General features: G+C 58.3%; 44 protein-coding genes, 5 tRNA genes and 4 pseudogenes (2 of these 53 cut by a window edge). 23 read left to right on the plus strand and 30 right to left on the minus strand.

The window, feature by feature from the left end; genetic code table 11:
* Together BLT55_RS13160 and BLT55_RS13165 are read left to right on the plus strand one after the other, a co-directional pair.
* Positions 1-751: pseudogene (locus BLT55_RS13160) on the plus strand (hypothetical protein) (its annotated part extends 116 nt beyond the left edge of the window); the annotation flags it as partial.
* Positions 748-1,440 (plus strand): hypothetical protein, encoded by a 693-nt coding sequence (locus BLT55_RS13165; RefSeq protein ID WP_055000667.1) that lies wholly within the window; start codon positions 748-750, stop codon positions 1,438-1,440. The pseudogene BLT55_RS13160 and the gene BLT55_RS13165, both read left to right, overlap by 4 nt.
* Positions 1,441-1,483: 43 nt before the next feature.
* Here the strand turns inward: BLT55_RS13165 and BLT55_RS13170 are convergent, their stop codons facing one another.
* The 7 genes from BLT55_RS13170 to BLT55_RS13200 form a co-directional block, all read right to left on the minus strand.
* The gene (locus BLT55_RS13170; protein WP_055000668.1) at positions 1,484-3,721 is read right to left on the minus strand and encodes an ATP-binding protein; all 2,238 of its coding nucleotides are present in this window, start codon (positions 3,719-3,721) and stop codon (positions 1,484-1,486) included.
* Complete coding sequence (locus BLT55_RS13175) at positions 3,718-4,332, minus strand: biliverdin-producing heme oxygenase (RefSeq protein WP_055000669.1); 615 nt, start codon at positions 4,330-4,332, stop codon at positions 3,718-3,720. Before BLT55_RS13175 ends, BLT55_RS13170 begins: the two co-directional genes overlap by 4 nt.
* 311 nt (positions 4,333-4,643) lie before the next feature.
* Positions 4,644-6,677 (minus strand): LTA synthase family protein, encoded by a 2,034-nt coding sequence (locus BLT55_RS13180; RefSeq protein WP_055000670.1) that lies wholly within the window; start codon positions 6,675-6,677, stop codon positions 4,644-4,646.
* A 10-nt stretch (positions 6,678-6,687) separates the two neighbouring features.
* Complete coding sequence (locus BLT55_RS13185) at positions 6,688-7,308, minus strand: hypothetical protein (protein ID WP_055000671.1); 621 nt, start codon at positions 7,306-7,308, stop codon at positions 6,688-6,690.
* Entirely contained in the window at positions 7,305-8,603 is a 1,299-nt protein-coding gene (locus BLT55_RS13190) for a sialidase family protein (RefSeq protein WP_055000672.1), read from the minus strand. The genes BLT55_RS13185 and BLT55_RS13190 overlap by 4 nt, the downstream gene beginning before the upstream one ends.
* Before the next feature lie 38 nt (positions 8,604-8,641).
* The gene (locus BLT55_RS13195) at positions 8,642-9,187 is read right to left on the minus strand and encodes a cytochrome b/b6 domain-containing protein (RefSeq protein ID WP_055000673.1); all 546 of its coding nucleotides are present in this window, start codon (positions 9,185-9,187) and stop codon (positions 8,642-8,644) included.
* On the minus strand, positions 9,187-9,450 hold the full coding sequence (locus BLT55_RS13200; RefSeq protein ID WP_007248580.1) for a PepSY domain-containing protein: 264 nt from the start codon (positions 9,448-9,450) through the stop codon (positions 9,187-9,189). Before BLT55_RS13200 ends, BLT55_RS13195 begins: the two co-directional genes overlap by 1 nt.
* A gap of 168 nt (positions 9,451-9,618) precedes the next feature.
* Here BLT55_RS13200 and BLT55_RS13205 point away from each other — a divergent pair, with 168 nt between their 5' ends.
* A complete protein-coding gene (locus BLT55_RS13205) occupies positions 9,619-10,281 on the plus strand; it encodes a response regulator (protein WP_007248579.1) in 663 nt (220 codons plus the stop codon).
* Complete coding sequence (locus tag BLT55_RS13210; protein ID WP_055000674.1) at positions 10,278-11,651, plus strand: sensor histidine kinase; 1,374 nt, start codon at positions 10,278-10,280, stop codon at positions 11,649-11,651. The genes BLT55_RS13205 and BLT55_RS13210 overlap by 4 nt, the downstream gene beginning before the upstream one ends.
* A gap of 12 nt (positions 11,652-11,663) precedes the next feature.
* Here the strand turns inward: BLT55_RS13210 and amaA are convergent, their stop codons facing one another.
* Both amaA and amaB read right to left on the minus strand, forming a co-directional pair.
* The gene (gene amaA, locus BLT55_RS13215; RefSeq protein WP_055000675.1) at positions 11,664-12,950 is read right to left on the minus strand and encodes an L-pipecolate oxidase; all 1,287 of its coding nucleotides are present in this window, start codon (positions 12,948-12,950) and stop codon (positions 11,664-11,666) included.
* A 42-nt stretch (positions 12,951-12,992) separates the two neighbouring features.
* Positions 12,993-14,483, minus strand: coding sequence for an L-piperidine-6-carboxylate dehydrogenase (gene amaB / locus BLT55_RS13220; protein WP_055000676.1), 1,491 nt, complete (start codon positions 14,481-14,483; stop codon positions 12,993-12,995).
* Between the two features lie 249 nt (positions 14,484-14,732).
* On the opposite strand from amaB, the gene BLT55_RS13225 reads away from it, so the two are divergent.
* From BLT55_RS13225 to BLT55_RS13235, 3 genes are all read left to right on the plus strand, one after another.
* Complete coding sequence (locus BLT55_RS13225) at positions 14,733-15,980, plus strand: 2-aminoadipate transaminase (RefSeq protein WP_055000677.1); 1,248 nt, start codon at positions 14,733-14,735, stop codon at positions 15,978-15,980.
* A gap of 23 nt (positions 15,981-16,003) precedes the next feature.
* Positions 16,004-17,392 carry a 2-oxoadipate dioxygenase/decarboxylase HglS gene (hglS, locus tag BLT55_RS13230; protein WP_055000678.1) on the plus strand — a complete coding sequence of 463 codons (1,389 nt, stop codon included), beginning with the start codon at positions 16,004-16,006 and terminating at the stop codon, positions 17,390-17,392.
* A gap of 645 nt (positions 17,393-18,037) precedes the next feature.
* Positions 18,038-19,366, plus strand: coding sequence for a DUF3100 domain-containing protein (locus tag BLT55_RS13235; RefSeq protein ID WP_055000702.1), 1,329 nt, complete (start codon positions 18,038-18,040; stop codon positions 19,364-19,366).
* A gap of 12 nt (positions 19,367-19,378) precedes the next feature.
* Here the strand turns inward: BLT55_RS13235 and BLT55_RS13240 are convergent, their stop codons facing one another.
* The gene (locus BLT55_RS13240; RefSeq protein WP_055000679.1) at positions 19,379-20,290 is read right to left on the minus strand and encodes a LysR substrate-binding domain-containing protein; all 912 of its coding nucleotides are present in this window, start codon (positions 20,288-20,290) and stop codon (positions 19,379-19,381) included.
* Between the two features lie 129 nt (positions 20,291-20,419).
* Here BLT55_RS13240 and BLT55_RS13245 point away from each other — a divergent pair, with 129 nt between their 5' ends.
* Positions 20,420-21,796: an L-serine ammonia-lyase gene (locus BLT55_RS13245; RefSeq protein ID WP_055000680.1), complete on the plus strand. Its 1,377-nt coding sequence runs from the start codon at positions 20,420-20,422 to the stop codon at positions 21,794-21,796.
* Positions 21,797-21,809: 13 nt separating this feature from the next.
* Here the strand turns inward: BLT55_RS13245 and BLT55_RS13250 are convergent, their stop codons facing one another.
* Positions 21,810-22,445, minus strand: coding sequence for a LysE family translocator (locus tag BLT55_RS13250; protein ID WP_055000681.1), 636 nt, complete (start codon positions 22,443-22,445; stop codon positions 21,810-21,812).
* 6 nt (positions 22,446-22,451) lie between these two features.
* Positions 22,452-23,234, minus strand: a complete 783-nt coding sequence (locus BLT55_RS13255; protein ID WP_055000682.1) for a YqcI/YcgG family protein — start codon at positions 23,232-23,234, stop codon at positions 22,452-22,454.
* A 150-nt stretch (positions 23,235-23,384) separates the two neighbouring features.
* On the opposite strand from BLT55_RS13255, the gene BLT55_RS13260 reads away from it, so the two are divergent.
* On the plus strand, positions 23,385-24,311 hold the full coding sequence (locus BLT55_RS13260; protein ID WP_055000703.1) for a LysR substrate-binding domain-containing protein: 927 nt from the start codon (positions 23,385-23,387) through the stop codon (positions 24,309-24,311).
* A gap of 988 nt (positions 24,312-25,299) precedes the next feature.
* Here BLT55_RS13260 and BLT55_RS13280 read toward each other — a convergent pair.
* The 3 genes from BLT55_RS13280 to BLT55_RS13290 are packed head-to-tail and all read right to left on the minus strand — an operon-like array spanning position 25,300 to position 28,873.
* Positions 25,300-26,457, minus strand: coding sequence for a M20 aminoacylase family protein (locus BLT55_RS13280; protein ID WP_055000345.1), 1,158 nt, complete (start codon positions 26,455-26,457; stop codon positions 25,300-25,302).
* A 4-nt stretch (positions 26,458-26,461) separates the two neighbouring features.
* Positions 26,462-27,979: an aldehyde dehydrogenase family protein gene (locus BLT55_RS13285; RefSeq protein WP_055000344.1), complete on the minus strand. Its 1,518-nt coding sequence runs from the start codon at positions 27,977-27,979 to the stop codon at positions 26,462-26,464.
* A gap of 3 nt (positions 27,980-27,982) precedes the next feature.
* Positions 27,983-28,873, minus strand: coding sequence for an NAD(P)-dependent oxidoreductase (locus BLT55_RS13290; RefSeq protein ID WP_055000343.1), 891 nt, complete (start codon positions 28,871-28,873; stop codon positions 27,983-27,985).
* 162 nt (positions 28,874-29,035) lie between these two features.
* On the opposite strand from BLT55_RS13290, the gene BLT55_RS13295 reads away from it, so the two are divergent.
* The 3 genes from BLT55_RS13295 to BLT55_RS13305 all read left to right on the plus strand — a co-directional run bounded on the left by BLT55_RS13295 (position 29,036) and on the right by BLT55_RS13305 (position 31,547).
* Positions 29,036-29,941, plus strand: a complete 906-nt coding sequence (locus BLT55_RS13295) for a LysR family transcriptional regulator (RefSeq protein WP_055000342.1) — start codon at positions 29,036-29,038, stop codon at positions 29,939-29,941.
* 122 nt (positions 29,942-30,063) lie between these two features.
* Positions 30,064-31,296 carry a zinc-dependent alcohol dehydrogenase gene (locus BLT55_RS13300; RefSeq protein ID WP_055000341.1) on the plus strand — a complete coding sequence of 411 codons (1,233 nt, stop codon included), beginning with the start codon at positions 30,064-30,066 and terminating at the stop codon, positions 31,294-31,296.
* A gap of 26 nt (positions 31,297-31,322) precedes the next feature.
* Positions 31,323-31,547 (plus strand): PLD nuclease N-terminal domain-containing protein, encoded by a 225-nt coding sequence (locus tag BLT55_RS13305; RefSeq protein WP_007248563.1) that lies wholly within the window; start codon positions 31,323-31,325, stop codon positions 31,545-31,547.
* 50 nt (positions 31,548-31,597) lie between these two features.
* Here the strand turns inward: BLT55_RS13305 and BLT55_RS13310 are convergent, their stop codons facing one another.
* Together BLT55_RS13310 and BLT55_RS13315 are read right to left on the minus strand one after the other, a co-directional pair.
* Positions 31,598-32,329, minus strand: a complete 732-nt coding sequence (locus BLT55_RS13310; RefSeq protein WP_055000340.1) for an aspartate/glutamate racemase family protein — start codon at positions 32,327-32,329, stop codon at positions 31,598-31,600.
* Between the two features lie 10 nt (positions 32,330-32,339).
* Positions 32,340-32,975, minus strand: a complete 636-nt coding sequence (locus tag BLT55_RS13315; RefSeq protein WP_223862777.1) for a GntR family transcriptional regulator — start codon at positions 32,973-32,975, stop codon at positions 32,340-32,342.
* A gap of 415 nt (positions 32,976-33,390) precedes the next feature.
* On the opposite strand from BLT55_RS13315, the gene BLT55_RS13320 reads away from it, so the two are divergent.
* Both BLT55_RS13320 and BLT55_RS13325 read left to right on the plus strand, forming a co-directional pair.
* Positions 33,391-34,842 (plus strand): NCS1 family nucleobase:cation symporter-1, encoded by a 1,452-nt coding sequence (locus tag BLT55_RS13320; RefSeq protein ID WP_055000339.1) that lies wholly within the window; start codon positions 33,391-33,393, stop codon positions 34,840-34,842.
* 314 nt (positions 34,843-35,156) lie between these two features.
* Positions 35,157-37,235, plus strand: coding sequence for a hybrid sensor histidine kinase/response regulator (locus tag BLT55_RS13325; protein WP_055000338.1), 2,079 nt, complete (start codon positions 35,157-35,159; stop codon positions 37,233-37,235).
* A 317-nt stretch (positions 37,236-37,552) separates the two neighbouring features.
* On the opposite strand, the pseudogene BLT55_RS13330 reads toward BLT55_RS13325, so the two are convergent.
* Positions 37,553-38,530: pseudogene (locus BLT55_RS13330) on the minus strand (IS5 family transposase).
* Positions 38,531-39,074: 544 nt separating this feature from the next.
* Here BLT55_RS13330 and BLT55_RS13335 point away from each other — a divergent pair.
* Entirely contained in the window at positions 39,075-40,157 is a 1,083-nt protein-coding gene (locus BLT55_RS13335) for a saccharopine dehydrogenase NADP-binding domain-containing protein (protein WP_054999547.1), read from the plus strand.
* A gap of 237 nt (positions 40,158-40,394) precedes the next feature.
* Here the strand turns inward: BLT55_RS13335 and BLT55_RS13340 are convergent.
* Positions 40,395-41,372: pseudogene (locus BLT55_RS13340) on the minus strand (IS5 family transposase).
* Between the two features lie 148 nt (positions 41,373-41,520).
* On the opposite strand from BLT55_RS13340, the gene BLT55_RS13345 reads away from it, so the two are divergent.
* Together BLT55_RS13345 and BLT55_RS13350 are read left to right on the plus strand one after the other, a co-directional pair.
* Entirely contained in the window at positions 41,521-42,624 is a 1,104-nt protein-coding gene (locus tag BLT55_RS13345; RefSeq protein WP_004663854.1) for an IS5-like element ISPsy19 family transposase, read from the plus strand.
* 312 nt (positions 42,625-42,936) lie between these two features.
* Positions 42,937-43,914: pseudogene (locus BLT55_RS13350) on the plus strand (IS5 family transposase).
* A gap of 157 nt (positions 43,915-44,071) precedes the next feature.
* Here BLT55_RS13350 and BLT55_RS13355 read toward each other — a convergent pair.
* On the minus strand, positions 44,072-44,644 hold the full coding sequence (locus tag BLT55_RS13355) for a hypothetical protein (RefSeq protein ID WP_054999869.1): 573 nt from the start codon (positions 44,642-44,644) through the stop codon (positions 44,072-44,074).
* A 197-nt stretch (positions 44,645-44,841) separates the two neighbouring features.
* Here BLT55_RS13355 and BLT55_RS13360 point away from each other — a divergent pair, with 197 nt between their 5' ends.
* Positions 44,842-45,144 carry a helix-turn-helix domain-containing protein gene (locus BLT55_RS13360; protein WP_054999868.1) on the plus strand — a complete coding sequence of 101 codons (303 nt, stop codon included), beginning with the start codon at positions 44,842-44,844 and terminating at the stop codon, positions 45,142-45,144.
* Between the two features lie 720 nt (positions 45,145-45,864).
* Positions 45,865-46,356 carry an AAA family ATPase gene (locus BLT55_RS13365; protein ID WP_055001041.1) on the plus strand — a complete coding sequence of 164 codons (492 nt, stop codon included), beginning with the start codon at positions 45,865-45,867 and terminating at the stop codon, positions 46,354-46,356.
* A 757-nt stretch (positions 46,357-47,113) separates the two neighbouring features.
* Here the strand turns inward: BLT55_RS13365 and BLT55_RS13375 are convergent.
* Positions 47,114-47,185 (minus strand) — tRNA-Arg (locus BLT55_RS13375).
* Positions 47,186-47,329: 144 nt separating this feature from the next.
* Positions 47,330-47,404: transfer RNA gene (locus BLT55_RS13380), tRNA-Arg, on the minus strand.
* Between the two features lie 464 nt (positions 47,405-47,868).
* Here BLT55_RS13380 and BLT55_RS13390 point away from each other — a divergent pair.
* The 3 genes from BLT55_RS13390 (at position 47,869) to BLT55_RS13400 (ending at position 49,110) form a co-directional block, all read left to right on the plus strand.
* Positions 47,869-48,108, plus strand: coding sequence for a hypothetical protein (locus tag BLT55_RS13390; protein WP_055001044.1), 240 nt, complete (start codon positions 47,869-47,871; stop codon positions 48,106-48,108).
* 47 nt (positions 48,109-48,155) lie between these two features.
* Positions 48,156-48,341 carry a PA3371 family protein gene (locus tag BLT55_RS13395; protein ID WP_055001042.1) on the plus strand — a complete coding sequence of 62 codons (186 nt, stop codon included), beginning with the start codon at positions 48,156-48,158 and terminating at the stop codon, positions 48,339-48,341.
* Between the two features lie 445 nt (positions 48,342-48,786).
* A complete protein-coding gene (locus tag BLT55_RS13400; protein ID WP_055001043.1) occupies positions 48,787-49,110 on the plus strand; it encodes an Arc family DNA-binding protein in 324 nt (107 codons plus the stop codon).
* 229 nt (positions 49,111-49,339) lie between these two features.
* Here the strand turns inward: BLT55_RS13400 and BLT55_RS13405 are convergent, their stop codons facing one another.
* Together BLT55_RS13405 and mgtE are read right to left on the minus strand one after the other, a co-directional pair.
* Positions 49,340-50,764 carry an IS1182-like element ISPsy6 family transposase gene (locus BLT55_RS13405; protein ID WP_055001182.1) on the minus strand — a complete coding sequence of 475 codons (1,425 nt, stop codon included), beginning with the start codon at positions 50,762-50,764 and terminating at the stop codon, positions 49,340-49,342.
* Between the two features lie 117 nt (positions 50,765-50,881).
* Positions 50,882-52,324 (minus strand): magnesium transporter, encoded by a 1,443-nt coding sequence (gene mgtE / locus BLT55_RS13410; RefSeq protein WP_007251347.1) that lies wholly within the window; start codon positions 52,322-52,324, stop codon positions 50,882-50,884.
* Between the two features lie 324 nt (positions 52,325-52,648).
* Between mgtE and bamE the strand changes: the two genes are divergently transcribed.
* On the plus strand, positions 52,649-53,146 hold the full coding sequence (bamE, locus tag BLT55_RS13415) for an outer membrane protein assembly factor BamE domain-containing protein (RefSeq protein WP_055001260.1): 498 nt from the start codon (positions 52,649-52,651) through the stop codon (positions 53,144-53,146).
* 44 nt (positions 53,147-53,190) lie between these two features.
* Here the strand turns inward: bamE and BLT55_RS13420 are convergent.
* The 6 genes from BLT55_RS13420 to alaS form a co-directional block, all read right to left on the minus strand.
* Positions 53,191-53,267 (minus strand) — tRNA-Arg (locus tag BLT55_RS13420).
* 88 nt (positions 53,268-53,355) lie between these two features.
* Positions 53,356-53,432, minus strand: a tRNA-Arg gene (locus tag BLT55_RS13425).
* A gap of 109 nt (positions 53,433-53,541) precedes the next feature.
* A tRNA-Ser gene (locus tag BLT55_RS13430) sits at positions 53,542-53,632 on the minus strand.
* Positions 53,633-53,694: 62 nt separating this feature from the next.
* Positions 53,695-53,883: a carbon storage regulator CsrA gene (csrA, locus tag BLT55_RS13435; protein ID WP_002554426.1), complete on the minus strand. Its 189-nt coding sequence runs from the start codon at positions 53,881-53,883 to the stop codon at positions 53,695-53,697.
* A gap of 172 nt (positions 53,884-54,055) precedes the next feature.
* Positions 54,056-55,288, minus strand: coding sequence for an aspartate kinase (locus BLT55_RS13440; RefSeq protein ID WP_007251349.1), 1,233 nt, complete (start codon positions 55,286-55,288; stop codon positions 54,056-54,058).
* A 96-nt stretch (positions 55,289-55,384) separates the two neighbouring features.
* A protein-coding gene (alaS, locus tag BLT55_RS13445) for an alanine--tRNA ligase (protein WP_054079652.1) crosses the window boundary here: on the minus strand, positions 55,385-57,671 show its 3' portion. The gene runs 338 nt beyond the window's last position; the window shows 2,287 of its 2,625 coding nt (coding positions 339-2,625); its start codon lies off the right edge, out of view; its stop codon occupies positions 55,385-55,387.

Here is a 57,671-nt window from a genome sequence, read left to right on the forward strand (position 1 = left end):
TTTGCTGGTGGCCGGTGTTATTTACCTTCTTGCTAGCATGGCCTTGAATTATTTCAAGCAAGACAGTATCGGCTGGTGGCTACGTAGGTGCTGCTGGTCGAGAACCTTAGATTATCGCTACCCCGACTCTGCCAAAGGGGAGTATGAAGAAACTCGCGCACTACTGGAAATCCAACTATCTCCCCAAATTTATGCAAAAAGTACCGTACATTATGAAGATCGATATCTTGGTAAAGGCGATTACATGAGCGTAGCGGTGCAAAATGGTGCCGGGATACAAGTACGTTTGCCGAATTTTTTACGAGGATACTCCGTACATTTCAACGTCATCAGCAGCAAACGACCATGGGGTGTATTGCCTGTAGAAAAGATAGACCGCCCACTACACGAAGACTTTCTGGACCGCGGACAATTCAAGCAGGTTGAACAGTTCGGGACGCTCACCAACACGCCGGCAGGCCTCGCGAGTGAAGACTTCACATTCCCCCGAATGCCACCGGAAAACGAAGACCTCATCTGGGAAACCTGGGTGCCGCTCAGCAAGGACGCGACGTATCTGGAGTTGCAAATCTGGTACCCGAACACGCTGAAAAATCCTGGCGAGGATGATCGAGGCTACCTGTTTCAGATGGAGCTGAGCCCAAGAGGTGATACTGAAATTGATGGCCTCGCTGCCGTGGAACTTGAAGTTAAAGCCTCCAGCAGGATGGGCACTCTCACTCTAGAAGTCGCAGAGAGTACACCGGTATGACTCAGCAAGAAAAAGCCCCGGATCTGCCGAAAGGCAAAGGCATTCTAGACTGGAAAATCAAAACACTCGCAAGGTCGCCTAAAGAAATCATGATCTCGCAACTTGGATTTTCTGCCCTCTATCTAATCGCGTGTTCACTTTACATCTGGGGGGGCTGGAAACCTTTTTTAGAAACCCCCCATTTGCTAGCGGGCACGGTATTAGCGCTTGCCGGTATTCTCGCCTATTTCGTAGGCCTGCTCATCCGCCAAAAAACCATCTACCACTACACCGTCAAAACCGACGGCGCCACGGTCGAGTATTACCTCCACTATCCCGATTTTGCTGCAAGTTTCTTCAAGGGCATCGCCCTGTTCGTCATACTGATATTCGTTCTTGTCGCCCTGATCACCGGATCCTTGCTGTTTCTGGTCGGCCCGGTCGCCATGGCTTTTATCGCCGCTATCAAGCTGCTCAATTGGGAAAATCCGGTCCATCATCGGCGGACCCGCCCTTGGCAGGATCACAACTTCGTCACGGTCGATCACAAGCGCCTGATGGTCATCATCCATTGCACCGACGTAACAACAGGCTTCGCCGCCCGCTTCCCCAGCAAGGCATTGATGACCAAGTACCTCGCGTTCCTGCGCGAGGTACTTCCAGCAAACGCTGAATACACCGAAAAAACCACCCACTGGCATCAGGGCTGAAGCGACTCAGGCCTGAGCCATCCGCTCAAGCCTGAGTAAGCAATCATTGCGCAATCGGCACCGTAAAGCGGAACTCGCTGCCCTGCCCGACCTGGCTGTGCGCGGCCAGTTCGCCGCCGTGGGCTTTGATGATGCCTTGCGAGATGTACAGGCCCAGGCCGGTGCCGGTCGGGTTGCCTTCCTTGACCGTCCAGTAGCGTTCGAAAATGTGCGGCAATTGCTCGGGAGGGATGCCCTCGCCGGAGTCGCGCACGGTGAACACGATTTCGCTGCCGTTGGACATCGCGGCCACGCCGATCTTGCCCAGTTTCGGGGTGAACTTGATGGCGTTGCCGATCAGGTTGGACAGCACTTGAAACAAGCGCTCCGGGTCGGCATTGACCTTGATGTCCGGCTCGGCATTGAAGGAAATCTCGATGGATTTGTCCATCGCCAATGGCGCGAGCAAGGTGTAGGCCTCTTCGAAAATCTGGCTGACTTCCAGCGGCTGCGGGGAGATGGTGTAGCGCCCGGCTTCGATCTTCGAGGTGTCGAGCAGGTCTTCGAGCAGCACGTTCATGCGGCTGGCCGCCTGTTGCATGGTGTCGATGGCTGTGGAAATACGCCGTGACGTGTGCGGCCCGTCAGAGCTGAACGACTTCTGCATCATCCCGCACAGCATGGAAATAACCGTCATCGGGTTGCGCAAATCGTGGGACACGACCGCGACCAGCTCATCACGTGCGCGAACGGCCTGCTGCTCTTTGCGCACCTGGCGCGCCAGGTCATTTTCCAGTGCCGAGCGGCGCAGGTCGTTGGCGGCGTAAACGTCTCCGTGGCTCCACTGGGTAGCGATGCCGGTCATTTCGACCTTCCAGATTTCAAACGACGTGCGCGGGCGCAAACGCAGGCCCTGCTCCGAGCTTTCCAGATTCAATGGCTTGTTCGGATCGCCACTCCAGCGGACACTTTCCTTGACCTCGGGGCGAAACCAGATCACGCCGTTGTCCACAGGTTTCGGCAGACTCATGGCCAGCACACCGCTGGCAACCGACTGATAAGCCTCGGCAGGCGGGAAAGCACTGGAAAGATGATGACTGGCATATACCGGGTCGCCGCTTGCCATCATCCAGCTGTGCAGCGCACGTATGTCGGCGGGCGGCGGACAGTTGCCGAAACACTGCGTCTTGCGGTCGTCGATGATTGCCACGCCGGTGGCGCCCACCAAGTCCATGAGCAATTGTGGCTGCTGCGCCAGACCGTCGAACACGTTGTCGTCTGACGTCGCCATGGCATGATGAAGCTGCTTGAGCGTGAGGACTTTTTCCTCACGCTGGCGACTGATTTCCAAGGCTTCCATCGCGCTGATCTGCAGCGACACTACCTGACCAATCGCCTGGCAGGCACTGCGCAACTCGTGGGACACGTACAGCGGCGTGCGATGCCCGCAACTGATCAGTCCCCACAACTTGCCGCCCTGAATCAGCGAAACGCTCATTGAAGACAGAACGCCCATGTTTTTCATGTACTGGCAGTGAATCGGAGACACACTGCGCAGCGTCGAGAAGCTCAGGTCGAGCTGCTGATGAGTGTCCGGGCGCAATTGCGGCACCAGCGGCACCGGGGTGTAATCGGCGTCCGGAATGATGCGCAGCCAGTTGCGGCGATACAGTTCGCGCGCCTGCTCGGGGATGTCCGAAGCCGGGAAGAACAGGCCGTTGAACAGTTCCATGGAGGGCGCCGAAGCCTCGGCAACAACCTGGCCATGGCCCTCTTCTTCGAAACGGTAGATCAGCACCCGGTCGTAACCGGTCATTTTCTGGATTTCGCGAACGCTGACTTCATACAGCGTGTGCAAGTCGCTGGCGGCGTGCAACTGGCGCAGCATGCGGCCCATGTTGCCGGTGCGCTCGGAATAGCTGACGGCCTGAGCGGCCTTGTCCTGAATTTCGAGTTCCAGCACCAGAACATCCTGGCTGCGGTGCAACATGGCTTCGAATTCGACGCCTTTGACCGACATCAGCAGACGCGGCATGTCGGCGAAAGAGTCATGGGCGCTGGCGCTTTTGATGACCTCAGTCCAGCCTGCGCCCAGAACACAGTCCAGAGTCTGTCCAAGGACTTGCTCTGGCGCGTGGCCAAGCACGGTCTGCACGTTGGCACTGACCTGCAGGATGATCAGTTCGGGTTCTGTCAGCGTAAACAGCAGACCATGTGGCTGAATGGCCCCGGGGAACTGAATGGGCTCATCCGCACAATTGGTCAGGAGGACTTCGAAGGAGTCCTCGTCGAGCTGGCTCATAACAGTACCTCTTGACCGTCGAGCCAGTGCTCGAAAAATGCAAATGTGGAGTGCGCTGCATGTGTTGCAGCATCAGTGAAATCAGTATCGCCCGGCAGCGCATTCAAATGGCTCAGAAACGCTTTCCAGCGCGGTCCGGTGGCAGCGCCATATACATCGAGAAAAGCGCCACCGCTGTGTTCATCAACGCCCAGACGTTTATATACGTCGCGGCGCAATACCTGCCCGCCCAGTGTCGCACCTTCCAGTACATACATGACACCCAGACAAGCACCCGGTGAGTCGACAACGGGCAACCGGGTACAGCGGGGAAGGTGCTCGATGTCTTTTTCAGACATGCCCAGCGCGCGCAGATCTCTGACCAGCATGGGCATCTTGATCCGCTCATGCGGTTCAAACGCAGCAGGTATCAGATCACTGGCGTGCAAAGCCGCTTCGAGCGGTGCATGAAAGCCGTGATAAGCCTGAAGCAGGCGCAGATAAAGAGCGTTGTTCAGAGCGGATGAAAAAAACGGCATGCGTTTTTCAAGTCGAACGTGCAGCTGATTCGTTTCAGCGCGAAGTGCATCCAGCAGCTTCGCAGCGGGTACGCATGAAAAACTTGCCGGCATCCAGGAGGGCTCTTGAGTGTGCGATAAATGGAGAACGCATTCGAGCGGAAGAAAAACAGCAACATAAACGCTCGGTGCCAAGCTGACAGTTTTCCCTGCGCAGGTGATAGAAAACAGATGCGCACCGTATTGCTCATCTATTCGTCCTTCAACTTCACGATAGTCGAAAACCGGGTTTTGCACGCACCGAGCATTGTCCCGGATCAAATTCCGGGCACTTTAACATCATCCTCCCCCTGTCAGCCATTACTCACTGCGCACGCCGACCATTGGTCGGCGCCATACCCCTTACCTGGCAATGCTTCTCACGCTTAACGCACGTTCTGACACAGCATCAGCCGCGACGTCTCATGCAGACCACGGGTCAGATCGCGCAAGCGTTCGAACTCTTGCGGGTTCTGCTCGGCAACGTTGTCCAGCGGCGTGGGCGAGGCCAGATCGTGCAGGGTCGGCGAGCTGCCGTCGTGCTCCATCTGCAACAGGTAATGGCGCGTGACGCCGCCGATCAGCGGGAAGGTGCCTTCGCGTAAAACCAGCGGCACAACGCGCTCGCCCTCAGGTGCTGGCTGCTGGATATCACGGCCCATGGTGCCACTGGTGAATGGCATGCCGGCCATGCCCGCGAGGGTCGGCAGCAGGTCCGCCAGCCCGACCGCATCATCGATCACGCGTGTCCCGAGCAGGCCGGGCGCATGAATCAGCAGCGGCACGTTGTTACTCTCCAGGCCCAGTTGCTCGAAGGCAGGTGCCATGTGCGGAATCTGGCTGATGCGCGTGTTGTGGTCGCCGAACAGCACGAAAATGGTGTTTTCGTAATAACCCCCGGCCTTGGCCAGTTCGATCAGCCGCCCGATATTGAAATCCAGCAGGCGTACCGCGTTGTATTGCTCGACGCTGCGCGAACCTGCGGCCTGCACTTGCTCCAAAGTCTTGTCGCTGACCTGGAAGCCGTCGTTGTCCTTGGGAATGGTGAAGGGCCGGTGATTGCCTGCGGTCTGCACGTAGGCAAAGAACGGTTTGTAGGCGGGCAATGCGCGCAGAATCCGGTCGCTTTCCTTGAACAGGTCCAGGTCGGACACACCCCATACATCGACCTGCGGAGACTTCCAGTCGCGCTCGTCGTACAGGCGCACATCGTCTATGCTGCGGCGAATCAACGCGTTCATGTTGGCCCAGCCGGAATTGCCACCAATCATGTACAGCTTCTCGTAACCGGTGAAGTCATTGATGATCGTATTTTGCCGGGTGAGCAGTGGATGCCGCGTCGCCGTTTCCTGGCGGGTCACGTCCGGCACCCCGGTAATACTCGCCCAGACGGTTTTCGCCGTGCCAGTGACGGGCACATAGAAATGCTTGAAGAACCAGCTTTGCGTGGCCAGATTATCGAGGTTCGGCGTCGGATTGAGCGGGTTGCCATAAGCGCCGACCGCACTGGTGCCCAGTGATTCAAGCATCACGAACATCACGTTCGGCGGCCGCTCGCCTGGCAGCCGGTAAGGCTGCACGGGTTGCTGGCGCTTGAAATTCAAGGCCTGCGCGTCCGGCTCGGTTACGCCCAGATAGCGCGCGACCACCGGGTAATGCTCGCGCACCGTGGCTTCATCGAAATGCGATTGGGAAACCTTGAGCGTGTCGTACAAAAACAGCGCCGGGTTGAGCCCCAATGCCGCTACCTGACTGTTGCCGGAGAAAAAAGCATCGCTCCAGCGCAGCGGCACCGGGTTTTTCAGATTAAGGTTTTCGACCCTCCCCAGCAGCCCGAGAAAGATCGCGCAGACCATCACTGCCGACACCCACACCACTGACGCACGCTTGACCGGTCTGGCCTCGCGATCAAGGGTGATGCGTTCAAGCCGCAGCAATGCGCAGCCCAGTGCAGCAACGGTCAACAACCAGCCGGCGGTGATCCACAGCACCGGGTAGGTTTGCCAGAGCATGTCGCGGGAAATCTGCGCGTCTTCCAGGTAACGCATCACGCTGGCGTTAAGCCTGACGCCGAGATAGGCGTAATGGCCGAAATCGACGATATGGATCATCGTCAGTATCGCCAGCGCCAGAATCAGATAACCGCGCGCCAGCCAGCGCAAGGCCGGCACGCTGATCAGGTTCCAGCGTGGCAGCCAGAGCAACAGCGCAACCGGCAAGAGGGTCAACAGCGCCAGCCGCAGGTCGAAGCGCAAGCCGACACCCAGCGTCTGCGCGACTTCGCCCTGGGTCAACAGCGTGCCCGGCTCGACGCCGGAAAATCCGTAGAAAAACACCCCTCTCAGTAACGCCGACAGCAAAAACACCAGACTGACAGCGCCCAGCCAATAGCGCAGACGCCGCGATTGCAACCCACTCATGCGTGTTCCTCTATACATTGCCGGCAGACAGCGCAGCGGAACGGCGCTGCCCGGTCGTACGGCGATAAACAAAACGGACAGCCAGACTCAGCGAAGCGCCGCAGCAATACAGCGCGAGCAATGGATCGATCAGGTAGTCCCAATAGTTTTCCGAAGGCTTGAGCCGAAACGTGAACGCCAGCGTGGCAAACGTCAGCATCGCCACGCCCAGCGCATTACGCAGGCAGATCAGCACCAGCGCGATGACCGCAACCATGATGATCATCGGCCTTGGGTTGAAGCCCCAGCGGTAAGGGTCGAAATAGGTCAGGCCGAGCGTTGCCGGGTATAGCGTCAGGGCCAGCGCCGCGAACACCAGCAGCATGATCAGGCGCGGCGAAGCGGCCAAGGGCTTCAGGACGCCCAGCCGTTGCAGGGTCAGCCAGCCCAATAGCACCAGGCTGCTGATCGCCAGATCATCGGTGAGGCTGCGCGCATACGCGGCCATCGACAGGCCGTCGACCGAGACCACGCTCAACAGCGAAGTGGCCGCCAGCAGGCCGCAGCGCCACCACAGCGAAGACGTCAGCGGCGCCAACAAGACAAACAACGCCCAGGCAAACGCCAGATGGGCCAATCCCAAAGCGATCATAAAAGTTGCTCCGCCAGCCAGGCCTCGTTGAAGCTGACATGTTTGATGAAGGTGTTATTCCACGAATAGACCAGGTGATACAGGCCGTCCGGGCTGCGGATGAAATACGGATACTCGTACTCAAAATCACAACCGTCGGACGAACAGACACGCTGATCCAGATTGCTCAGAAACTCCGCTTCCATCGGCTGGCGACGTACCCCACTGGACGCACGAAAGCCCTCGCCGATCACTTCCTTGTACGCTTCCAGAGAAAACGGGGTGCCCAGCGGATCGGGGGATTTGTCCAGATCCGGCAGCGGCCGCCAGACCGTCATCTGTTCGTCGGTGCTGTACAGGCTGAGTTTGAAGCGGCCTTCGCGCAGGTCATTGAGCGCCACCAGCAAGCCCTTGCCCGGCACGCCGACCGCTGCCAGCGAGGAATTGGGGTTGCTCGGCGTGAGCGGATAAGGCTCGCTCCAGGTCTGCCCGCCGTCTTCGGTGCGGCTGGCCAGCACTCGGTGGAAGGTCTCACCGGCGTAACGCAACAACGCCACGCCGCGCTGTTCGTCGAGCGGCACCACGGTGGGTTGCAAGGAGTTCTTGCCGCGGCTGATGCGGAACTTGTCGATCACCTCGCCGTTCGCGCTCAGGTACAGGTATTCAGCGAACTTGCCGAGAAACTCGTGATACACCGGCAGGCCGATCGAACCGTCGGCATGAAACACCGGCGCGCCACGCACCAGCGTACTGATATTCAGAAACGGCGAGGTCACCAGTTGACGCGGTGGCGACCAGCTGGCGCCCATGTCGCTGGAGACCATCGCGTTGACCGAACTGCCCGCCCAGCCGCCCACCGAAACCGACACGTAGAACAGCCACAAGCGGTTGTCCGGGGCCAGCGCAATCACCGGGTTGCCCAGCTTGCGGATGTACTTGCCGGTGCCGGTCTGGGTCGATTGGCGGGTCGCCAGCACCTGCTCGCCACCCCATTCTTCAGTGCGTGCATCGAATCGCGAGGTGCGAATCTCGACGTCGCCTGCGCCTTCGCGGGAACCGGCGAACCACACCGACATCAGGTCGCCGCCAGGCAGCGCGGTGACCGCTGACGAGTGCACGAAATCGTCCAGGTCCGAGGACGCGAAGCGCGAACTGTAAGACGCCTTGGGTGGCAGACTCTCGGTGCCAACCGGCGCCGGGTTCACGGCAAAACCGGCAATACGGTGCAGCGGGTGGCTCAGCCACGCACTGACAAACACTGCTACAACGATCAGGCCTGCGCTCCATGCAGTCAGGTTTCGGGAAATAACTCGCATCAGGAGGCATCACTGTGATGAAAAACAAGGATGGGGTTTCAGCGATGGCCATCTTCAGGCAGCGGACGTCGTTTTCCTGTCAGCATCGACAAAGGCAGGTTGTCACGCACCTGAAAACTTTTGACTATCGCTGCGGCCATGTGCAGCACTACCAGCGCACACAGGCTGTTGGCGAGGATTTCATGGGTTTCCAATGGCCAGTCAGCGCCCCAAAAGGCATCGACCTCTTGCATCAGAAACCCGGTCAGGCCCATGCCGAAGATCAGCGCCATCATCAGCACCATGACCAGCGCACCCAAGGGTGAATGGCCAAGGCGATGAACCGGCTGACGCTTGATCAGCGCGCTCACGTGCGCCCGCACACGCGTCGGGCCTGGCCAGAAATCGCTCCAGCGCGCGCTGGTCGGCCCGATGAATCCCCACACCACTCGCACCGCCAGCCAGGCAACCGCGTAATAGCCCAGCCAGACGTGCCAGTCGTCACCCGCTTCATTGAAGAAATAATTGGCGACGAAAACACCCGCGATCGAGACGTGAAACAGCCTGACCAGCGGGTCCCACAGGCGCAGGGAAGCCCGGCTCATTACTTGATCTCGGTCTTGACCGCTTTACCGCTGACCGGATCGTGGTAGATCTCGACCTTGCGCTTGTCCTTGTCGAAGCCATAGATCTCGTAGCAGTTGCCGTCAGTGACCTTGAACTTGCTGATCTGATAACCCTGCGCTTTGAGCTGCTCCTGGAATTTGGCCTGATCCTGCCATTGGGATTTTTCAGCGGTGGTGCATTGCGGACCGGCAAGCGCCAGCGGGCTGGCCAACAACAGGGAAATCAGCAGGACTTTACGCATGGCAAATGCTCTCAGGCAGTGAAGGAGCACTTACTGTGCGAAACCAGTCTTAGGAAAAGCTTAATGCGCAACAGTTAGTAACATCTTCCCGGACACACGGCGCTTCGCGGCACTGCGAGCGGACGGCATCATGGCGCCCTTCCCCTTTTACTCTTTGGTCGAAACCCTATGCGCCTGCTTCTTGTCGAGGATGATCGTGCGATTGGCCAAGGCATCCGTGTAGCCCTCAATAACGAGGGCTACACCCTTGACTGGCTCGAAGACGGCTTGAGCGCGCTGCATGCCTTGCGCAGCGAGCCGTTCGACCTGCTGCTGCTCGACCTCGGCCTGCCACGCATGGACGGCTTCGACCTGCTGCGCCAGTTGCGCGCCGAAGAGCTCGCCCTGCCGGTGCTGATCCTGACCGCCCGCGACGGCACGGCTGATCGCATTGCCGGGCTGGATGCCGGTGCCGACGATTACCTGGTCAAGCCGTTCGACGTCGACGAGCTGAAAGCCCGCGTGCGCGCCCTTCTCAGGCGCAGCCAGGGGCGCGCACAGCCGTTGCTGGAACACGCTGGCATCAGCCTCGACCCGGCATCGCAGCAGGTCACGTTTCAGGGCAATGAAGTACCCATGACGCCGATGGAATATCAGTTGCTACATCAGTTGATGATCCGCCCTGGCAAAGTGGTGACCCGCGAGCGGCTGTCCAACACCCTGTATGGCTGGCAGGACAAGGTCGAAAGCAACACCCTGGAAGTGCTGATTCACAACCTGCGCAAGAAACTGTCCACCGAGCTGATCCGCACCGTGCGCGGCGTCGGCTACTTGCTGGAGCTCAAGGCATGACGTCGGTACGCGCGCGCATTCTGGTCCCGGTGCTGCTGCTGTTGCTGCTTGGCGATCTGGCCATCAGCCTGCTCGCGCTGCGCGACAGCCATCACGAAATCGAAGAAGTCTACGACGCGCAACTGGCCCAGAGTGCGCGCTTGCTGCAAGGCGTGCTCAGCCAACGGGCGGCCGGCGAACAGGACCTGGACAAGCTCTATCAGGCGTTCGATCAGGCCATGAGCCGGGTCGGCACCAGTGGCGTGGCGCACCCCTATGAAACCCGCCTGACGTTTCAGGTCTGGCGCACGTCGGGCGAGTTGCTGGTGCGCTCGGCCGAAGCCCCGCTGCTCACCGCCCCGCCCGCCACAGAAGGCTCTCACGACCTGGTCGAAAACGGTCATGAGTGGTGCGGCTTTTTGTTGGCCGATCCACAGCAGGGTTTTCTGATCTGGGTTGGCGAGCGCGACGATGTGCGTCAGGACCTGATTCAGCGCATCGTCAGTCACACCTTGTGGCCGACGCTGATCGGCGTGCCGCTGCTGGTCGTCGCGATCTGGCTGGCCATCGGCTGGGGCCTGCGCCCGCTGCAATCGATGGCCAAGGTGATTCGCAAACGCGACGCCGAAAGCTTGGAACCGCTCGACGTAACGCCGCTGCCCAAAGAGCTGGAGCCGATGCAGTACGCGCTCAATCGGTTGCTGACCCAGATCGAAAGCGTGCTGGAACGCGAGCGCCGCTTCATCGCCGACGCCGCCCATGAATTGCGCACGCCACTGACCGTGTTGCGCATCCATGCGCAAAACGCCCGGCAGGCGGAAAGCCCGGAACAACGTCTGGAGGCGCTGGATTTTCTGGTGCATGGCGTCGACCGTGCGGCGCGTCTGGCCAGTCAGTTGCTGACCATGGCGCGGCTGGAGCCGCGCGTCGAACTGAGTCAGCTACAGACCTTCGAACTGAACACCCTGGTGCGCGAGGAAATGGCCGAGCTGACGCCGCTGGCGCTGGAGAAACGTGTCGATCTGGTGTTCGAAGCGGGCGACGACTGCGTGATTCACAGCGACCCGGCGGCGATCACCATCGCCCTGCAGAACCTGCTGACCAACGCCCTCAACTTCGCACCGCCGGCCAGCGAAATTCGCGTGGTGCTCAGTCGTCAGAAGGACGGCAGCGCGCACCTGTCCGTTGAAGACTCAGGCCCCGGAATCGATGAGCAACACAAGGAGCGTCTGTTCGAGCGTTTTTACAGCCAGGGCCACAGCAATGGTGCGGGACTGGGGCTGGCAATTGTGGACATGATCGTTCGCAAACTGGAAAGCAGCCTGCACCTGCGCAATTCGGCGCAGGGCGGACTGTGTGCCGAGTTGCGGCTCAAGAGTCGAACGGCCTGACAGCTGCTCGCTTCAAAGCACCACGCGCAGGCATTGTCCGGCGTGGTACAGCGTGAAACCGGCGTCGTAGGCCAGGGTGCGCAGGGAGCGGCCCGAAACCTTCTTGCTGCTGGAAAAACTCACCGGCAGTGCCGCCGCATCATCAGTCAGCAGGTAATCGGCAAAGCATTTGCCCACCAGCGTTCCGGTGGTCACGCCTCGGCCGTTGAAACCGGTCGCGGCCAGCAAGCCCGGTGCGGGTTCGAACAGGCGCAGCAAATGGTCCGGGGTGAAGCCGATGCGGCCGGTCCAGGTGCTTTGCCACTCGACCCGGCCCAGTTGCGGAAAATAATGCTGCTGGACGCGATCTGCCCACTGGCGAATGAACCACAGCGGATAATTACCGGCATTGTCGAGGCTGCCCAACAGCAGCCGCCCATGGGCATCTCGACGAATGTTGCTGAGCACCGTGCGCGTATCCCATGAGCCCTGCCCGCCGCGCAGAATGTCTGCCTGCGCCGCACCGCTGAGGGGCTGCGAAGCGACCTGATAGTAATAGCCGGCGAAGATGTGATCCTTGACGTCGGTCCACTCGCCTTCGGTATAGGCATTGGAAGCAATAATCACCTTCTCGGCCCGCACACTACCGGTCGCGGTAGACACTTTCCAGCCATCGGCGGAGCGTTGCAGCCCGTTGACGGGAGACTCGCCAAACAGCTGACCACCCCGCGCCACGACGTTGAGCGCCATGCCCGACACGTACGCCATCGGGTTCACCGTACCGGTGCGATGGTCGAGCAGCGCGCCGCTGACCTTGTCGGTGCCGCAGGCGTCTTCGCAGGGTTTGCCGGTCAGCAATTCGACGTTGGCACCGCGCCGCTGCCACTGCTCGGCACGGCTTTGCAAATCCGCCAGGCCTTTGCTGTTGTGGGCCATGTGCAGGTTGCCGGTGCGGGTGTCCTGGCAATCGATGCGGTACTTGTCGATGGTCGCAAACACCAGCGCCGGTGCCGCGCCCAACGCCGTGTTGAGGCGGCTGGCCTCGACGCTGCCCAGCACTTTTTCCAGTGCATCGGGCGCGACCCAAGTGCCGGCGTTGACCAGACCGACGTTGCGCCCGGAGCCGCCGTGGCCGACCTGATGCGCCTCGACCACGCACACCGATTTGCCGCCTTCAAGTAGCTGCAACGCAGCCGACAGGCCGGTGAAGCCGGCGCCGATGATGCACACATCGGCGTTTCGCTCACCGGTCAGCACCGGGCTCAGCGGACGTTGCGGAGTCAATTGTTCCCACAGACAGCCTTCAGCAAACTGCACCATCGAAAAACTCCAGCAATGTCGGTGAAAAGCGCCCGGTTCGGATCAGTCGAAAACGATGCCCTGCGCCAGTGGCAGCTCGCGGGAATAGTTGACCGTGTTGGTTTGCCGACGCATGTAGGCGCGCCATGAATCGGAACCGGACTCGCGACCGCCGCCGGTTTCCTTCTCGCCACCGAACGCGCCGCCGATTTCTGCGCCGCTGGTGCCGATATTGACGTTGGCGATGCCGCAGTCGCTGCCCGCTGCACTCTGGAAAGCCTCGGCTTCGCGCAGGTCAGTGGTGAAAATGCACGACGACAGGCCTTGTGGCACTTCGTTGTTCAGGCGCAGAGCTTCTTCAAAGTCGTCGTAAGCCAGCACGTAAAGAATCGGCGCGAAGGTTTCATGACGGACAACCTCGCTTTGGCCCGGCATTTCAGCGATGGCCGGCGTGACGTAATAGCCGTTCGGGTATTTGTCTTGCAACTGACGCTCGCCACCGAACACCTGACCGCCCTCGTCGCGGGCCTTGGTCAGCGCGTTCTGCATGGCCGAGAACGCCTGCTGGTCAATCAGCGGGCCGATCAGATTGCCTTCGCGCGGGTCACCGACACGCACTTTGGCATAGGCCGCTTTGACGCGGGAGACCACTTCGTCCTTGATCGAACGATGCACGATCAGACGACGCAGCGTGGTGCAGCGTTGACCGGCAGTGCCCACGGCACTGAACAGAATGCCGCGCACGGCCAGGTCCAGGTCGGCGCTCGGAGCCAGAATCATGGCGTTGTTGCCACCCAGTTCCAGAATGCTGCGGCCGAAACGTGCAGCCACACGCGGTCCGACTTCGCGGCCCATGCGGGTGCTACCGGTGGCGCTGATCAGCGGTACACGCGGGTCGTCGACCAGTGCTTCACCGGCGTCACGATCGCCGATCACCAGCTGCGCCAGCGCGGCGGGTGCATCGCCGAAAATTTTCAGCGCCTTGTCGAACAGCGCCTGACAGGCCAGCGCGGTCAGCGGGGTCTTTTCCGAAGGCTTCCAGATCACCGGGTTGCCGCAAACCAGCGCCAGCGTGGTGTTCCAGGCCCAGACCGCGACCGGGAAGTTGAAGGCGCTGATCACCCCGACCACGCCCAGCGGGTGCCAGGTTTCGCGCATGTGGTGGCCAGGACGCTCGGAGGCGATGGTCAAGCCATACAGCTGACGCGACAGGCCAACGGCGAAGTCGCAGATGTCGATCATTTCCTGCACTTCACCCAGACCTTCCTGAGTGATCTTGCCCGCCTCGACCGACACCAGTTCGCCAAGGTCAGCCTTGTGCTCGCGCAACACTTCACCAAAGATCCGCACCAGTTCGCCACGGCGCGGGGCCGGTACGGTGCGCCACTGCAGGAATGCGCTGTGGGCGCTGTCGATGCGTGCGACGACCTGCGCCTTGGTTTCCAGCGTGACCGAGGCAATCTGGCTGCCATCGATCGGGGTGTAGACCGGATAGTTCCCTTGTGTGTGGGCACTGTTCGCCACGCCCAGACGTGCTAATAACTCGGCAACCATGTTGATGCTCCTGTCATGGACTAAAGATCACTGATAACCGCAGTATCGACCCGGACGCGGCCTGCCCACAAACGACGATTTTGAAAAACATGATTCCGTTTAGGAATGAACTTTCGCGTATCGAGAGCGATTAAGGCGCTGACTTCGGGAATTATTGGAATGACCCGGTGATTTTATTTCGTTTGCGAGCGGGCTCCGTTGTTTGTTTGGATACGGCCATCATGATCACCCGCAGCCAGGGCCCGGCCGATGAGCGAATCCATCAGCGAATCCATTTCTTTCGTCCACGACATAACCCTGTCCCACGGCCGCAACGCCGAAGTCTGGGACACCACCGGCAAGCGCTACATCGACTTCGTCGGCGGCATCGGCGTGCTCAATCTGGGGCATTGCAACCCGCAGGTGGTCAGGGCGATTCAGGACCAGGCGGCGAAACTCACTCATTACTGTTTCAATGCCACGCCTCACGATCCGTATATTCAATTCATGCGGCAACTGACGCAATGTGTGCCGGTGAGTTACCCGCTGAGCGGCATGCTCACCAACAGCGGTGCGGAAGCGGCAGAAAACGCCCTGAAGATCGTGCGCGGCGCGACGGGCCGCACGGCAGTGATTGCCTTCGACGGCGGCTTTCATGGCCGCACCCTGGCGACCTTGAACCTCAACGGCAAGGTCGCGCCCTACAAACAGAAAGTCGGCGTGCTGCCTGGCCCGGTGTTTCATATTCCGTTCCCCAGCAAGGACAACGGCGTGAGCACCGAACAGGCGCTCAAAGCGCTGGACCGGCTGTTCAGTGTCGAAATCGATGTCAACGATGTGGCCTGCATCATCTTCGAGCCGGTGCAGGGTGAAGGCGGATTTCTGGCCATGGAGGCGGACTTCGCTCAAGCGCTGCGCGCGTTCTGTGATGAGCATGGCATCGTGTTGATTGCTGACGAGATCCAGTCCGGTTTCGGGCGCACCGGGCAGCGCTTTGCCTTCACTCGGCTGGGCATCGAGCCAGACCTGATTCTGCTCGGCAAAAGTATCGCCGGGGGTATTCCACTCGGCGCCGTGGTCGGTCGCAAAGCACTAATGGACAACCTGCCCAAGGGCGGGCTGGGCGGCACCTATTCCGGCAACCCGATTGGCTGCGCGGCGGGTCTCGCCTCGCTGGCGCAGATGACCGATGAAAACCTGTCTGGCTGGGGTGAACAGCAGGAAAGCGCCATTGTTGCGCGCTATGAGCGCTGGCAAGCGAGCAACCTGTCGCCGTACCTGGGCAGGCTGACCGGTGTGGGCTGCATGCGCGGCATCGAACTGATCACGCCGGATGGCAAACCCGGTACCCGAGAGCTTGCCGAACTGCTGAGTTCAGCCAGGGATGCCGGGCTGTTGCTGATGCCCAGCGGCAAGTCGCGGCACATAATCCGCCTGTTGATCCCGCTGACCATCGAGTCTGAAGTGCTGCACGAAGGGCTGGATATTTTCGAGCGTTGCCTGGCAGCGCTGGCGTGAACCTGTAAGGAGAAAACACCCTGATGAGCACTGCACGCTTTGCTGACCCCGACCAGATTCGCGCAGGGTTCTCCCGCGCCATGTCGCAGATGTACCAGCAGGAAGTGCCGCTGTACGGCACGCTGATGGCTTTGGTGAGCGAGGTCAACGCGCAGGTCATGAGCCGCGACAGCAGCGTGCTTGACAGCCTGCGCCAGACCGGTGAAATCCAGCGTCTGGACATGGAGCGTCACGGCGCGATTCGCGTGGGTACGGCGCAGGAACTGGCCAGGCTCGCCCGCCTGTTTGCGGTGATGGGCATGCAGCCGGTGGGCTATTACGACCTGACGTCGGCTGGCGTGCCGGTTCATTCCACCGCCTTTAGGGCCGTGCATGAGCAGGCGTTACAAGTCAGCCCGTTTCGAGTTTTTACCTCGCTGTTGCGTCTGGAACTGATCGAGAGCGACAGCCTGCGCGGGTTTGCCGGCCGGGTACTGGCCAAGCGCACGATCTTCACGCCTGGCGTCTTGGCGTTGATCGAAAAGCATGAGGCAGACGGCGGTTTGAGTGAAGCCGATGCAGCAGAGTTCGTTCAGCAGGCGCTGGAAACCTTTCGCTGGCATAACACGGCGACCGTTTCGCTCGACGAGTACCGGCAGTTGAATGCCCAGCATCGTCTTATTGCCGACGTGGTGGCGTTTCGCGGTCCGCACATCAATCACCTGACGCCGCGCACGCTGGATATCGACGCGGTGCAACGCGGCATGCCCGGCAAAGGCATTACGCCCAAGGCGGTGGTTGAAGGGCCGCCGCGTCGCCACTGCCCGATCCTGCTGCGCCAGACCAGCTTCAAGGCGCTGGAAGAGCCGATCAGCTTCATTGGCCAGGGTGGCAGTGAGTCGGGCAGCCATTCGGCACGCTTCGGCGAGATCGAACAGCGCGGCGCAGCCCTGACGCCCAAAGGCCGCGAGTTGTATGACCGGCTGTTGAATGAGGCCCGCGACGAGCTGGGTGAGTTTCCCAACGAGGCCAATGCCGTGCGCTATACCGGGCTGCTGGAGAAGGCCTTCAAGGCGTTCCCGGACAATCATGATGAAATGCGGGCGCAGGGTCTGGCGTATTTTCGCTATTTCCCGACTGAATCGGGTATTGCGGCACGTGCGTCCGGCACTCTGGAGCAGCTTGTCGAGGCGGTTCATGTGCGCTTCGAGCCACTGGTGTACGAAGACTTTCTGCCGGTCAGCGCGGCAGGTATTTTTCAGTCCAATCTGGGTGACAACGCACAGGCGCACTATGCAACGAATTCGAATCGGCAGGATTTTGAACAGGCACTGGGTCGTGGGACGCTTGATGAACTGGCGCTGTACGCCGACACCCAGCAGCGTTCGCTGGAAGGCTGTGCCGAGGTGTTGGGGCTGAAAGCACTGGGCTGATCCGATCTTGAATGCCACACCTTGCTCGCGAAGAAGCGGTACAGCCGGTAACGTTATCGTTCCTCACGCTCCAGCGTAGGAATGCAGTGCTTGACGCTCTGCGTCGCAATGAGGACGCGGAGCGTCCTGAACGGCATACGACGCGGAGCGTCGCACGATAGTTGATACCTTGTGGGAGCGAGCTTGCTCGCGAAGAAGCCGGTACAGTCGGTAAAATTATCGTTCCTCACGCTCCAGTGGAATGCAGTGCTTGACGCTCTGCGTCGCAATGAGGACGCGGAGCGTCGCACGATAGTCAGGTCATTTCAGGCTCTTTCTGTGTTCTGTTTAAAGCAACGATAAATAAAATTCGCAATATTGGTGTGCACCCCTGCGCTATGCATACTGCGATGGCGAGTGGACAGCAAAGTGCCGTATTCAAAAGCTCATCCCTTTGAATGGCGCGCCGAATGATCCCCTGCAAAAGGCTCGAAGCAGCCTGGGTCTGAATCACGTTCAGGCCTCATAAAAACACTCGGCCGGATAACGGTCTCCATGGCTCCATGGACTTTCAAAGCTGCCCTGGCGTGTCACTGCGCCGACCTGAAAAACAGAATAACGATGGATAAGGCCCGTAAAGGCCATTCAGCAGGCAAGGGGATCATCATGCAAAACTCACACGCTGCAGCGTCGGGTGACAATCAGGCCGTTTCATCGACGGTGAAGCTGTACGTCTGGGCCGCCATTATCCTCACCATTGCCGAAATGATCGGTGCCATCAGTATTCCGCTGGGCCCCGGCAAAGTGGTGTTGCTGCCGATGGTCTGGGCGCTGCTGATCGGTGCGATGGTCGGCATCGCCAGCCGCCGTCTGCCGGGCAGCATCGGTATCGATCACGGCATCCAGTTGCGTGCGGCGTCAATCCTGCAACCCGCCCTGCTGATTTTCATTGCCAAACTCGGCTTGGTGGTCGGGGGCTCGTTGCCGGTGGTGTTCGCCTCGGGATGGGCGCTGGTGTTTCAGGAGTTCGGGCACTTCGTCGGCACCGTGATGCTCGGCCTGCCAGTGGCGCTGATGCTCGGCATCAAGCGCGAAGCCATCGGTGCGACGTTCTCGGTCGGCCGCGAGCCAAGCCTGGCGATCATCGGTGAGCGCTATGGCATGGATTCCCCGGAAGGTCGCGGGGTGCTCGCCGAGTACCTGACCGGCACGCTGTTCGGTGCGCTGTTCATCGCCATCGTCGCCGGTTACATCGCCAGCCTGGGGATTTTCCACCCCAACTCGCTGGCGATGGGTTCAGGCATCGGTTCAGGCAGCATGATGGCCGCCGCCGCAGGTGCAATCGCCGCGCAGCAAACGCCGGAAGTCGCCAAGGAAGTCATGACCCTGGCCGCCGCGTCTAACCTGATCACCACCACCATCGGCACCTACTTCACCCTGTTTATCTCTCTGCCGCTGGCGGTGTGGGGCTATCGCGTGCTCGAGCCGCTGATCGGCCGCACCACCAAGGCGTCCATGAGCGACGAAGGCATACGTCACAGTGATGTGTCGCTGGAAGTACCGGAGCTGGGCTGGTCGGGCAAGATCAGCGCATGGCTGGCGGCCGGTGCATTGGCATTGATTGCCAACTATGTCGGCTACAAGACCTTGTCGGCGGATGCCTTCACCGGCATGGGCATCATGATTTTCTGTGCGTTCATCGGTGAAGCGCTGTGCAGCCTGATCGGCCGCAAGATCCCGGCAGTGTGCACGGTATCGCTGGTGGCGATGTTCCTCACCTCCCCCGCTTGCCCGTGGGCCGCCGAAATTGCGCGGTTGACCAGCTCGATCAACATGCTGGCGGTCATCACGCCGATGCTGACCTTCGCCGGCCTGTCGATCGCCAAGGACCTGCCAGCCTTCCGCCGCCTGGGCTGGCGCATCGTGCTGGTGTCGTTCCTGGCCAACTTCGGCACCTTCATCGGCGCGGTACTGATTGCAGAGATGTTTCACTGATTCTGTGCTCGGCTAGTGTGCTGCCTCGCTCACCAGCCAGTCATGCACCGCGCGGCGTGCCGGAGTCGTCAGCGCACCTTCGCGATAGGCCAGGACGTATTTCTTCCTGGCCTTGATCGGATGCCCGAACGGCACGATCAACAAGCCTTGTTCCAGTTCATCGGTAATCAGCGCCTTGCGGGCAATGGCCACGCCCATCCCCATGCGTGCCGCATCAATGGTCAGGTGATTGCGGTTGAAGGTATGGCCGCGCCGCACGTCGATGCCATCCGCACCGATGGCGGTCAGGTAAAACTCCCACTCCGCGTATTCGTAGCTGCCGCGCCAGGCGGTAATGTCGTGCAGCAACGGAAAGTGCACCAGCTGGCTGGGCGTATCCAGCGGCGGTTTACCCACCAGCAGGCTTGGCGAACAGACCGGGAACAGCTCTTCTTCCAGCAACGGTGTGGTCGATAACCCCGGATAGCTGCCGTCGTTCAGATCGATGGCCAGATCGAAATCGTCGTCACGCAACGAGCCGCTGCTGTCTTCAGCGATGATCCGCAACTGGATGTCCGGAAACGCCGCCTGCAAACGCGGCAGGCGCGGCATCAGCCATTTGCTGAGGAACGACGGAATGCAACGCAGCTTGAACACCCCGCCGATACGCCCGGAATACAGCAGGCGCAGCTCTTCACTGATGCGGCTCTGCACCTCGTTGGCGACCACCGCCAGGCGCTGACCTTCCGCCGTCAGCTCCAGACCGCGCCCGACCCGATGAAACAGCGCAAAACCCAGGCGCTCTTCGAGCTGGCGCATCTGCTGGCTGATCGCGCCGGGGGTGACGTGCAGCTCCTCCGCGCAGCGGGTGAAAGAGAGATGTCGGGCCGCACAGGCGAAGACCTGTAACCAGGCGTGCATCTGTGCGTTGAAGATTCTGCTCATTGAAGAGTTCCGCTAAAGCGTTGCATAGCAACAATCGTTTGTCGTTTCGACAGCCGACGCCAAAGATGAGGACCAGAAAAAGGGGAATACCGAATTCCCGCGCATCATCTCACTTGAAGGACCTCCGTGATGGCCATCAGCGTCTTCGACATGTTCAAAATCGGCATCGGGCCGTCCAGTTCCCACACCGTCGGGCCAATGCGCGCCGGGGCACTGTTCGTGACCGAGCTGCGCAACCAGAACCGGTTGCACAGCGTAGAACGTATCGAGGTGCGATTGTACGGGTCTCTGTCAGCCACGGGCATCGGTCATGGCAGCGACCGTGCGACCGTCATGGGTTTGATGGGCGAATGGCCAGACCAGATCGACCCCAGCCTGGTCAACCAACGCATCGATGCATTGCGCGCCGACAACCAGTTGGTGCTGGCGGGCGAACAGGCCATCACCTTTGTTTGGGAGCGGGACATGTGCCTGCTCGACGAAAGCCTGCCCTACCACCCCAACGGCATGACCCTGTGCGCCTACGGCAAGACCGGTGAAGTGCACGAGCAGACCTACTATTCAGTGGGCGGCGGCTTTGTCATCGACGCCGAACAGGCCGCCAGTGGCGTGCTGGACAACGACACCACCGTGCTGCCCTATGATTTTTTCAGTGGCGCGCAGTTGCTGAAACTGTGCAAGACCCACGGCATGAGCATTTCCGAACTGATGATGGCCAACGAGAAGGTCTGGCGCAGCGAAGAGGAAATTCGCGAAAAGATCATGGTCATCTGGGCGGCGATGCGCGCCTGCGTCGACAAGGGCCTGCTCGAAACCGGCATCCTGCCCGGCGGCTTGAATGTGCGGCGGCGCGCCTACCGCCTGCACCAGAACCTGCAGAACCTCGACAACCCGAACGTGATCGGCTCGACCCTGAGCGCGATGGAATGGGTCAACCTGTTCGCCCTGGCGGTCAACGAAGAAAACGCCGCAGGTGGGCGCATGGTCACCGCGCCCACCAACGGCGCGGCCGGCATCGTGCCTGCGGTGCTGCACTATTTCATGAAGTTCAAGCCCACGGCCAACGATGATGACGTGGTGCGCTTCTTCCTGAGTGCCGCTGCGGTCGGCATTCTGTGCAAGAAAAACGCGTCGATCTCGGGTGCCGAAGTGGGCTGTCAGGGTGAAGTCGGCTCGGCCTGCGCCATGGCCGCCGCCGGGCTGGCGGAGATTCTCGGCGCGACCCCCGAGCAAGTGGAAAACGCAGCCGAGATTGGCCTGGAACATAACCTGGGGCTGACCTGCGACCCGGTCGGCGGGCTGGTGCAGATTCCCTGCATCGAACGCAACGCGATTGCTGCCGTGAAGGCGATCAATGCCGCACAAATGGCCCTGCGCGGCGACGGCGAGCACCATATCTCGCTGGACCACGCCATCCGCACCATGCGAGACACCGGTGCGGACATGCACGACAAGTACAAGGAAACCTCACGCGGCGGGCTGGCGGTGAACCTGATCGAGTGCTGACCGGCTCAGGCGTTTACTGATTCAACAGCATCGAGCCCGAGTAGAAAATCCCGCCCAGCGCGATCAGCAGCAAGGTCACGCTGGAAACGATTTCGATCTTGCGCTTGTACTTCAAGGCCAGCTTCTGGCGCATGAGGAAGATGTAGGCGAACAGGATCGACAGGTCAATGATGATCCACAGCACCGACAGCAAGGCGATACTGCCCTTGAACGATTCGGTAACGTGAATGAACTGCGGGAAGAACGAGACGAAGAAGATGATGTCTTTCGGATTGGAAATCCCCACCAGAAAGCCGGTCACCAGCCCGCTGTGTCGGCTGCGGGTCGGGACTGGCGCGGCGTCGGGCTGCATCGGCGCGTAACGCAACGCCTCCTCCAGCGCCTGCACCGACAGGTGCGCGATAAAGAAACAGCCGACCAGACTGATCCAGTTGAGCATCTTTACGCTCACCGACAGCGTGCCGGTCAGAATCAATGCTGCAACCATCACCAGCACCAACGAGGCCCAGTTGGTGCCCAGCGCCGTCAGCATCGCACGCTTCGGCCCGCACGCCAGGCTGGTGTTGACGATCAGCGCCACCACCGGGCCCGGGGTAATGATCAGCATGAACACGCTGAACATGTAGATCAGCAACAACGATATATCCATGAGTAGTCAGCGCTCGTTCAAAGGGTCAGTCTTGTCGACATTGATGTGCAGAGGGCAGCGGGGCAACGCCAGCCCGCCCTCTTCATAGAGTTGGTACTGCTTCCATTCCAGGCTGTTGCGATCACCGAAAAAGCCCAATGTCTCAGGCACCACCCCGTTGTTGTAATCGGCGATGCGCTGACGAATCTTTTCCCTGACCTTGCGACCGCTTTCCGTCTCGGCGCTGGCCACTTCATCGAAGTTTTCCCGTGGATTGACCACAAACACGATATGCCCGCCCAGCGAGCGGCTTTTCATCGCGCTATGCCGGGGGAAACTCATGTTGATGAACATCGGCAGACCGGCGAAATGGTAAGTCCATTCGAATTTCTCCGGGTCGGTGCAGGCCTTGGCGGGCCAGGGTGATCGATCACCGTCATGCAAGTGCTGCAACGTGGCCCACGAATAGGCCTGTTCTTCGGCCAGGCTGGTGAAGTCGTTTTTCTCGAAAATGACAATCAGCGGGTTGAACAACCGGTCTTCAAGTGGCGTGTCGTTGACGAACTCCACGTACTCCCGCATTCCATCGCAAATCGTTTGTTGCTCCTGTTCAACGGGGATGAACAGCAGCAGACAACTTCCGGACTTGTTGGCCCGACGCCCGAACAGGCATGGGAAACCCTTGTCACTCAGCACCTGTTCGAACTGCTTGTAAGCCCGAACTCTCCAGCCCATTTCAAGAGCAGTGTCACTCTCCAGCAACTGTCTCACAACCGATTGACGCAACAGCATTTCGGACTTGGGCAGCATATTCCCTCACGCACGCAGCAGATAAGCACACCGCCTTATTGTTTATTTTTTACGACAGTGACGAGCCGGCGATTCTGAACGGAGAGGCGCACGCGGAAAAATGGAAAAAGGTGTAACCTACTATGACAAATAATCATGGTTAGCTATCACATGACTGAACGTATCCCGCCGCTTTACGCACTGAGAGCCTTCGAGGTAGCGGCTCGATCATGCTCATTTACGCGTGCTGCGCAGGAACTGTCGCTGACCCAGAGCGCCATCAGCCGCCACATCCGCACCCTGGAAGAAACCCTCGGCTGCCGATTGTTCGAGCGCAATGGCCCGCGGTTATCGCTGAGTGACGAGGGGCGACGGCTGTCCAGTCAGCTCAAGATCGGCTTCCGGATCATCGAGGACGCTTGCCAGCCGTTCCGGGGTCAGGGCGCGAATTTGCGCCTCAAATCACCGTCCACCCTGACCATGAGGTGGCTGCTGCACGCGCTGGAGTCCTTCAAACAGCCTGCGCCCGCCTTGCCGGTTCAGCTCTCCAGTGTGTGGATGGACTTTGACAGCGTGGACTTCTACTCGGAGCCGTTCGATTGCGCGATTCTGCTGGGCAGCGGCAATTTTGGCGCCGAGGTGGAGACCTGCAAGCTGTTCGATGAGTGGCTAATCCCGATCTGCTCGGCGGACACGCTGGGCGACCAGCCGTGGGGCCCGGAGCGGTTGCAGGCTGCCGAACTCATCCATCCGTCCAGTGACCGCCGCGACTGGCGGCGCTGGCTGAACCGGATGGACCTGGCCGGTCAGGTGACGTTGAGCAAAGGCAAGGTGTTCGACACGCTCGATCAGGGTATTACGGCTGCGGTCAGGGGGCATGGTGTGTCGATTGGCGATCTGTTTCTGGTCGCTGATGACCTGAACGAGGGGCAGGTGTTTTTGCCGTTCAACTCGGCGGTTGGCACGGGGGATGCCTATTATCTGGTCTGGCTGCAGGACAGTTTCAAGCGCCAGCGGGTCCTGGAATTGCGCGACCACCTGCTGACCTGCCTGCCGGACATTTCCAGTATTGAAGTGGAGCTGCTCACAGCGCCTTGATTCGCCGCTGCTCACAAGCGTTGTACACACTTCTAACTGGCTATCGTGCCGATGCTCTGCGTCGGCATGCCGTTCTGGACGCTCTGCATCCTCTTTGTGTGTGACGCTCTGCGTCACACAGCGGTTTTGCGAGGTCAGCTGGACATGCTTTCGACTCAAGGCACCTTTTCGCCCCTCGGCGAGTGACTTTGATGGGGCCAAAGTAGACAAACCCCCTGGCTCCGTTTCCGGCCCGACTTCGTCGGGTTCCTTCGCCCTGACTGAGCCAGGGGCCACCGCAACGGGCCATCCATGGCCCGAATGCGGCTTGCTCGGCGTCCTGCCTCGCATCCCCCGGATCAGCGTCAGGGCTCAGCCGTCACTTACGTCGCATTCTGCGTCGTCAGTGCCATCGCGATAAAAAAAGCGCTTTGATTATCAACTATCGTGCGACGCTCCGCGTCGCATGCCGTTCTGGAAGCTCTGCGTCCTCTTTGTGGCGCTCTACGTCGCACAGCGGTTTTGCAATGTCAGTGATTTCTGCTTCCGGCTCAGGTCACCTTTGCGCCCTTACGGCGCCCTACTTTGAGGGACCAAAGTAGGCAAAGTCCCAGCTCCGTTTCCGGCCCGACTTCGTCGGGTTCCTTCGCCCTGACACTGATCCGGGGGCCGCCGCAACGGGCCATCCATGGCCCGGTGCGGCTTGCTCGGCGTCCTGCCTCGCATCCCCCGGATCAGCGTCAGGGCTCAGCCGTCACTTACGTCGCACTCTGCGTCGTCAGTGCCATCGCGATAAAAAAGCGCTTTCTTTTAACTATCGTGTGACGCTCCGCGTCGCATGCCGTTCTGGACGCTCTGCGTCCTCTTTGTGGCGCTCTGCGTCGTCAGTGCCATCGTGATCAAAAAGCGCTTTCGTTTATTAGCAGTGATTACCGACAAGGCAAGACGTTGTGCTGCAACATAGATTTGACGCGTTGCGCGCTCAAGATCAAGCGCGCAGACGAGCCATTCAATCCACCGGCAAACACTGCTCCACCAATGATGTCCAGACCGCAACACCTGGCTCGATGACCTGGTCGTTGAAGTCGTAGTACGGGTTGTGCAGCGCTGCTGATGGTTTATCGCCGTCGACGCCCATCCAGATGTACGCGCCCGGACAGGCGTGCAGCATGAAGGCGAAGTCTTCGGAGGCCATGGAGGGGTTGCAGCCCCACTGCACGTTGGCTTCGCCCACCGCCGCAACTGCTGCGCGACGAATCGTGGCGGCGGCTTCGGGGTGGTTTTCGGTCACCGGGTAGCCGACGTTGTAGACCAGTTCGCCGCGCACGCCAAAGGCCGTCGGCAGCCGCTCGACGAACTCGCCGATCAGTTGCTGGACCTTCTCGCGCACCGGCGTTTGCAGGCAGCGCACCGTGCCGCGCAACACTGCGTTTTCCGGGATCACGTTGATCGCTTCGCCGGCATTGAACTGGGTGATGCTGACCACCGCCGAATCCAGTGGCGACAGACGCCGGGAGACGATGGTTTGCAGCCCGAGCACCAGTTCGGCCGCCGCCACGATCGGGTCATTGCCCTTGTCCGGCATGGCCGCGTGACTGCCTTTGCCGGTCAGGGTGATTTCGAAGGTGTCCAGCGACGCCATCATGGGTCCCGGATTGATCACGACTTTGCCCGCAGGCACACCCGGCCAATTGTGCAGGCCATAAATGGCGTCCATCGGGAAGCGCTCGAACAGGCCGTCTTCGATCATGCGCTGCGCGCCGCCAAGGTTTTCTTCGGCAGGCTGGAAGACAAAGTGCACCGTGCCGCGAAACCGGAGGGTTTCCGACAGGTGCCGGGCGGTGGCGAGCAAAATCGCCGTATGGCCGTCATGCCCGCAGGCGTGCATGCAGCCTTTGTGGGCTGACTTATGTCCGCTGTCGCCGAGTTCCTGAATCGGCAACGCATCCATGTCGGCGCGGATGCCAATGGTCGGGCCGTCGCCATTGCGCAAGGTGCCGACCACGCCGGTGCCACCCAGCCCACGATGCACTTCAATACCAAATTCGCTCAGCAGGCCAGCCACTTTGTCGGAGGTTTTCAGCTCTTGAAAACCCAGCTCCGGCGCGGCGTGGAGGGTGCGGCGCCAGACGGTCGCTTCGTTAATCAATGTCTTTGAAATGGGCATGTGCTTACTCCAGGCTCGCGCCGTAGCCAAAACTGGCTGCGGGCTTGGCGGCCGTTTCGACCCAGACGCTTTTCACTTCGCTGTACTCGCGCAGGGCGTCCAGACCGGACGATCGGCCATAGCCACTCTCACCATAGCCGCCGAACGGCGAGCTGACGTGAATAGTCTTGTAGCCATTGACCCAGAACGTCCCGGCACGCACCTGTCTGGCGACCCGATGAGCGCGACCGACATCGCGGGTCCAGACGCCACCGGCCAGGCCGAAGCGGCTGTCGTTGGCAATGCGGATCGCGTCTTCTTCGTCCTTGAACGGAATCGCCACCACCACCGGGCCGAAGATTTCTTCCTGCGCGCAATGCAGGTCGTTGGTGCCTGCCAGCACGGTCGGGTTGATGTAATAACCCGGTCTGTCCGGGATCGGATCAGCCTGCTCGCCGACCAGTCGCGCGCCGTCTGTCAACGCGCGCTCGACCATACTTTTCACATGGTTGTACTGCTTGGCATTGTTGATCGGACCAATCTGGGTTTCCGGGTCGCTCGGATCACCGACCTTGAATTGCGTCGCGGCCACGGCCAGCGCGTGAGTGAATTTCTCGAAGATCGATTCCTGCACCAGCAAGCGTGAACCCGACACACAGCTTTGCCCGGCGCCGGAGAAAATCGCCGCCTGAGCGCCACGCAGGGCGACTTCCAGATCAGCGTCGTCGAAGACGATATTGGCCGATTTACCGCCCAGTTCCAGCACCGCCGGAATACAGCGCTGCGCCGCCGCCACGGCAATATGCCGACCGGTCGCTGGCGAACCGACGAACACCACTTTGCGGATATCGGCCTTGGCGATGAACGACTGACCGATGGAATGGCCGAACCCGGCAATCACGTTGACCAGCCCTTTGGGCACGCCCGCGCGCTTGATCAGCACGCCGACCACCAGCGAGCTGAGCGGCGTCAGTTCCGACGGTTTGAGAATGACTGCGTTACCGGCGGCAATCGCCGGGGCAATCTGCCAGCCGCAGGTGAAAATCGGCGCGTTCCACGGGGTGATCTGCAACACCGTGCCCAACGGTTCGTAGGTCACGTAGTTGAGGTGCGTGGTGGGCACCGGGATGATTTCGCCGTGCAGTTTGTCCGCCCAGCCGGCGTAATACTCGAACATCTCGGCGACTTTGAGCACTTCGACGCGGGCATCACGGATCGGCTTGTTGGCGGTCAGGGATTCGATCTGCGCGAGGTTTTCCTGCTCTTCGCGAATCAGATTACCCACTTGGTACATGGCACGCCCACGCGCCTGGGCAGTCAGTGCCCACCACTGTCGCTGCGCCGTTTGGGCAGCTTTGTCGGCCACTTCGACCAGCGATTCGTCGGCATCAGGAAAGCTCAATAACAGGCTGTCGTCATGGGCATTGCGCACGTCAACCGGCGCGCCGTGGCCTTCGATGAACTCACCGCCCACGTAGCTGGCGATGACACTGCGATCGCCCCAGTAAGGGCGCATCAGTTCGAGGATCGTTGCAGTGCTCATCGGTTATTCTCCGTGACCGTAAAGGGTGGCATCGGTGCGTTGCACGATGGCGCAGAAGTCTTCGTTGTCCGCAAGGGTCTCGCTGCTGGCTTGCCACAGTTGCGCAACCACGCGCGACAGCGGCAGGTCCATGTCGAGGCTGTCCGCCAGGTCGCTGGCCAGGCCGACGTCCTTGCGCATCAGGCCCATGGTGAAGCCTGAGTCATAGGCCTTGTTGAGCACCCAGGTGGGGAACATGACTTGCGTCGCGCCGCTGCGTCCGGAGCCGGCGTTGAGGCCTTGCAGGAGTTTTTCCGGGTCGACACCGGCTCGCGCAGCCATCGCGACCGCTTCGGCAGTGCTGATCAGGTGACAGGCGGCGAGCATGTTGTTGGCGATCTTGGCCACGTTGCCCGCGCCGCACTGCCCGACATGCACGCGAGTGCCACTCATGCCTTCCAGCACAGGCATGGCACGCGCCAGGTCGGCATCTTCAGCGCCGATAACCATCGACATGGTGCCGGTGGCCGCGCCTTTCGGCCCCCCCGAGACAGGCGCGTCGATAAATGCGATGCCGTTTTTGGCCAGTTCGGCAGCCGCCTTGCGGCTCATTTCCGGCGTTGAAGTGGTGGTGTCGATCACGATCAGGCCTTTGTGCCCCAATTCGACAATGCCACCTGCACCGAGGCAGACCGATTCCACGTGCTCGGCCTTGGGCAGCGACAGGATCAGAATGTCGACGCTCTGAATCAGTTGCTGACGGTCGGCAACCGGCTTGACGCCTTTGCGTTCGGCCTGGGCCAGGGCTGCCTGCGACAGGTCGAAGCCGCTGACATCGAAGCCTTTGCTCGCCAGGGTGGCGGCCATGCCACCGCCCATATTGCCGAGTCCGATTACACCTGTTCTCAACGTCATGTCTGCATCTCGATGGGTTTTACAGGAATTCAGCAAGGCTGCCCGCAACCGCGTGCGCCTTGCGATGTGCTGATCAACCGAGTATGGACAGCGCTCTCCCCTCTCAGCAATAATCCTGAAATCGAATTTATGTTGCCTTTAGCGCAACACTGGATGCCGCCCATGAGCCTCGTGCAAGATCGACGCATTCTGTATTTCTTCGAAGCGGTGCGCCTGGGCAGTGTTCGAGCTGCCGCCGACTTTCTCAACGTGGCGCCTTCGGCGGTCAGCCGCCAGATCGCCCAGCTGGAACAGGAACTCGGTTCACCGCTGCTGGAGCGCCACCGGCGCGGTGTCAAACCGACCGAAGCGGGTGACAAGGTGCTGGCTTACTACCGCAAGCGGCTGACTCAGCAGGAAGTGTTGCTGGATTCGATTCAGGCGCTGAAAGGCCTGCACAGCGGCTCGGTGACGCTGGTGTCCGGGGAAGGTTTTCTTGAAAGTCTGGCGCAACCGCTGGCGCGGTTTTCCGAGCAGCACCCCAGAATCGAACTGATCGTGAACGTCTGCGGCAGTAACGAAGTGATCCGTCAGGTGGTGGAAGACGAAGCGCACATCGGCCTGGTTTTCAACCCGGCTGCCGACCCGAAAATCCGCTCGCACGCGCATCAGCGGCAGTCAGTCTGCGTGATCACCGGGCCAGACCATCCGCTGACTGACGAGCCAGGCCCTGTCGAGCTTCGTGCGCTCGGCCAGTATCGCGTTGCGCTGCCGGCGGTGTCCTACGGCATTCGCCAGATCCTCCTGCAAGCCGAGCATCAGTTGGGCATCACAGTGCAGCCGACACTGACCTGCAGCACGTTCGCCATGCTCAAGCATTTCGCCATGCAGGGCGGCGTCACCTTGCTGCCGACCTTCGTCGTGGAGGAGGAAATCAGGTCCGGAAAGCTGCGCGCACTGCCCTTGCAACATGAGGTCTTCAGCAGCCCGCAGACACACCTGATCAGCCGTCTGGGGCGTCAGTTGAGCGTCGGCGCCAATCGTTTGATGAGCATGCTGTTGCAGGACATGACGGCGTTTCGCAACTGAGATGAAACGCACCGGCCGACGTACCGTTAGTCCCACCTGAAACAATCGTGCTGAACCATCAAAAACCTCATGGTTCCTCTTTAGTAACGGATCAGAATTTCTGCTGCTATCGAGGATTAATCATGCGAGCTTTGACTTACCACGGCGCGAAAGATGTAAAAGTCGACACCGTTCCGGACCCGATCATAGAACAGCAGGACGATATCATTCTGCGAGTCACGGCGACCGCCATCTGCGGTTCCGATCTGCACCTCTATCGCGGCAAGATACCTACTGTGGAGCACGGCGACATCTTCGGTCACGAGTTCATGGGCATCGTCGAAGAGACCGGCTCGGCGGTGACCTCCGTGCAAAAAGGCGACCGCGTGGTGATTCCGTTCGTCATCGCCTGTGGCCACTGTTTTTTCTGTGACATCGATCTGTTCGCCGCCTGCGAGACCACCAACACCGGGCGTGGCGCGATCATGAACAAGAAGTCGATTCCGCCAGGCGCGGCGTTGTTCGGCTTCAGCCATTTGTATGGCGGCATCCCTGGCGGGCAGGCGGAGTACGTGCGCGTCCCCAAAGCCAACACCGGTCCGTTCAAAGTCCCCGGCACCCTGTCAGACGAGAAAGTGCTGTTCCTCTCCGACATCCTGCCCACTGCATGGCAGGCCGTCACCAACGCCGGGATCGGCAAGGGTTCAAGCGTTGCCATCTACGGCGCTGGCCCGGTCGGCCTGATGAGCGCGGCGTGCGCGAAAATGCTGGGTGCCGAAAAGATCTTCATGGTCGATCACCACCCGTATCGCCTGGCCTACGCACAGGAAACCTACGGCGTGATCCCGATCAACTTCGATGAAGACGATGACCCGGCTGACACCATCATTCGCCAGACACCCGGTATGCGCGGTGTGGATGGCGTGGTCGATGCGGTAGGTTTCGAGGCCAAGGGCAGCACGACGGAAACCATTCTGGCCACACTGAAACTCGAAGGCAGCAGTGGCAAGGCGTTGCGCCAGTGCATCGCCGCGGTGAGACGTGGCGGTGTGGTCAGCGTGCCGGGCGTGTATGCCGGGTTCATCCACGGCTTCATGTTCGGGGACGCGTTCGACAAAGGCCTGACCTTCAAGATGGGCCAGACCCACGTGCATCGCTTCATGCCTGAGTTGCTGGAGCACATTGAAGCGAGTCGACTCGAGCCAGAAGCCATCATCACCCACCGCATGTCGCTGGAAGATGCAGCAAAGGGCTACAAACTGTTTGACAAGAAGGAAGAAGACTGCCGCAAGGTCATTCTGACCCCGGGCAATAACACGATTGTCGTGCCTGACACCGACACCGAAGCACTGGTTGGCGTACCGGCAGCAGTCTGAAACCGCAACCTGAAAGGAGACACGTCATGGAAGCGCCAAGTGTGTTCTGGATCGCTGCGGCGGTCATCGTGCTGTTGCTGGACGCCTGGGTGATCTACAGCGTCTGGCGCTCGACTAAAACGTCTGGCACCAAGGCGGGCTGGACGCTGCTGGTGCTGGCATTGCCGGTGGTCGGGGCCGGAATCTGGGGCATCAGCGGGCCTCGCGGTGTGGTGCAGGCGCCGGCATCGGACAAGCACAGCACCGGCTGACGGGTGAATCGCGTGCCGACGCGAGGGGGTCGGCACGCATCACCTGGCAGTCAACGGCTCAAATACACGAATCGCCCCTTGAACGGTTTGCCGATGGGGTCGGCCAGGTCGCCATGCTTGCTGGTGGACAGGCCCAGCTCCACCAGCGACTCCGCCAGCTTCACGGCGGCAGCAACGCCGTCGATCACCGGCAGACCAATCGCTTCGCCCAGTTGCCTGGCCAGATCCGCCATGCCGCCACAACCCAGCACGATCGCTCCGGCACCTTCCTGATCACGGGCGACAAGCGCCTGCTCAGCCATCAGCTCGATCAGCTCAGGTCCGCTTTCTTCAAGCGCCAGCACAGGCAGATCGATGCAGCGTACCGACGTGCACAGCTCACTGAATCCATAACGCTGCAACAGGTGCTCGGCGATGACGCGTGTGCGGGTCAGCGTGGTGACGACCGCAAAACGGGTAGAAATCAGGCTGGCCATGTGAAAAGCAGCTTCGGCGATACCAATCACCGGCGCGCTGGCGTACTCGCGTGCAGCCAGCAAACCAGGGTCGCCAAAACAGGCGATGATGTGCGCATCGACGTGTTGCTCACGGCCTTTGCGTATCTCTTCAAGCACGCCCAGGGTGGCGATGGCTTCGTCGAAATGCCCTTCGATCGATACCGGGCCATCCTCCGGGCTGCACGCCAGAATCTGCGTACCGGGGCGCGCTACGGCTTGCGCCGCCAGGCCGATCTTGCGGGTCATGGCTTCGCTGGTGTTGGGGTTGATCACTTGAATACGCACCGGAACTCCTTCAGCGCTGCTTGAAAATGCTGTGAAAGTCGACCGTCTGACTGACCGGCTCGTCCACCTTGAGACTGGCGCGAATGCGACGCAGATGTTCGGCCATCCATTCACGTGCCTGTTCGCCCTGCCCGTCTTCGAGCAGCGTCAGCAGGTCCACGTGTTGACCGCAGTCGCAGCCAACACTGCGCCGCGAGCCGTACACGGCGACGATCAATGATGAGCGGGTGGTGAGCTGCGCAACTTGCTCGGTCAATACCTGATTGCCCGCCAGCGCACATAACTGCACATGAAAGCGCGCCGACAACTGGATCGCCTCGCTATGACGTCCGGCGTGCTGCGCCTCGTGCTCCTGATTGCACAGCAGACGCAGCGCGTCCAGCCGCTGCCCCGCGACCCGCGCGGCAATGTCGGCCATCAGCGCCGGTTCGATCAGTTGCCGGGCACCGAGTACATCCTGTGCCTCCTGCGCCGAAGGCTGCGCAACTTCCGCGCCACGCTTGGGGCGCAGGGTCACAAGGCGCTCCAGCGCCAGACGCTGCAGCACCTTGCGAATGCCGGTCCGGCTGATCTCGAACACCTCAGCCAGTGCGTCTTCGGGCAAACGCGTACCCGGCGCCAGTCGATGCTCGACGATCGCTTCCAGAACATGCTAGTAAATCTGTTCGTCACGGCCTTTTTCATCGGCCGCGGGTGTCAGGAACAAAGAAGCGCTGGCAGGTCGGGGCATGATTCAAACCACTTGATTGATACAGATCGTATACAGGAATAGTGCCCGATGTATCACTGCATGAGTAGCGCTATCTGGGCGACGTACCTGCTGCGTACGCCTTCACCGCACCGCAACCGGGCGAAAGCGCCCTGTTTACGTGCAGTTTCAGCCTCACAATAAATCTGTCCGACACGCCAGCTTATTCTCAGGAGATCGCCGTCCTGCAACGGCCGTATCAATTTCGGTCCTGCTGAAAATCCTCTGGCACAGCTTTTGCGTACACGATCGTATACAAAAATATCAGCGATCGTACCCTGATCTCATCCCCACTCCACGAGGGAGTTACGCAATGACAGATCAACGCCCGGCCGGATACAGCCCGCGCCTGCATAACCACGATTTGGGGCCGGTGCCGCAAAAGTGGACCTGGTACAACATTCTGGCATTCTGGATGAGTGACGTGCACAGCGTCGGTGGCTATGTGTTCGCTGCCAGCCTGTTTGCATTGGGGCTGGCCAGCTGGCAAGTCTTGATCGCGCTGCTGGTCGGCATCGGCATCATTCAAGTGATTGCCAACCTGGTCGCCAAACCCAGCCAGCAAGCCGCAGTGCCCTACCCGGTGATTTGCCGCCTGGCCTTTGGCGTGTTCGGGGCCAACATCCCGGCAATCATTCGTGGGCTGATCGCAGTGGCTTGGTACGGCATTCAGACTTACCTGGCGTCCAGCGCGCTGGTGATTGTCGTGCTGCGCTTCTTCCCGGAACTGGCCGCGTACCAGAACATGACCTTTTTCGGCCTGTCCTGGCTCGGCTGGTTCGGCTTCCTGACCTTATGGGTGGTGCAGGCAGCAGTATTCTGGACCGGCATGGAATCGATCAGACGTTTCATCGACTGGGCGGGTCCTGATGTGTACGCCGTGATGTTCGCCCTGGCGGGCTGGATTGTCTGGCGTGCCGGTTGGGACAACATCAGCTTTACTCTGGCGGAAAAAGAGTTGTCCGGCTGGGCTGCGTTCGGCCAGGTGGTGATGGCGATCGCGCTGGTGGTCTCGTACTTCTCCGGGCCTACACTGAACTTCGGCGACTTCAGCCGCTACTGCCGGAGCATGGACGACGTGCGTCGCGGCAACTTCTGGGGCCTGCCGGTGAATTTTCTGGCGTTCTCGCTGGTCACGGTGGTGATTGTTTCCGGCACGCTGCCGATCTTCGGTGAAATGATCCACGACCCCATCGCTACCGTGGCGCGCATCGACAACACCACCGCCGTGCTGCTGGGTGCCTTCACGTTCGTCACCGCCACCGTCGGCATCAACATCGTCGCCAACTTCGTTTCTCCGGCCTTCGACTTCGCCAACGTGGCACCCAGCCGCATCAGCTGGCGTGCGGGCGGCATGATCGCCGCCGTCGCGTCGATCTTCATCACGCCGTGGAACCTGTTCAACAACCCTGAAGTGATCCACTACACACTGGACGTGCTCGCCGCCTGCATCGGGCCGTTGTTCGGCATTCTGTTGGTGGATTACTACCTGATCAAGAAACAGCAGATCGACGTCGACGCCTTGTTCAACGACTCGCCGAGCGGCCGCTACTGGTACACCAACGGCGTGAACTGGATCGCGGTCCAGGCGTTACTGCTGACTGCGCTGGTTGGCCTGTGCTTTACCTTCATCGACTGGTTCAAGCCGATTGCCAACTTTGCCTGGTTCACCGGCTGCATCCTCGGCGGCGTCGTGTTCTATGCGCTGACCCGCTGGGCGCCAGAGCAGGCTGCCAACGCGCCTGCACCGGTCGGCCAGCACTGAAAACGGCGTCAGGTGCCGACAGTCGGATAGGCTGTCGGCACCTGAATGCTGCATTCCATCGGTAACTGCCCGCTTGTCGCCCTCTCGAAATGCCCTGAAACGCCCGCGCCATATGCCTCGCGTAAATGACTGCGCACCTAAAATGATATTAATTTAATATCACGCATAGTCGTAAGCCATCGAATGATCAAGTGCTACTGACCGCTTGTACGGATAGGTGCACAAAATAGAATAAATTTTGTACAACTTTCAGGCCACCGCGCTGCCCTATGACTGAGGCTTTGCGAACCAGGCGTTCAAGTGGGTTGATAGTGATGAGCAACGATGTTTCCGGCGGCAGACCGTTTGCCCCCCAATTACTCCGTACTTCGGCGCAGGAAGCTGCCGAACGATTGCAACTCGCGCTGGATTCCGGCGCAGTGGTCGGCACGTGGGTGTGGGACATTGTTGCGGACAGACTGACTGGCGACGAACGATTTGCTCGTACGTTCGGGCTTTGCCCAAAAATGTGCGCCAGCGGCATGCCTCTCAAGAAGGTGACTGCGTCCATTCATCCTGACGACTCGGTCAAAGTCTACAAGATCATCGAAGATGCGTTGCTCAGTGGCGTTACCTACCGGTACGAATACCGGGTTCGCCATCTGGACGGCGATTATCGCTGGGTCGAAGCCAGCGGACGGATCGAACGCGACATCAACGGCGAGCCGGTCCGCAGCCTGGGCATACTCCTCGATATCAACAGCCGACGTATTGCCGAGGTCGAGCGAGACCGGCTCAATGAACTGCTGCGCATATTCACCGCAGCAGTTCCAGGCGTGGTTTACGCCAAGGATCTTGAAGGCAGAATGCTCGTAGCGAATCGGGGCACTGCACAGCTGATCGGGAAGCCGCCCGAGTTCTTCATAGGCAAGACCGATCTGGATTTTCTCGATGACAAGGATCAGGCGCGCATTCTCATGGAGACTGATCGCCGAATCATGCAAAACAACGCCAGTGAACAGATTGAAGAACGCGTCAATCTTCCTGACGGTTCTGCAGCCATCTGGCTATCGACCAAAGCACCGATGGTTGATGACAACGGAAAAGTGATCGGTGTGATCGGCTCCTCCGTCGACGTGACCGCCCGAAAGAAAGCCGAAGAAGCGGTCCGCGAACTCAATCAAACGCTGGAGCAGCGCATCGAACAGGCTGTGCTGGAACGCGAACAGGTCGAAGATGCCTTGCGCCAGTCGCAGAAAATGGAAGCCGTCGGCCAACTGACGGGCGGCATCGCCCATGACTTCAATAACCTGCTGGCCGGCATATCGGGCAGCCTGGAACTGATTACCAAACGACTCTCGCAAGGGCGTGTTGGCGATGTCGACCGCTACGTCTCGGTGGCGCAGAGCGCCGTGCGCCGCGCGGCTTCGCTGACTCACCGCTTGCTGGCCTTCTCACGGCGCCAGGCGCTGTCGCCGAAAGTGACCGATGTGAATGCGCTGATCGGGGACATGGAAGAGCTGATTGCACGCACGGTCGGTCCGGAAATCGACATCAAGGTCGTTGCTCAACCTGACCTGTGGCCCGCGCTGATCGATCATGCGCAGCTGGAAAGCTCGCTGCTGAACCTGTGCCTGAACGCGCGCGACGCGATGCCGAATGGCGGGCGCATCATCATCGAGACCGCAAACGCTTCGCTGGATGAATGCGTCGACCCGGATCACGGTGTCGCAGCGGGCGAACACTTGAGTATCCGCGTTACCGACACCGGCAGCGGCATGAGCCCGGAGGTGGTGGCGAAGGCTTACGAACCGTTCTTCACCACCAAACCGATCGGTGCTGGCACCGGCCTCGGGCTGTCGATGGTCTACGGTTTCGTGCGCCAGTCCGGCGGGCAAATCAAGGTCGAATCAGCCGTAGGCCAAGGCACTAGCGTGGTGATGCACCTGCCGCGTCATACCTCCGCGCTCGCGCCTCTCGACGCCGAGCCGCAGAGCGTGGAAGAGCCTGCCCACCGCTCGGGCGAAACCGTGCTGGTGGTCGATGACGAACCGTCCGTGCGCATGCTGGTCACCGAAGTGATCACCGGCCTTGGCTACACCTGCCTGGAAGCGTCCGACGCGCAGTCCGGCCTGCAGATTCTCAAGTCGGACGCTCGCATCGACCTGCTCATCAGTGACATCGGCCTGCCCGGCGGCATGAACGGCCGGGAAATGGCCGATGCCGCCTGCGACTATCGCCCCGGGCTGCCGACGCTGTTTATCACCGGCTACGCCAAGACCTCGGTGCTGGACGGCTGCCATCTGCGCCCGTGCACTCAGGTGCTGACCAAACCCTTCGGGCTGGACACCCTGGCCGGGCGGGTGACCGGGCTGATCGGCGCGGCCGACGTGATGACGCGAAGCGCGCGCTGAGCACAGCAAGATAAATCGGCGCACGCCTGATAGCCGAGAGTTGTACCACCGCGATCTCCACTCTGAACCAGCAAGGAGTGGAAAACCTCGATGCCACGCTGGATGCTCAAAAACCAGAACATCGCTCAAGGAAACCTGACACACGACCCTGTGCAGAGTTAACCATCACTAAGGAGACGCTGAACAATTAACCCGTTCGCACCGTCCCCATTTCCAAGCCGGTTTTTTTCAACCTGCCGGCCTTATTTTACGTTTCTCGAGCAGATTTCTGCCCTCATTTTGCTGAAAGGCGGGCCAGTCCCGCCTTTCAGACGGATTTATCCTGCCGTCTGTTGTAAATACCGCTTGGCCAGCATCAGATTGGCCAACCCAAACAAACTGAACAACTGCGCTGTATTCTTTTCCAGCCCACGGTAGCGAACCTTGCGATGATTGAAGCGCACCTTGATTACCTGGAAGGGGTGCTCGACCTTGGCACGCAGTTGCGCCTTGGCATATTCAATTTTGCGCTTGACCCGATACAGCACGCTGCCTTCGCCGTGCTGCTTGTAACTGCTTGGCCGTTCTGCAATCGACCAGATAACGTCCCGTTCAGCATGCTCCGGTCGCTTGGCCGCACCGGTGTATCCAGCGTCACCCGAAACATAGGTTTCGTCACCGTGAAGCAACTGGCCAACCTGGGTGACATCCGCCACGTTAGCGGCCGTCCCTACTACGCTGTGCACCAGCCCCGACGTGGCGTCTACACCAATGTGGGCCTTCATCCCAAAGTGCCATTGATTGCCTTTCCTGGCCTGATGCATCTCAGGATCACGCTTGCCTTCTCGGTTCTTGACCGAGGGCGGCGCGGCGATCAGAGTAGCGTCGACGATAGTGCCTTCCTTGAGCAGCAGCCCCCGGCTGGCCAGATGCTGGTTAATCGTTTCAAACAGCAGCCGGGTTAGCTGATGGACTTCCAGCAAGCGGCGAAAACGCAGCAAGGTGGTGGCATCCGGTGCAGACTCGCGACCCAGGTCGATACCCATAAAACCGCGGATGGCCTGGCTGTCGTAGACGGCATCTTCGCAACCTTCATCGGAGAAACCGAAACACTGCTGCACGACGTACATGCGCAACATGCGCGACACCCCTATCGCAGGGCGTCCGCGCTTGCCTGCGGTGTTGCTATAAAACGGCGCCACTTGCGCCTCCAGCAGGGCCTAGGGCACCAACTGTTCAAGGTCAGCCAGGAAGCGATCTCGGCGAGTCTGCTTTTTCTTGCCGGTATATTCGAGTTCGGAGAAGGTCTTCTGCACGCGCGTAACGCTCACGGAGAGGGAGGCTGTTGAAGGAACTTAGGGAGACGCTGATTTATTCTAAAACCCAGCTGTTGCCCCCAGATAAATCAAGGCCTCCAGAGCGTTGCAGGGACGAAAAATCGAATAAATCAGCGCCTCCCTAAGGCACAGCAATTCTTATATCGCCAGCCGTACATAGCCAAAAATAATAAACCCGCAGACTCGCACACCCTTCAAAGCGATAGCACTCATTCAATCAATGACAATGTTCTATATGAAATATGAGCATAAGTGCTGAGTCATGAAAAGCTGTAAACATCAACTATCATATTAGTACTTTACGCCTCGTTTTATTTTTCAGAATGACAACTCATGGATGATATAGTTATTACCGTGAAACCGTCGGATCGGTTTTTACACCGCGTGCGTCTAAGGCCTGAAAGGAGACCTGTCAGACAGACCCGTCATCTATGGGTTTCGAACTATAGAACCTGTCCCGAAGTACGTCGACAGTTATATGCACCATCCAGCCAGACGTTCACCATCAGCGGGAGACTCTGAAATGAACAGCGACACTACATCCTCTGTGAAACTGGTGTTTATCGGTTTCGGCTCTATCACCAAAGCCACTATCGGGTTGCTTGGCACGGCCCTGACATTCGACATGTCGCGGATTGTAATAATCGCACCAGACATCAAGGACTCCGAGCCGTTCGTCGCGTACGGGGTGACGTTTATCGATCAAGCGCTGACGCCAGACAATCTGGAGGGCGAGCTGGGCAACGTCGTAGCGCGCGGCGACTTCATCGTTAATCTTTCAGTCAATGTCTCCAGCGCAGACCTGATCAGATTTGCCCATGCCCACCAAGCGCTGTATCTCGATACCTGCATCGAGCCTTGGGAGGGCACGTATATCTCACCCAATCTGACGGCCTCGCAACGCTCCAACTATGCGCTTCGTGATCAGTTGCTCACGCTGGGTGCAGAACTGGGTACAGGGCCAACCGCAGTGGTGACCCATGGTGCCAATCCGGGCCTGATATCACATTTTTTGAAGTGTGCGTTATCCGAGCTGGCTGCAAAACTCTCGGTTCCTGTACCTCGGCATCAAGGCCACATAAATTGGGGCGTTTTGTCGATGGAGCTGAACGTCAAGGTCATCCACATTGCAGAGCGTGATACTCAACGCTCTGCGCGTATCAAGTCCGATGGCGAATTCGTCAACACCTGGTCAGTCGATGGATTTGTCAGCGAGGCGGGACAACCGGCCGAACTTGGCTGGGGCACCCACGAAAAAACCTGGCCGCCCTTCGCTCACCATCATCTTTTTGGCTCTGACAACGCTATCTACCTTGATCGGCCCGGCGCTTCAGTGTCAGTCAAGACCTGGACCCCCAACGGCGGACCTTGTAACGGAATGTTGATCACTCACAACGAGGCGATATCCATCCCTGAATTGTTGACAGTCAGGGACGACGGAGCGCTGCGATACCGCCCAACCGTGCATTACGCCTACCATCCTTGTGACGATGCACTGCTTTCAATCAACGAATATACCGGTCGAGGGTGGCACGCGCAGGACAGTAAACGGATCATGCTGGATGAAATTACCTCAGGCGGTATTGATGCGCTAGGGAGGCGCTGATTTATTCGATTTTTCGTCCCTGCAACGCTCTGGAGGCCTTGATTTATCTGGGGGCAACAGCTGGGTTTTAGAATAAATCAGCGTCTCCCTAGGGAGACGCTGAACAATTAACCCGTTCGCACCGTCCCCATTTCCAAGCCGGTTTTTTTCAACCTGCCGGCCTTATTTTACGTTTCTCGAGCAGATTTCTGCCCTCATTTTGCTGAAAGGCGGGCCAGTCCCGCCTTTCAGACGGATTTATCCTGCCGTCTGTTGTAAATACCGCTTGGCCAGCATCAGATTGGCCAACCCAAACAAACTGAACAACTGCGCTGTATTCTTTTCCAGCCCACGGTAGCGAACCTTGCGATGATTGAAGCGCACCTTGATTACCTGGAAGGGGTGCTCGACCTTGGCACGCAGTTGCGCCTTGGCATATTCAATTTTGCGCTTGACCCGATACAGCACGCTGCCTTCGCCGTGCTGCTTGTAACTGCTTGGCCGTTCTGCAATCGACCAGATAACGTCCCGTTCAGCATGCTCCGGTCGCTTGGCCGCACCGGTGTATCCAGCGTCACCCGAAACATAGGTTTCGTCACCGTGAAGCAACTGGCCAACCTGGGTGACATCCGCCACGTTAGCGGCCGTCCCTACTACGCTGTGCACCAGCCCCGACGTGGCGTCTACACCAATGTGGGCCTTCATCCCAAAGTGCCATTGATTGCCTTTCCTGGCCTGATGCATCTCAGGATCACGCTTGCCTTCTCGGTTCTTGACCGAGGGCGGCGCGGCGATCAGAGTAGCGTCGACGATAGTGCCTTCCTTGAGCAGCAGCCCCCGGCTGGCCAGATGCTGGTTAATCGTTTCAAACAGCAGCCGGGTTAGCTGATGGACTTCCAGCAAGCGGCGAAAACGCAGCAAGGTGGTGGCATCCGGTGCAGACTCGCGACCCAGGTCGATACCCATAAAACCGCGGATGGCCTGGCTGTCGTAGACGGCATCTTCGCAACCTTCATCGGAGAAACCGAAACACTGCTGCACGACGTACATGCGCAACATGCGCGACACCCCTATCGCAGGGCGTCCGCGCTTGCCTGCGGTGTTGCTATAAAACGGCGCCACTTGCGCCTCCAGCAGGGCCTAGGGCACCAACTGTTCAAGGTCAGCCAGGAAGCGATCTCGGCGAGTCTGCTTTTTCTTGCCGGTATATTCGAGTTCGGAGAAGGTCTTCTGCACGCGCGTAACGCTCACGGAGAGGGAGGCTGTTGAAGGAACTTAGTGTGCCAAGGGTGGGGACAGTTGGCTATTTTTGCAGCGCCTCCCTAGGAGGGTGTAGACAAAATAAATTAAACTTTCACTCCCTTGTCTGAATAGCCCTCAAGCCATGCCTAAAACCGGACGTCCTCGCTCGATTGCCGCCGAGCACTATCCCGTGCTGGTGAAACTCGCTCATGCACAGCCCTATTCCAGCCAGGCCGAATTGGCGCTCGTATTCTTCGCCGAAACCGGTATCACTGCGCATCCCGACACCTTTGCAAAAGCGTTGAAAATGGCAGGGATTACGCGTGTAAAGCAGCGGGCCAAGGGAAGTTTTCAGTCACCTGAACCTAATAAAGCCTATGGCTACAATGAAACCCACCGCCGCCAACTGCCGGAGCAGCTATATCCGAGTTGCTTGACAGATACCGAGTGGGCACTGGTCGCCGACCTGTTTGAAAGCCAGGGCGGACGAGGAGTGCCACCGCTTCACTCTCGGCGCACGTTGCTGGAAGCCTGTTGCTATGTCGTACGCACGGGGTGCTCATGGCGAATGCTACCCCGCGATTTTCCTCATTGGGACAATGTCTACAAAACGTTCCGCCGGTGGAGCGCTCAAGGCAAGTTCGAGCAAATGCATGATCGCTTGCGAGCTCAATGGCGTGAGCGGGAAGAACGCGCTGACAGCCCGTCAGCAGCGATCCTGGATTCACAGTCGACCCGCAGTTCTCCTCAAGGCGGTGACAGCGGCTACGACGCAGGCAAAAAAGTGAAGGGGCGTAAACGAAGTCTGATTGTCGATACATTGGGCCTGCTGCTGGCTGTCAGTATCAGTGCTGCAAGCGTGCAGGATCGTGACGCGGCGGATGATGCGGTGGCGTACTCGAAGGAAAAATATCCGTCACTGAGCACGCTTTTTGTTGATAGTGCGTACGCAGGAAAATGGGCACAGCGCACCCATCAACTGCACGCTATCGATGTTCAAGTGATCCGTGGCCCGAATAACAGAAGAACAGGGCAATGGCACTCTGAACAAGGCGATCTATTTTCCGTGGAGCCTGTTCAGACTGGATTTGTGGTCATGCCCAAGCGATGGGTAGTGGAGCGAACTCATGCCTGGAATGAGAGAGCTCGGCGACTGATCATGCATCATGATCGCCTTTTTGCGGTAAGCGAGGCATGGGTTTGGTTGGCCGAGGCTCGAATACTCGCGCGCCGACTCACTACATGATTTTGTCTACACCCTCTAGGGAGCCGCTGATTTATTCGATTTTTCGTCCCTGCAACGCTCTGGAGGCCTTGATTTATCAGGGGGGCAACAGCTGTGCTTTAGAATAAATCAGCGTCTCCCTAGGGAGGCGCTGATTTATTCGATTTTTCGTCCCTGCAACGCTCTGGAGGCCTTGATTTATCTGGGGGCAACAGCTGGGTTTTAGAATAAATCAGCGTCTCCCTAGGGAGGCGCTGCAAAAATAGCCAACTGTCCCCACCCTTGGCACACTAAGTTCCTTCAACAGCCTCCCTCTCCGTGAGCGTTACGCGCGTGCAGAAGACCTTCTCCGAACTCGAATATACCGGCAAGAAAAAGCAGACTCGCCGAGATCGCTTCCTGGCTGACCTTGAACAGTTGGTGCCCTAGGCCCTGCTGGAGGCGCAAGTGGCGCCGTTTTATAGCAACACCGCAGGCAAGCGCGGACGCCCTGCGATAGGGGTGTCGCGCATGTTGCGCATGTACGTCGTGCAGCAGTGTTTCGGTTTCTCCGATGAAGGTTGCGAAGATGCCGTCTACGACAGCCAGGCCATCCGCGGTTTTATGGGTATCGACCTGGGTCGCGAGTCTGCACCGGATGCCACCACCTTGCTGCGTTTTCGCCGCTTGCTGGAAGTCCATCAGCTAACCCGGCTGCTGTTTGAAACGATTAACCAGCATCTGGCCAGCCGGGGGCTGCTGCTCAAGGAAGGCACTATCGTCGACGCTACTCTGATCGCCGCGCCGCCCTCGGTCAAGAACCGAGAAGGCAAGCGTGATCCTGAGATGCATCAGGCCAGGAAAGGCAATCAATGGCACTTTGGGATGAAGGCCCACATTGGTGTAGACGCCACGTCGGGGCTGGTGCACAGCGTAGTAGGGACGGCCGCTAACGTGGCGGATGTCACCCAGGTTGGCCAGTTGCTTCACGGTGACGAAACCTATGTTTCGGGTGACGCTGGATACACCGGTGCGGCCAAGCGACCGGAGCATGCTGAACGGGACGTTATCTGGTCGATTGCAGAACGGCCAAGCAGTTACAAGCAGCACGGCGAAGGCAGCGTGCTGTATCGGGTCAAGCGCAAAATTGAATATGCCAAGGCGCAACTGCGTGCCAAGGTCGAGCACCCCTTCCAGGTAATCAAGGTGCGCTTCAATCATCGCAAGGTTCGCTACCGTGGGCTGGAAAAGAATACAGCGCAGTTGTTCAGTTTGTTTGGGTTGGCCAATCTGATGCTGGCCAAGCGGTATTTACAACAGACGGCAGGATAAATCCGTCTGAAAGGCGGGACTGGCCCGCCTTTCAGCAAAATGAGGGCAGAAATCTGCTCGAGAAACGTAAAATAAGGCCGGCAGGTTGAAAAAAACCGGCTTGGAAATGGGGACGGTGCGAACGGGTTAATTGTTCAGCGTCTCCCTAGGAACTAGCTCACTCTTTATGGCTGGTGACTTTCACACCGTTGCGTTTTAGGGTCTCAATCGTCCCCTGAACAAAAACCTCCATCTGATCCATATACTTTTTGTCCGTCTGCGGCCCGAGCAGCTCCCGCTTCGGGGGATTCCGGTTAAGCGGTACATACGCGCATTTCGGCTTGTCTTTTAGCTTCTTGGCCAATCCGAAGGTCTGCACTGGCGGTGAGGGTATATGGAAAGTTGGAGAGCCTGGAGGCAATTGATCAAGCCTATGGTGGGCTTGATAGAAAGCAGCTAAATAAGTCCAACCTAGAGCGGTAAACGAAAGGATCCCGTAATCACTGCCACTCTGCGTAGTTATCCACACGCTATCGCCACGAGCATGAATCTGCACAATTTCGGATGTCTCAATCCGGTGACCGTCGCCAAACGTCCCGAATCCGTCGGCGCAGACATGGGCCCAAACCTCACCCGTCAAAATCGCGAGAGGCTCAGGCTGAATATGCGCGTTCGTGACAAAGCCCGTGAATACGACGCCCTCAGCGTCTGCTTTCAGCTTTAATATTGCTGCGCTGATTTTTTCATTCATCTCATAGCACTCATCGCATAAGGATAAAACGATCCAAGACACTTTCGCCCTTACAACTTAGGGGAATATGCGCGTAACTGGCTCGTCACCATGAAAACAAAAAGACATTAAGATATATCTTAACTTCGCTGATCGTTGATTCCAAAATACCGCAAGCGTCGATCCAATGCTAGCTCTGTGATTCTAGGATAAGAGCGATGGATTTCAACGAGGCCGTCGGCCTTGCAGTGCAGGCGTTACGTCTCAGCAAAGGGCTCACACAAAAAGATTTTCTTGGCGTGCTGTCGATACAGTATTTGTCTGATATTGAGCGGGGAAAGCGCACCCCTTCGATTGCGGTACTGGCTCAGATTTGTGAACGATTGGAGGTGCATGAAGCAGTGCCTGTGATCATGGCTAAGCATTTCATGCGCCCATTGGAAACTCTCACTCATACATTGCAGGAGATAGAGAGACAGCTATATGTGGCGGGATTCATCGATCCAGGCTCCTATGCCTGAGTACCTTGGGAGCGCGGTTTCGTTTCTGCCTTTATAAAGCACGACTGTCTAGGGCCTATGACGAGACAGAAATAAGCCATATTGGACGCGTTAATGGACAGACTATCTACTTACCGTATGGAGGCTAGCGCGATCCAGATTCGGCTTGATACAGCAGCGCTCGCTTAGTAGTCGTGCGCACGATCCCATCGTCAGTATCCAGCCTGCACGCTTCTCCGCCCCATATACATTGGTGAATTTACTCTTTCCGTAACTCGATTTTTTTACGTAACACTACGCATGTTACGTAAAATTTTCGCGTTACGACGGGACAAGGCAATCGTATTTGTAAACCATAATCGTCCCCATTATTCGTAAGCGTCCGGCCAACACACCTTCCTGCCCCCAACGCTTAGGGAGGCGCTGATTTATTCGATTTTTCGTCCCTGCAACGCTCTGGAGGCCTTGATTTATCAGGGGGCAACAGCTGGGTTTTAGAATAAATCAGCGTCTCCTTAGGGCGATTCCCGCGCAAGCTATATCCTTCGCACGTTTACTGCTGAACTGAGTTGCGCGAGGTAAAATTGTAAGCGTCTTGCTAAAACACCTTCGATGCTGTTGTGTAAGCCGTAGATTTTCACGGCTTAGGGCTGACCTTTCCGAACCCCTGCGTAAAAAACAGTTTCCGGCCAGCCCTGCTTTCAAATGCTACATTCACATTTTTCCTGGCAGGCCGTCTTCATGCACATCAATCCTGATCATTTTCTACAGACGGAGAATGGCCGCATTATTAATGCTGAGCTAAATAGACTGGCTTGGCAGAGGGCTCACCTTGCCCTATCAGAGGCTCTGCTAGCGACTCCAAAGCCTTCTCGTCTGTATTTGTTGATAGGCGCTCAGGGTGCAGGAAAAAGCACTTGGGCCAAATCGACGCTCTTAGTTGAGCCTGGCGCTGTAATCTTTGATGCCATCCTGGTTCAGCGCTGTGAGCGTGAATCGCTCATAAAGGCAGCCAAGAAGCATGGGGTAGATGTGGTAGCTACTTGGTTCACTACTTCGCTGGAAGACTGTTTGGCACGTAATCAATTGCGCCCTGATGATGAGATGGTTCCTGAGAATGCCATTAGAAACGTTTTTAAAGCACTTCAGCCTCCACGCTTGAGCGAGGGGTTCACCGAAATTTTAGTCGTTGATGCACAGGCTAGCGAGAACGCTCAGTCTTCTAAAGACTGAATCGACTTCCAGTTATGCGGCAACAGCTCGGCGATCTCGCTCGCCCGTTGCGTCTGCAAGGTGCACGGTACGAGGTGCATCTGTGCGAGGCCTGCTTCTTCGGTAAGCGTCCAGCCAATGCACCTTGCCTAGTCTAGATATGCCCAGCTATCGGCACCATCGAAATGGCGTACGGGTGTTGTTCCGACCAATTCCTGATCGAAATTATTAATATCCACCCCAACACCAGCACCTGCCCCCGGGAGGATCGCTTCCCAGTGAGTGGCGCACCCACAATTACTACAACGGATCGTCCTCAGGGTTTCCTGACCCCAAACATACGATAAGGTATTTTGAGGGTGTCCCTCGAACTTTACTGCGCTCAGCCATAGCCTTAACGCTAAACCTCGTCCAAAAATGGATTCGGGTGCAGGCGCAGAGAAGCACCGTGCTGCAACCTGCATTTATTCCATTACCCATTCCGTTGACCGGTGTAAGTTAGCTCGCAACGTCGTCGGCTGGCTGGGCATATCTAGGCTAGGCAAGGTGCACTGGCTGGACGCTTACGTTTACCGTAGCGCATGCATATCAAGACAAAAACATCTGTATGAGGCCGTAAGGCGTACGGAAAACTACTGAGATGTGAGTCAGCTAGATATTTTTTTGGAAACGGACGTTTCGCGATGGCGATCTAGCCTGGCAGGGGCGGCAGAGAAGGTTCCGTAGCGCAAAAAATCACAGGCCTACACCTAAAGTCTATCACTCGCCGGAAGGGTATTGCTCTCTGCTGGAGTCGAACCAGCATCTAACCCTTAGGAGGGGCTTGTTCTATCCATTGAACTAAGAGAGCACATGGGAGGATATTTTCCGGTTTTCAGGCACAGCTATCAAGCATTTTTCAAATTTATCATCGGCTTACACTCCCCATCAGACACAGCCTCCAACCTAGAGCTTTCACTGTAGCGGTCGTCCTCTGCTGATGGCGAGGCAAAAATGGTGTCCCTTGCTGGATTCGAACCAGCATCTAACCCTTAGAAGGGGTCTGTTCTATCCCTTGAACTAAAAGGACATAGCATCACTAGGGCTGCGCTTATCAGTGGTTAGGTCCACCGCAAAGCAAAGGCAGTGTAGGGTTGCGCACCCAATACGTACCACAGATAAGAACCTGCAACCTTCCCCTTAGGAGGGGGATGCTCTATCCAATTGAGCTACTGAGACACTGCGTGCCGACACACCGATCGGTGCCAGCGAGGACGGCGTGCATCTTAGCGAGATGCGCCGCTCTTGTCATGTTGTCATTGCCCTCCAGAGCTGTAGCCGATTTCGCTGAAAGACACCGACCGGTGAACCATCATGCATTTTGCAATGCGCCAAAAAGCCATCATTGCAAAACGCACTGCCAGCACGTTTTTTATGATATTTAACTCATTGATTTATAAGGTATTTATTACAATCTATCGTTGGCATGCAGACTGCATTACCAGTAGCAGTGAACACATCTCATCCCAAACGGTCGGGCACAGGTACTGGAAAATGAACAAGACTCTCACAGCGTTGAACGCGGCGGCTCTGGTGGCTCTGGTTGCGTTCCATTTTCAGGATTCCGGTGCTCAGAGCGCTCAGGTGAGCGTACAGACGTCCGTGCAGCATCACATCAGTCACGCGCCAAAGCTTGCAGTGATGACTGACCGTAACGCAAGCGCGGCTATTCTGGCGACTGAAGACGCAGCCGATCTGCAGGCACCACGTGCCGAGCAACGCTGGGTTTTTTAAGAACGTTTCGCCTGACCCTTATCAAACTCTGAGAGAAGAAAGTCGCCATGTCCAAAACCGCATTGTCATTTCTTGTTCTGACGGTCATGGCCTTGGTCGTCGATTTCCTGTTGCCCCCGCAAGCACAGGCGGTGAGCGTCGTCACTACTATCGTTGCAGGTCTGTTCGCCAGCCTTTTTGTGGTTGCCCTGTTCGTCGGCCGCCGCTTCAAGTTCGATCCGGTCTTGCGTTGAGTCGTGCTTAGACCCAATCGTCATTTGCAGATATTCCGCTAGACCCACCAGTCAGTTTCCGCTCTCGTCAGCTCCCTGCGAGCTATTTTTTCACCTGCCAGCATAACGCTGGTCGGCTTCTGCCTGCCCTTGTTGAATTAGCGCCTAAACTTGGACTCACATAGCCATGACAGCCGAAAGCCTGTCAGGTAGCCGTTCTTCGTCTGTGGCTGAGCAAAAACGGGTTATTTGCAAAGCCGATCGCATTTCTGATCATTGGTGCTGGCAAATAGCCTCTACCTGAGTCAATATTTGTCACAGAATTGGCGCCAAGGATTCGACGGATTACGGCATTATGTCGGCCCTTGGATTCGCGGTTGAACATTTGGCCAAAACGATTGTCTGAGAATCACAATCTTGCGGCCACTTGCTAGAACCGCTTCCCCTGAACTAACCGGTTAAATATATGAGCCCTATGAAACAGGCTATCTATTCCAGCCGCACGGCTGACAAGTTCGTCGTTCGCCTACCAGACGGCATGCGTAATCGCGTGCAAGAAGTAGCCAAAAATCATCACCGCAGCATGAACTCGGAGATTATTGCTCGTCTTGAGCAGAGTCTGATCCAGGAAGGTGCACTTGGCGATGAGCCAAACCTGCGCCTTGATAGCCCTGAGCTGTCTCTGAACGAGCGCGAGCTGCTGCAACGTTTTCGTCACCTTTCGCATCGTCAACAGAACGCTCTTGTTTCACTGATTGCTCACGACACGGAAATGGCTTCCGAAGACTGAACGTTAGTGGTAAAGACCAAGGCCAGCGAAAGCTGGCCTTTTTATTTGCGTCCGTTTTCTACGCTGTTATGAGCCAGTGATAACCGAGACAAAAATGAAGATTAATTCATCAATAAAAAACCGCCGGTCAACAGACTGTGTGAAAACACACTGATGAAGGCCCAAGCAAACGCCCCGACTTGTTCGGGGCGTTTTTTTTGTATTGGCAGCAGACGAAAAAAATGTCCGCTCAGCCCATCAAAGCCATCAGATGGCGCACACCGAGCACTTTAATCGCTCGTTTCAGGTTATAGGCATTCACCGCCAAGGCCATTTCAGCTTTTGTACCCTCCAGTTGTCGCAGCAAGAAACGGCCATTACCAAATAGCCATTGCTTGAGGTTGCCGAAGGGGTGCTCAACGATGGATCTTCGGTTGGCCATCATCTCAGGATGCGCCTGCATTCTTTGCTCCATCCGCTCGAAAGCCTCTTCATGGGCATGTCGTGAGACATAACGGCGCCGGGCTCGAGTGCATTGCGTTTTCAGCGCGCAGTTGGCGCAGTCATCGACCTCAGCCTGATAGATCCGATCACCTTTGTTGTGCTGTTTTAGCGTTAACCATTTGCCTGCCGGACACTGGAAACGATCGTGTCCGGTCTCATAGATAAAGTCTTTTCGCTCAAAGAGCTGCTCTTCCTGACTGCCAGGGTTTTTCGAACGATTGGGCGGTACATAGGCCGTAATCGAAGCATCCTCGCAGGCCTGAAACTGCTTGCCATTGGAGTAGCCGGCATCGGCAGTGACCGTCAGATCATCTTGCTGTAACTCTGCTTTGGCGGCCTTGGCCATCGGCTCCAGTTGCTTTCGGTCATCGCCATCTTGGGTGACCTCATGATGCAAAATCAGGCAATGCTCGGCGTCCACGACGGTTTGCACGTTGTAGGCCACACGTGGCCCTTTGGCCGTGCGCATCATTCGGGCATCGCTTTCATGGGTGTTGAACTGCTCGATGCCCATCGAACGCATCAGTGCCTGGCAACTCTGATTATCCTGTTGTCGAGCCTCAAGCTGTGCCAGGGCTACCTTGATTGCGCTGCGATCAATTGAATCTGTGGTTTCAGCCTTGTCGGCCTCATCCAGCTCGGCCAGATACTGAGCGATGCGCTTATCCAGTTTTTCTTCCTGGCGCTTGAGCTGCTTCAAATTCACATGACGCCGTGAGGATGCGACCGCCTGAAACTTGCTGCCGTCGATGGCCACCAACTCACCGGCGATCAAGCCTGCCGTGCGACAAAACCGAACGAAAGCACGGCAGGTCGCGATGAAGGCGGGTTTATTGTTCTTGCGAAAATCGGCGATGGTCTTGAAGTCGGGCTTGAGCCGGTTGATCAGCCACATCACTTCGATGTTGCGCTGACACTCGGCTTCAAGACGTCGCGATGAGCGAATCCGCTGAAAATAGCCGTAGAGGTAGAGTTTTAGCTGATCGGCGGGATCATAAGCAGGGCGCCCCGTGCTTTTTGGAATCGCTTTATCGAAGCCCAGTTGCACCAGATCGAGCCTGGCAACGTACAGGTCAATGACACGAACGAGGTGATCCTCGGGGATCAACTCTTCCAGCGAGACCGGGAATAGGCTGGTCTGGCTGCGGGACTCACCTTGGATGTAGGCCATAACGAAAAATGCTCTGTATCTTTCGATACGGAGCATTTTCTTTGAGCGCTGCGCAGATTGCTAGGTTTTCACACAGTCTGGGTCAAGGCGGTTTTTTATGTGTAGCCCTTTGCAGGCCTAGAGCAGAAAGATCGTTGCAAGACCAAGAAAGATGAAGAACCCCCCGCTGTCTGTTACGGCGGTGATCATCACGCTGGCCCCCATCGCCGGATCGCGCCCCAGGCGTGCCAGCACCATGGGGATGGAAACCCCCATCAAGGCAGCGAGCAGCAGGTTGAGCGTCATTGCGGCGGTCATCACCACACCCAGCGACCAACTACCATAAAGCAGGTAGGCGACCACACCGATCACCCCACCCCAGATCAGGCCGTTGATCAGCCCTACCGCCAGCTCTTTACGCAACAATCGCGAGGTGTTGCCGGTATTGACCTGATCCAGCGCCATGGCGCGAACAATCATGGTGATGGTCTGGTTACCTGAGTTGCCGCCAATGCCCGCAACGATCGGCATCAGTGCGGCGAGCGCCACCAGCTTCTCGATCGAGCCTTCGAACAGGCCGATCACGCGCGATGCCAGAAACGCTGTCACCAGGTTGACTGCCAGCCAGGCCCAGCGGTTACGTAGCGAGCGCCAGACCGAGGCGAAGATATCTTCCTCTTCGCGCAGACCAGCCATGTTGAGGACTTCGTTTTCGCTTTCCTCACGAATCAGGTCGACAATTTCATCGATGGTCAGGCGACCGATCAGTTTGCCGTTCTTGTCCACGACAGGCGTGGAAATGAGGTCATAACGCTCGAAGGCCTGGGCGGCTTCGTAAGCGTCGTCTTCAGGATGGAAGCTGACCGGATCGTTGGCCATGACTTCGCCAACCTGCTTCTCCGGGTCATTGACCAGCAGACGCTTGATGGGCAGCACGCCCTTGAGCACGCCTTCAGAATCGACCACAAACAGTTTGTCGGTATGCCCCGGCAGCTCTTTGAGCCGGCGCAGGTAGCGCAATACCACTTCAAGGCTGACATCCTCACGGATCGTCACCATCTCGAAGTCCATCAGCGCACCTACCTGATCCTCGTCGTAGGACAAGGCAGACCGCACACGCTCGCGCTGCTGTGAATCCAGCGCTTCCATCAGCTCATGAACAACGTCGCGGGGCAATTCGGGAGCAAGGTCGGCCAGTTCGTCGGCGTCCATGTCCCGTGCCGCCGCGAGCAACTCGTGATCGTCCATGTCGGCGATCAGGGTTTCACGAACGGAATCGGATACTTCGAGAAGAATGTCGCCATCGCGATCAGCCTGGACCAGCTGCCAGACCGTCAAACGATCTTCCAGAGGAAGGGCTTCGAGGATGTAAGCGACGTCGGCGGAGTGGAGGTCATCGAGCTTGCGCTGCAATTCGACGAGGTTCTGCCGATGAACCAGGTTTTCGACCCGATCCTGGTGCTGACCTTCCTGACGATGAGTCAGGTCTTCAACAATACGCTGGCGCTGCAGCAGATCGACAACCTGAGCCAGGCGATCCTGCAAGCTTTCCTGCGTTTTTTTTACTTCTCTTTCGGTCATAGGCGAACTCCAATCCCAGCAGCGGAGCACGACGGGAGATCAATCAGTTAAGTCATGATTGTCAAAAAACACTATTGAGTAACGACTGGGTAAGTCCATGGAGGTTTTCCACAAGCCCCGGCGAGGCTGACGGGCGCAATGATACACCGCTTTGGGCGAAGCGCACGCGAGAAATTCGGCTTATAACAATCGTTTGCAACGCAAAGCTGCAAGGTTAAATGAAGCGATAAAGGTTCGACGTCACATCCCGCCAAGAAAACACGCTCGCCTGCGCAAAAGACCGCAGTTAGGCTCTCACGACACCCCGTCATGGAGGACTCGATCATGCGTTTGATCATTCATTTACCCTTGTTCAGCGCCCTGCTCTACCTGCCTGCTCACGTCGCGGCCAGCACCGTGCAGCGTTGCGAGGATGCGGCAGGAAAAGTCACCTTCACCACCCTTGGCTGCCCCGAAGGCCACAGCACCCAGATGCTAAGAGCTTTCAACGCTCCGCCCGGAACGCACATCGGATTGCTGCCGCCTGCGCCTGCCCATAGCCGAGAGGCCGAACGGCGAAAAACCTTGCCCAGAGAACTGGTCGTGGTCGGCACACGCGACGACGGCTGCGGCAATCGTCTCAGCGCAGAGCAGCGACGAGCAGCAATCATCAACCATCGTACCCCGCCAGGCATGACAAAACGTGATGTGGAAAGCCTGCTGGGCCGCCCGGACAAGATCAGCAATCGCAACGGCGAATTGCGCTATGTCTACGAGCAGAAAAAAGGCCGCAGCAACAGCGTGACATTCGATGAAGACGGATGCGTTAAAGGAAAACGCTAGAAAAGCAAAAAGCCCACATCTTTCGATGTGGGCTTTTCGATGTATGGTGCACTCGACAGGATTCGAACCTGTGACCGCTCGGTTCGTAGCCGAGTACTCTATCCAGCTGAGCTACGAGTGCAATGGTATTTTTAGACCAGATCACCTCTGGTTGTTGCCAGTTGTCTGAAACGCTGTAATTGCTTACTGAGCCTCAATCAACCTTCAAATGGTGCACTCGACAGGATTCGAACCTGTGACCGCTCGGTTCGTAGCCGAGTACTCTATCCAGCTGAGCTACGAGTGCATGTGTTGGTGCCGCGCATTATAGGTCGTCAGATTGTTTAGTCAAGCACTTTATCTAGTAAATTCAACAACTTACAGGACAAGCCCAATCTGACGCACTACATAAATAATGGCGGAGAACGGGGGATTCGAACCCCCGACACCCTTTTGAGGTGTACTCCCTTAGCAGGGGAGCGCCTTCGGCCACTCGGCCAGCTCTCCGCAACACGGGGCGTATAATAACCACCCTTTTCCCCGTTTGCAAACCAAAAATTCAATAAAAATTAATGGCTTGGTTCTTCGTCCTTCTCTTTCTTGATCCGCAGGTAAATCTCTTCACGATGAACCGCGACTTCCTTGGGCGCATTGACACCAATACGCACCTGATTACCCTTCACACCCAGCACGGTGACGGTGATTTCACCGTCACCGATGATCAGGCTTTCTGCGCACCGACGAGTCAGAATCAGCATACTTTTCTCCTTACGCCTTTATTCAGGGACAACAGTCTGCAAAACCTATAGGCAATAGCCAGTGGCAAAACGCCATAGCCATTACCTATGTATCGACTTACGCAAAGAAAACATCAGCCTTTCTGCGCAGTATCCAGAAAACACGGTCAGACCGCGTCTTCAGACGACAGGGTCATTCACCCTGCCGAGGAGCATCCAGCTCGAATGCCGTGTGCAGTGCGCGCACAGCCAACTCCAGATACTTCTCCTCGATGACCACCGAGACCTTGATCTCCGATGTGGAGATCATCTGGATATTGATGCTCTCCTTGGCCAGTGCTTCGAACATGCGGCTGGCAACGCCTGCATGAGAGCGCATGCCAACGCCGACGATCGATACCTTGGCAATCTTGGTGTCGCCGGACACTTCACGGGCGCTGATCTCGCGCGCGGTCGTCTCCAGCACCTGCAAGGCCGCCTGGTAGTCGTTGCGGTGAATCGTGAAGGTGAAATCGGTGGTGTTATCGTGCGAAACATTCTGCACGATCATGTCCACTTCGATGTTTGCGGCACTGATCGGGCCGAGAATCTTGAACGCCACACCGGGGGTGTCTGGCACACCACGGATGGTCAGCTTGGCCTCATCGCGGTTGAAAGCGATGCCGGAAATGATCGGCTGTTCCATGGTTTCCTCTTCATCAATGGTAATAAGGGTGCCCGGCCCCTCTTTGAAGCTGTGCAGAACGCGCAGCGGGACGTTGTATTTGCCGGCGAACTCGACCGCCCGGATCTGCAGCACCTTGGAACCGAGGCTGGCCATTTCCAGCATCTCTTCAAAGGTGATCTTGTCCAGCCGCCGAGCCTGCGCCACGACACGCGGATCGGTGGTGTAGACGCCATCGACGTCGGTGTAGATCTGGCACTCGTCCGCCTTCAGCGCAGCGGCCAGCGCCACACCGGTGGTATCAGAGCCGCCACGACCGAGCGTGGTGATGTTGCCGTTCTCGTCGACGCCCTGGAAACCGGCAACCACCACCACACGACCTGCTTTCAGGTCGGTGCGGATTTTCTGATCGTCGATTTGCAGGATGCGCGCCTTGTTGTGCGCGCTGTCGGTGAGGATCCGCACCTGGTTGCCGGTGTAGGACACCGCAGGCACGCCACGCTTGATCAGCGCCATCGCCAGCAGCGCGATGGTGACCTGCTCGCCCGTGGAGACAATGACGTCCAGCTCACGGGGAACCGGCTGATCACTGATCTGCCTGGCCAGTTCGATCAAACGATTGGTTTCGCCGCTCATGGCCGACAGCACGACCACCAGATCGTCGCCCGCCTCGCGGAATTTCTTGACCTTGTCGGCCACCTGCTCGATGCGCTCTACGGAGCCCACGGAGGTGCCGCCAAATTTCTGTACGATTAAAGCCATCTCAAAGCCGCCTCAGAACCCGTTAAGAGCACCCATTGATATTCGAATCCGTCGCCGGGCTGCCCTTGATAATCGCAGCAGCCCGGCGGACTCGACTCAGATTCCTTGCTCTACAAAAGGAACGGTCAGTGCCAATGCAGCATCCAGTGCACCTGCATCGACACCACCGCCTTGAGCCATATCAGGACGACCACCGCCTTTACCACCGACTGCGGCGGCCGCCTGCTTCATCAAATCACCGGCTTTGAGTTGGCCAGTCAGGTCCTTGGTCACGCCTGCGACCAAGACAACCTTATCTTCATGAACACTGCCGAGCAGGATCACTGCGCGGCCGAGCTTGTTCTTCAACTGGTCGACAAGCGCCAGAAGCGCTTTGCCGTCCTGGCCATCCAGGCGCGTGGCCAGAACCTTGACCCCTTTGACATCCTGCGCGGCCGATGACAGATCGTCGCCGGCAGCACTGGCTGCCTTGGCTTGCAGCTGTTCCAGTTGTTTTTCCAGCAGACGATTGCGCTCGAGCACCGCCGTCAGCTTGTCCAGCAGGTTGTCGCGATTGCCTTTGACCAGCGTCGCGGCTTCCTTGAGTTGATCTTCGGCCGAATTCAGCCAGGCCAGCGCCGCTGCGCCGGTTACCGCTTCGATGCGGCGCACGCCGGCAGCGACGCCGCCTTCACTGACGATCTTGAACAACGCGATATCACCGGTGCGGCTGGCGTGAATACCACCGCACAGCTCGACGGAAAACTCGCCGCCCATGCTCAGCACCCGAACACTGTCGCCGTACTTCTCGCCAAACAGCGCCATAGCGCCCTTCTTTTTGGCAGTTTCGATGTCGGTTTCTTCGGTGACCACCGGCGTATTTTTGCGAATTTCGGCGTTGACGATATCTTCCAGCGCACGCAACTGCTCAGGCTTGATGGCCTCGAAGTGGCTGAAGTCAAAGCGCAGACGCTGACTGTCGACCAACGAGCCTTTCTGCTGAACGTGATCGCCCAGCACTTGGCGCAGTGCCGCGTGCAGCAAGTGAGTGGCCGAATGGTTCAATGAGGTTGCATTGCGCACTTCATCGGACACTTGTGTTTCCACCTGGGCACCCACGCTCAGGCTGCCAGCGGCGACCACGCCGTGGTGCAGGAACGCGCCGCCGGTCTTGGTGGTGTCGCTGACGTCAAAACGTGTGTCACCGGCCAGCAGGAAGCCGCTGTCACCGATCTGGCCACCGGATTCCGCATAGAACGGCGTGGTGTCGAGGATCACAACGCCCTCCTCGCCTTCGTTCAGGTGCGTAACCGACTGGCCTTCTTTATACAGAGCAACGACGGTGGCGCTGCCAGTGGTCGCCGAGTAACCGGTGAACTGCGTGGCCACATCGACCTTGACCAGGCTGTTGTAGTCCATGCCGAACGAGCTGGCCGAACGGGCGCGCACGCGCTGGGCGTTCATTTCGCGCTCGAAACCCTCTTCGTCCAGGGTCAGATTACGCTCGCGGGCGATGTCGCCGGTCAGGTCCATCGGGAAACCGTAGGTGTCATACAGTTTGAACACGATTTCGCCGGGAACCACAGTGCCCTGAAGATCCGCCAGGTCCTGTTCGAGAATTTTCAGCCCCTGCTCAAGGGTCTTGGCGAACTGCTCTTCTTCGCCTTTGAGCACACGTTCGATGTGCGACTGCTGTTGCACCAGCTCAGGGAACGCAGAACCCATCTCGGCAACCAGCGCGGCCACGATCTGATAGAAGAAGCTGCCTTTGGCTCCGAGCTTGTTGCCGTGACGGCAGGCGCGACGAATGATGCGGCGCAGCACGTAGCCACGGCCTTCGTTGGACGGCAGCACACCGTCAGCGATCAGGAAGCCGCACGAGCGGATGTGGTCAGCCACGACTTTCAGCGAAGCCTGGTTATCGTTGCTGCAGCCGATGGCCTTGGCCGAAGCAGCCAGCAGGCTCTGGAACAGGTCGATTTCGTAGTTGGAATGCACGTGCTGCAGAACGGCACTGACCCGCTCAAGGCCCATGCCGGTGTCAACCGACGGCGCTGGCAGCGGGTGAAGCACACCATCGGCAGTGCGGTTGAACTGCATGAATACGTTGTTCCAGATTTCGATGTAACGGTCGCCGTCTTCTTCCGGCGAACCCGGTGGGCCGCCCCAAATTTCCGGACCGTGATCGAAGAAGATCTCGCTGCAAGGACCGCACGGGCCGGTGTCGCCCATGGTCCAGAAGTTGTCGGAAGCGTATGGCGCGCCTTTGTTATCGCCGATACGCACCATACGCTCGGCAGGCACGCCGATGTCTTTGGTCCAGATATCGTAGGCTTCATCGTCAGTCGCGTAGACCGTGACCCAGAGCTTTTCCTTGGGCAGGTTCAGCCACTTTTCGGAGGTC

Source organism: Pseudomonas cannabina, assembly GCF_900100365.1.
GTDB lineage: Bacteria > Pseudomonadota > Gammaproteobacteria > Pseudomonadales > Pseudomonadaceae > Aquipseudomonas > Aquipseudomonas cannabina.

What these genes read in the sequence shown, in the direction of transcription:
- BLT55_RS13165 (WP_055000667.1), top strand. Translation starts at nt 748, where the DNA reads ATGACTCAGCAAGAAAAAGCCCCGGATCTGCCGAAAGGCAAAGGCATT.
- BLT55_RS13170 (WP_055000668.1), bottom strand. Translation starts at nt 3,721, where the DNA reads ATGAGCCAGCTCGACGAGGACTCCTTCGAAGTCCTCCTGACCAATTGT.
- BLT55_RS13175 (WP_055000669.1), bottom strand. Translation starts at nt 4,332, where the DNA reads ATGCCGGCAAGTTTTTCATGCGTACCCGCTGCGAAGCTGCTGGATGCA.
- BLT55_RS13180 (WP_055000670.1), bottom strand. Translation starts at nt 6,677, where the DNA reads ATGAGTGGGTTGCAATCGCGGCGTCTGCGCTATTGGCTGGGCGCTGTC.
- BLT55_RS13185 (WP_055000671.1), bottom strand. Translation starts at nt 7,308, where the DNA reads ATGATCGCTTTGGGATTGGCCCATCTGGCGTTTGCCTGGGCGTTGTTT.
- BLT55_RS13190 (WP_055000672.1), bottom strand. Translation starts at nt 8,603, where the DNA reads ATGCGAGTTATTTCCCGAAACCTGACTGCATGGAGCGCAGGCCTGATC.
- BLT55_RS13195 (WP_055000673.1), bottom strand. Translation starts at nt 9,187, where the DNA reads ATGAGCCGGGCTTCCCTGCGCCTGTGGGACCCGCTGGTCAGGCTGTTT.
- BLT55_RS13200 (WP_007248580.1), bottom strand. Translation starts at nt 9,450, where the DNA reads ATGCGTAAAGTCCTGCTGATTTCCCTGTTGTTGGCCAGCCCGCTGGCG.
- BLT55_RS13205 (WP_007248579.1), top strand. Translation starts at nt 9,619, where the DNA reads ATGCGCCTGCTTCTTGTCGAGGATGATCGTGCGATTGGCCAAGGCATC.
- BLT55_RS13210 (WP_055000674.1), top strand. Translation starts at nt 10,278, where the DNA reads ATGACGTCGGTACGCGCGCGCATTCTGGTCCCGGTGCTGCTGCTGTTG.
- amaA (WP_055000675.1), bottom strand. Translation starts at nt 12,950, where the DNA reads ATGGTGCAGTTTGCTGAAGGCTGTCTGTGGGAACAATTGACTCCGCAA.
- amaB (WP_055000676.1), bottom strand. Translation starts at nt 14,483, where the DNA reads ATGGTTGCCGAGTTATTAGCACGTCTGGGCGTGGCGAACAGTGCCCAC.
- BLT55_RS13225 (WP_055000677.1), top strand. Translation starts at nt 14,733, where the DNA reads ATGAGCGAATCCATCAGCGAATCCATTTCTTTCGTCCACGACATAACC.
- hglS (WP_055000678.1), top strand. Translation starts at nt 16,004, where the DNA reads ATGAGCACTGCACGCTTTGCTGACCCCGACCAGATTCGCGCAGGGTTC.
- BLT55_RS13235 (WP_055000702.1), top strand. Translation starts at nt 18,038, where the DNA reads ATGCAAAACTCACACGCTGCAGCGTCGGGTGACAATCAGGCCGTTTCA.
- BLT55_RS13240 (WP_055000679.1), bottom strand. Translation starts at nt 20,290, where the DNA reads ATGAGCAGAATCTTCAACGCACAGATGCACGCCTGGTTACAGGTCTTC.
- BLT55_RS13245 (WP_055000680.1), top strand. Translation starts at nt 20,420, where the DNA reads ATGGCCATCAGCGTCTTCGACATGTTCAAAATCGGCATCGGGCCGTCC.
- BLT55_RS13250 (WP_055000681.1), bottom strand. Translation starts at nt 22,445, where the DNA reads ATGGATATATCGTTGTTGCTGATCTACATGTTCAGCGTGTTCATGCTG.
- BLT55_RS13255 (WP_055000682.1), bottom strand. Translation starts at nt 23,234, where the DNA reads ATGCTGCCCAAGTCCGAAATGCTGTTGCGTCAATCGGTTGTGAGACAG.
- BLT55_RS13260 (WP_055000703.1), top strand. Translation starts at nt 23,385, where the DNA reads ATGACTGAACGTATCCCGCCGCTTTACGCACTGAGAGCCTTCGAGGTA.
- BLT55_RS13280 (WP_055000345.1), bottom strand. Translation starts at nt 26,457, where the DNA reads ATGCCCATTTCAAAGACATTGATTAACGAAGCGACCGTCTGGCGCCGC.
- BLT55_RS13285 (WP_055000344.1), bottom strand. Translation starts at nt 27,979, where the DNA reads ATGAGCACTGCAACGATCCTCGAACTGATGCGCCCTTACTGGGGCGAT.
- BLT55_RS13290 (WP_055000343.1), bottom strand. Translation starts at nt 28,873, where the DNA reads ATGACGTTGAGAACAGGTGTAATCGGACTCGGCAATATGGGCGGTGGC.
- BLT55_RS13295 (WP_055000342.1), top strand. Translation starts at nt 29,036, where the DNA reads ATGAGCCTCGTGCAAGATCGACGCATTCTGTATTTCTTCGAAGCGGTG.
- BLT55_RS13300 (WP_055000341.1), top strand. Translation starts at nt 30,064, where the DNA reads ATGCGAGCTTTGACTTACCACGGCGCGAAAGATGTAAAAGTCGACACC.
- BLT55_RS13305 (WP_007248563.1), top strand. Translation starts at nt 31,323, where the DNA reads ATGGAAGCGCCAAGTGTGTTCTGGATCGCTGCGGCGGTCATCGTGCTG.
- BLT55_RS13320 (WP_055000339.1), top strand. Translation starts at nt 33,391, where the DNA reads ATGACAGATCAACGCCCGGCCGGATACAGCCCGCGCCTGCATAACCAC.
- BLT55_RS13325 (WP_055000338.1), top strand. Translation starts at nt 35,157, where the DNA reads ATGAGCAACGATGTTTCCGGCGGCAGACCGTTTGCCCCCCAATTACTC.
- BLT55_RS13335 (WP_054999547.1), top strand. Translation starts at nt 39,075, where the DNA reads ATGAACAGCGACACTACATCCTCTGTGAAACTGGTGTTTATCGGTTTC.
- BLT55_RS13345 (WP_004663854.1), top strand. Translation starts at nt 41,521, where the DNA reads ATGCCTAAAACCGGACGTCCTCGCTCGATTGCCGCCGAGCACTATCCC.
- BLT55_RS13355 (WP_054999869.1), bottom strand. Translation starts at nt 44,644, where the DNA reads ATGAATGAAAAAATCAGCGCAGCAATATTAAAGCTGAAAGCAGACGCT.
- BLT55_RS13360 (WP_054999868.1), top strand. Translation starts at nt 44,842, where the DNA reads ATGGATTTCAACGAGGCCGTCGGCCTTGCAGTGCAGGCGTTACGTCTC.
- BLT55_RS13365 (WP_055001041.1), top strand. Translation starts at nt 45,865, where the DNA reads ATGCACATCAATCCTGATCATTTTCTACAGACGGAGAATGGCCGCATT.
- BLT55_RS13390 (WP_055001044.1), top strand. Translation starts at nt 47,869, where the DNA reads ATGAACAAGACTCTCACAGCGTTGAACGCGGCGGCTCTGGTGGCTCTG.
- BLT55_RS13395 (WP_055001042.1), top strand. Translation starts at nt 48,156, where the DNA reads ATGTCCAAAACCGCATTGTCATTTCTTGTTCTGACGGTCATGGCCTTG.
- BLT55_RS13400 (WP_055001043.1), top strand. Translation starts at nt 48,787, where the DNA reads ATGAGCCCTATGAAACAGGCTATCTATTCCAGCCGCACGGCTGACAAG.
- BLT55_RS13405 (WP_055001182.1), bottom strand. Translation starts at nt 50,764, where the DNA reads ATGGCCTACATCCAAGGTGAGTCCCGCAGCCAGACCAGCCTATTCCCG.
- mgtE (WP_007251347.1), bottom strand. Translation starts at nt 52,324, where the DNA reads ATGACCGAAAGAGAAGTAAAAAAAACGCAGGAAAGCTTGCAGGATCGC.
- bamE (WP_055001260.1), top strand. Translation starts at nt 52,649, where the DNA reads ATGCGTTTGATCATTCATTTACCCTTGTTCAGCGCCCTGCTCTACCTG.
- csrA (WP_002554426.1), bottom strand. Translation starts at nt 53,883, where the DNA reads ATGCTGATTCTGACTCGTCGGTGCGCAGAAAGCCTGATCATCGGTGAC.
- BLT55_RS13440 (WP_007251349.1), bottom strand. Translation starts at nt 55,288, where the DNA reads ATGGCTTTAATCGTACAGAAATTTGGCGGCACCTCCGTGGGCTCCGTA.